At 70.3% G+C, this 55,505-nt stretch carries 57 protein-coding genes and 2 pseudogenes (1 of these 59 running past the window's edge); 42 read left to right on the top strand and 17 right to left on the bottom strand.

The window, feature by feature from the left end; all coding sequences use genetic code 11:
* The 4 genes from ACZ48Z_RS18675 to ffh form a co-directional block, all read left to right on the top strand.
* On the top strand, window positions 1-50 hold the 3' end of the coding sequence (locus ACZ48Z_RS18675; protein WP_468736936.1) for an ammonium transporter. It extends 1,276 nt beyond the left edge of the window; 50 of the gene's 1,326 nt are visible here — the last part of the coding sequence; its start codon lies off the left edge, out of view; its stop codon occupies window positions 48-50.
* Window positions 47-385 carry a P-II family nitrogen regulator gene (locus tag ACZ48Z_RS18670; RefSeq protein WP_003997576.1) on the top strand — a complete coding sequence of 113 codons (339 nt, stop codon included), beginning with the start codon at window positions 47-49 and terminating at the stop codon, window positions 383-385. Before ACZ48Z_RS18675 ends, ACZ48Z_RS18670 begins: the two co-directional genes overlap by 4 nt.
* 26 nt (window positions 386-411) lie before the next feature.
* Window positions 412-2,859: a [protein-PII] uridylyltransferase gene (locus ACZ48Z_RS18665; RefSeq protein ID WP_468736935.1), complete on the top strand. Its 2,448-nt coding sequence runs from the start codon at window positions 412-414 to the stop codon at window positions 2,857-2,859.
* 85 nt (window positions 2,860-2,944) lie between these two features.
* A complete protein-coding gene (ffh, locus tag ACZ48Z_RS18660) occupies window positions 2,945-4,495 on the top strand; it encodes a signal recognition particle protein (RefSeq protein WP_468736934.1) in 1,551 nt (516 codons plus the stop codon).
* A 79-nt stretch (window positions 4,496-4,574) separates the two neighbouring features.
* On the opposite strand, the gene ACZ48Z_RS18655 is transcribed toward ffh, so the two are convergent.
* The gene (locus ACZ48Z_RS18655; protein ID WP_468736933.1) at window positions 4,575-5,429 is read right to left on the bottom strand and encodes an SAM-dependent methyltransferase; all 855 of its coding nucleotides are present in this window, start codon (window positions 5,427-5,429) and stop codon (window positions 4,575-4,577) included.
* A gap of 196 nt (window positions 5,430-5,625) precedes the next feature.
* On the opposite strand from ACZ48Z_RS18655, the gene proS reads away from it, so the two are divergent.
* From proS to ACZ48Z_RS18565, 18 genes are all read left to right on the top strand, one after another.
* A complete protein-coding gene (gene proS, locus ACZ48Z_RS18650; RefSeq protein ID WP_468736932.1) occupies window positions 5,626-7,041 on the top strand; it encodes a proline--tRNA ligase in 1,416 nt (471 codons plus the stop codon).
* A gap of 260 nt (window positions 7,042-7,301) precedes the next feature.
* Window positions 7,302-7,904 (top strand): hypothetical protein, encoded by a 603-nt coding sequence (locus ACZ48Z_RS18645; protein WP_007384963.1) that lies wholly within the window; start codon window positions 7,302-7,304, stop codon window positions 7,902-7,904.
* 254 nt (window positions 7,905-8,158) lie between these two features.
* A complete protein-coding gene (gene rpsP, locus ACZ48Z_RS18640; RefSeq protein ID WP_328750830.1) occupies window positions 8,159-8,578 on the top strand; it encodes a 30S ribosomal protein S16 in 420 nt (139 codons plus the stop codon).
* Window positions 8,579-8,580: 2 nt separating this feature from the next.
* Window positions 8,581-8,820, top strand: coding sequence for an RNA-binding protein (locus ACZ48Z_RS18635; protein WP_005479813.1), 240 nt, complete (start codon window positions 8,581-8,583; stop codon window positions 8,818-8,820).
* 82 nt (window positions 8,821-8,902) lie between these two features.
* A complete protein-coding gene (gene rimM, locus ACZ48Z_RS18630) occupies window positions 8,903-9,448 on the top strand; it encodes a ribosome maturation factor RimM (RefSeq protein ID WP_468736931.1) in 546 nt (181 codons plus the stop codon).
* On the top strand, window positions 9,445-10,278 hold the full coding sequence (gene trmD, locus ACZ48Z_RS18625; RefSeq protein WP_468736930.1) for a tRNA (guanosine(37)-N1)-methyltransferase TrmD: 834 nt from the start codon (window positions 9,445-9,447) through the stop codon (window positions 10,276-10,278). The genes rimM and trmD overlap by 4 nt, the downstream gene beginning before the upstream one ends.
* A gap of 134 nt (window positions 10,279-10,412) precedes the next feature.
* Window positions 10,413-10,763, top strand: a complete 351-nt coding sequence (gene rplS / locus ACZ48Z_RS18620) for a 50S ribosomal protein L19 (protein WP_020128707.1) — start codon at window positions 10,413-10,415, stop codon at window positions 10,761-10,763.
* 45 nt (window positions 10,764-10,808) lie between these two features.
* A complete protein-coding gene (gene lepB, locus ACZ48Z_RS18615) occupies window positions 10,809-11,516 on the top strand; it encodes a signal peptidase I (protein ID WP_468736929.1) in 708 nt (235 codons plus the stop codon).
* Complete coding sequence (gene lepB / locus ACZ48Z_RS18610) at window positions 11,509-12,606, top strand: signal peptidase I (RefSeq protein WP_468736928.1); 1,098 nt, start codon at window positions 11,509-11,511, stop codon at window positions 12,604-12,606. The genes lepB (ACZ48Z_RS18615) and lepB (ACZ48Z_RS18610) overlap by 8 nt, the downstream gene beginning before the upstream one ends.
* Complete coding sequence (lepB, locus tag ACZ48Z_RS18605) at window positions 12,494-13,477, top strand: signal peptidase I (RefSeq protein WP_468736927.1); 984 nt, start codon at window positions 12,494-12,496, stop codon at window positions 13,475-13,477. The genes lepB (ACZ48Z_RS18610) and lepB (ACZ48Z_RS18605) overlap by 113 nt, the downstream gene beginning before the upstream one ends.
* A gap of 117 nt (window positions 13,478-13,594) precedes the next feature.
* The gene (gene lepB / locus ACZ48Z_RS18600; RefSeq protein WP_468736926.1) at window positions 13,595-14,371 is read left to right on the top strand and encodes a signal peptidase I; all 777 of its coding nucleotides are present in this window, start codon (window positions 13,595-13,597) and stop codon (window positions 14,369-14,371) included.
* Complete coding sequence (locus ACZ48Z_RS18595; protein WP_468736925.1) at window positions 14,361-14,885, top strand: NUDIX hydrolase; 525 nt, start codon at window positions 14,361-14,363, stop codon at window positions 14,883-14,885. The genes lepB (ACZ48Z_RS18600) and ACZ48Z_RS18595 overlap by 11 nt, the downstream gene beginning before the upstream one ends.
* A gap of 56 nt (window positions 14,886-14,941) precedes the next feature.
* Window positions 14,942-15,250 (top strand): DUF2469 domain-containing protein, encoded by a 309-nt coding sequence (locus ACZ48Z_RS18590; RefSeq protein ID WP_003965949.1) that lies wholly within the window; start codon window positions 14,942-14,944, stop codon window positions 15,248-15,250.
* A gap of 154 nt (window positions 15,251-15,404) precedes the next feature.
* Entirely contained in the window at window positions 15,405-15,767 is a 363-nt protein-coding gene (locus ACZ48Z_RS18585) for a YraN family protein (RefSeq protein ID WP_468736924.1), read from the top strand.
* A gap of 1 nt (window position 15,768) precedes the next feature.
* Window positions 15,769-17,394, top strand: a complete 1,626-nt coding sequence (locus ACZ48Z_RS18580) for a YifB family Mg chelatase-like AAA ATPase (RefSeq protein WP_468736923.1) — start codon at window positions 15,769-15,771, stop codon at window positions 17,392-17,394.
* On the top strand, window positions 17,391-18,548 hold the full coding sequence (dprA, locus tag ACZ48Z_RS18575; RefSeq protein ID WP_468736922.1) for a DNA-processing protein DprA: 1,158 nt from the start codon (window positions 17,391-17,393) through the stop codon (window positions 18,546-18,548). The genes ACZ48Z_RS18580 and dprA overlap by 4 nt, the downstream gene beginning before the upstream one ends.
* Before the next feature lie 244 nt (window positions 18,549-18,792).
* Complete coding sequence (gene whiG / locus ACZ48Z_RS18570) at window positions 18,793-19,635, top strand: RNA polymerase sigma factor WhiG (protein ID WP_468736921.1); 843 nt, start codon at window positions 18,793-18,795, stop codon at window positions 19,633-19,635.
* Between the two features lie 105 nt (window positions 19,636-19,740).
* Window positions 19,741-20,298, top strand: a complete 558-nt coding sequence (locus ACZ48Z_RS18565) for a TetR/AcrR family transcriptional regulator (protein WP_468737112.1) — start codon at window positions 19,741-19,743, stop codon at window positions 20,296-20,298.
* Between the two features lie 299 nt (window positions 20,299-20,597).
* Here ACZ48Z_RS18565 and ACZ48Z_RS18560 read toward each other — a convergent pair whose 3' ends face one another.
* On the bottom strand, window positions 20,598-21,170 hold the full coding sequence (locus ACZ48Z_RS18560; protein ID WP_468736920.1) for a murein hydrolase activator EnvC family protein: 573 nt from the start codon (window positions 21,168-21,170) through the stop codon (window positions 20,598-20,600).
* A 271-nt stretch (window positions 21,171-21,441) separates the two neighbouring features.
* Between ACZ48Z_RS18560 and rpsB the strand changes: the two genes are divergently transcribed.
* From rpsB to ACZ48Z_RS18495, 13 genes are all read left to right on the top strand, one after another.
* The gene (gene rpsB, locus ACZ48Z_RS18555) at window positions 21,442-22,398 is read left to right on the top strand and encodes a 30S ribosomal protein S2 (RefSeq protein WP_468736919.1); all 957 of its coding nucleotides are present in this window, start codon (window positions 21,442-21,444) and stop codon (window positions 22,396-22,398) included.
* 182 nt (window positions 22,399-22,580) lie between these two features.
* Window positions 22,581-23,417, top strand: a complete 837-nt coding sequence (gene tsf / locus ACZ48Z_RS18550; RefSeq protein ID WP_468736918.1) for a translation elongation factor Ts — start codon at window positions 22,581-22,583, stop codon at window positions 23,415-23,417.
* Between the two features lie 188 nt (window positions 23,418-23,605).
* Window positions 23,606-24,361: a UMP kinase gene (gene pyrH / locus ACZ48Z_RS18545; protein WP_468736917.1), complete on the top strand. Its 756-nt coding sequence runs from the start codon at window positions 23,606-23,608 to the stop codon at window positions 24,359-24,361.
* A 146-nt stretch (window positions 24,362-24,507) separates the two neighbouring features.
* Window positions 24,508-25,065 carry a ribosome recycling factor gene (frr, locus tag ACZ48Z_RS18540; protein WP_468736916.1) on the top strand — a complete coding sequence of 186 codons (558 nt, stop codon included), beginning with the start codon at window positions 24,508-24,510 and terminating at the stop codon, window positions 25,063-25,065.
* The gene (locus ACZ48Z_RS18535; RefSeq protein WP_468736915.1) at window positions 25,065-26,240 is read left to right on the top strand and encodes a phosphatidate cytidylyltransferase; all 1,176 of its coding nucleotides are present in this window, start codon (window positions 25,065-25,067) and stop codon (window positions 26,238-26,240) included. Before frr ends, ACZ48Z_RS18535 begins: the two co-directional genes overlap by 1 nt.
* Window positions 26,241-26,503: 263 nt before the next feature.
* Entirely contained in the window at window positions 26,504-26,839 is a 336-nt protein-coding gene (locus ACZ48Z_RS18530; RefSeq protein WP_468736914.1) for a WXG100 family type VII secretion target, read from the top strand.
* A complete protein-coding gene (locus tag ACZ48Z_RS18525; RefSeq protein ID WP_468736913.1) occupies window positions 26,836-27,972 on the top strand; it encodes a WXG100 family type VII secretion target in 1,137 nt (378 codons plus the stop codon). The genes ACZ48Z_RS18530 and ACZ48Z_RS18525 overlap by 4 nt, the downstream gene beginning before the upstream one ends.
* Window positions 27,969-28,232, top strand: a complete 264-nt coding sequence (locus ACZ48Z_RS18520) for a hypothetical protein (RefSeq protein WP_468736912.1) — start codon at window positions 27,969-27,971, stop codon at window positions 28,230-28,232. Before ACZ48Z_RS18525 ends, ACZ48Z_RS18520 begins: the two co-directional genes overlap by 4 nt.
* A 37-nt stretch (window positions 28,233-28,269) precedes the next feature.
* Window positions 28,270-29,376, top strand: coding sequence for a dual-specificity RNA methyltransferase RlmN (gene rlmN / locus ACZ48Z_RS18515; RefSeq protein ID WP_468736911.1), 1,107 nt, complete (start codon window positions 28,270-28,272; stop codon window positions 29,374-29,376).
* A 142-nt stretch (window positions 29,377-29,518) separates the two neighbouring features.
* Window positions 29,519-30,589 carry a thiamine ABC transporter substrate-binding protein gene (locus ACZ48Z_RS18510; RefSeq protein ID WP_468736910.1) on the top strand — a complete coding sequence of 357 codons (1,071 nt, stop codon included), beginning with the start codon at window positions 29,519-29,521 and terminating at the stop codon, window positions 30,587-30,589.
* Window positions 30,565-32,229: an ABC transporter permease gene (locus tag ACZ48Z_RS18505; protein WP_468736909.1), complete on the top strand. Its 1,665-nt coding sequence runs from the start codon at window positions 30,565-30,567 to the stop codon at window positions 32,227-32,229. Before ACZ48Z_RS18510 ends, ACZ48Z_RS18505 begins: the two co-directional genes overlap by 25 nt.
* Window positions 32,230-33,252: an ABC transporter ATP-binding protein gene (locus ACZ48Z_RS18500; RefSeq protein WP_468736908.1), complete on the top strand. Its 1,023-nt coding sequence runs from the start codon at window positions 32,230-32,232 to the stop codon at window positions 33,250-33,252.
* Between the two features lie 25 nt (window positions 33,253-33,277).
* Window positions 33,278-34,066, top strand: a complete 789-nt coding sequence (locus ACZ48Z_RS18495; RefSeq protein WP_468736907.1) for a maleylpyruvate isomerase family mycothiol-dependent enzyme — start codon at window positions 33,278-33,280, stop codon at window positions 34,064-34,066.
* Window positions 34,067-34,124: 58 nt separating this feature from the next.
* Here ACZ48Z_RS18495 and ACZ48Z_RS18490 read toward each other — a convergent pair whose 3' ends face one another.
* From ACZ48Z_RS18490 to ACZ48Z_RS18460, 7 genes are all read right to left on the bottom strand, one after another.
* The gene (locus ACZ48Z_RS18490; protein WP_468736906.1) at window positions 34,125-34,817 is read right to left on the bottom strand and encodes an LAETG motif-containing sortase-dependent surface protein; all 693 of its coding nucleotides are present in this window, start codon (window positions 34,815-34,817) and stop codon (window positions 34,125-34,127) included.
* A 147-nt stretch (window positions 34,818-34,964) separates the two neighbouring features.
* Window positions 34,965-36,086, bottom strand: coding sequence for an LOG family protein (locus tag ACZ48Z_RS18485; protein ID WP_468736905.1), 1,122 nt, complete (start codon window positions 36,084-36,086; stop codon window positions 34,965-34,967).
* A gap of 36 nt (window positions 36,087-36,122) precedes the next feature.
* Window positions 36,123-36,542: a VOC family protein gene (locus tag ACZ48Z_RS18480; protein WP_468736904.1), complete on the bottom strand. Its 420-nt coding sequence runs from the start codon at window positions 36,540-36,542 to the stop codon at window positions 36,123-36,125.
* 85 nt (window positions 36,543-36,627) lie between these two features.
* Complete coding sequence (locus tag ACZ48Z_RS18475) at window positions 36,628-37,977, bottom strand: hypothetical protein (RefSeq protein ID WP_468736903.1); 1,350 nt, start codon at window positions 37,975-37,977, stop codon at window positions 36,628-36,630.
* Entirely contained in the window at window positions 37,959-38,699 is a 741-nt protein-coding gene (locus tag ACZ48Z_RS18470; protein ID WP_468736902.1) for an ABC transporter ATP-binding protein, read from the bottom strand. The genes ACZ48Z_RS18475 and ACZ48Z_RS18470 overlap by 19 nt, the downstream gene beginning before the upstream one ends.
* A 190-nt stretch (window positions 38,700-38,889) precedes the next feature.
* Window positions 38,890-40,254, bottom strand: a complete 1,365-nt coding sequence (locus ACZ48Z_RS18465) for an aspartate aminotransferase family protein (protein ID WP_468736901.1) — start codon at window positions 40,252-40,254, stop codon at window positions 38,890-38,892.
* Window positions 40,255-40,273: 19 nt separating this feature from the next.
* Complete coding sequence (locus tag ACZ48Z_RS18460; protein WP_468736900.1) at window positions 40,274-40,804, bottom strand: Lrp/AsnC family transcriptional regulator; 531 nt, start codon at window positions 40,802-40,804, stop codon at window positions 40,274-40,276.
* A gap of 170 nt (window positions 40,805-40,974) precedes the next feature.
* Here ACZ48Z_RS18460 and ACZ48Z_RS18455 point away from each other — a divergent pair, with 170 nt between their 5' ends.
* Window positions 40,975-42,414, top strand: coding sequence for a gamma-aminobutyraldehyde dehydrogenase (locus ACZ48Z_RS18455; protein WP_468736899.1), 1,440 nt, complete (start codon window positions 40,975-40,977; stop codon window positions 42,412-42,414).
* 343 nt (window positions 42,415-42,757) lie between these two features.
* Window positions 42,758-43,948 (top strand): polyamine ABC transporter substrate-binding protein, encoded by a 1,191-nt coding sequence (locus tag ACZ48Z_RS18450; protein ID WP_468736898.1) that lies wholly within the window; start codon window positions 42,758-42,760, stop codon window positions 43,946-43,948.
* A gap of 80 nt (window positions 43,949-44,028) precedes the next feature.
* Here the strand turns inward: ACZ48Z_RS18450 and ACZ48Z_RS18445 are convergent, their stop codons facing one another.
* The 4 genes from ACZ48Z_RS18445 to ACZ48Z_RS18430 form a co-directional block, all read right to left on the bottom strand.
* Complete coding sequence (locus tag ACZ48Z_RS18445; RefSeq protein ID WP_266553268.1) at window positions 44,029-44,343, bottom strand: hypothetical protein; 315 nt, start codon at window positions 44,341-44,343, stop codon at window positions 44,029-44,031.
* Window positions 44,344-44,412: 69 nt separating this feature from the next.
* The gene (locus tag ACZ48Z_RS18440; RefSeq protein WP_057617470.1) at window positions 44,413-45,051 is read right to left on the bottom strand and encodes a TetR/AcrR family transcriptional regulator; all 639 of its coding nucleotides are present in this window, start codon (window positions 45,049-45,051) and stop codon (window positions 44,413-44,415) included.
* 4 nt (window positions 45,052-45,055) lie between these two features.
* The gene (locus ACZ48Z_RS18435) at window positions 45,056-46,183 is read right to left on the bottom strand and encodes a hypothetical protein (RefSeq protein ID WP_468736897.1); all 1,128 of its coding nucleotides are present in this window, start codon (window positions 46,181-46,183) and stop codon (window positions 45,056-45,058) included.
* 15 nt (window positions 46,184-46,198) lie between these two features.
* The gene (locus ACZ48Z_RS18430; RefSeq protein WP_468736896.1) at window positions 46,199-47,707 is read right to left on the bottom strand and encodes an FAD-dependent oxidoreductase; all 1,509 of its coding nucleotides are present in this window, start codon (window positions 47,705-47,707) and stop codon (window positions 46,199-46,201) included.
* A gap of 253 nt (window positions 47,708-47,960) precedes the next feature.
* Here ACZ48Z_RS18430 and ACZ48Z_RS18425 point away from each other — a divergent pair.
* The 3 genes and pseudogenes from ACZ48Z_RS18425 to ACZ48Z_RS18415 form a co-directional block, all read left to right on the top strand.
* Window positions 47,961-48,160: pseudogene (locus ACZ48Z_RS18425) on the top strand (helix-turn-helix domain-containing protein); the annotation flags it as partial.
* 172 nt (window positions 48,161-48,332) lie between these two features.
* Window positions 48,333-48,755: an SRPBCC family protein gene (locus ACZ48Z_RS18420; RefSeq protein ID WP_468736895.1), complete on the top strand. Its 423-nt coding sequence runs from the start codon at window positions 48,333-48,335 to the stop codon at window positions 48,753-48,755.
* A 54-nt stretch (window positions 48,756-48,809) separates the two neighbouring features.
* The gene (locus ACZ48Z_RS18415) at window positions 48,810-49,325 is read left to right on the top strand and encodes a hypothetical protein (protein ID WP_468736894.1); all 516 of its coding nucleotides are present in this window, start codon (window positions 48,810-48,812) and stop codon (window positions 49,323-49,325) included.
* Here the strand turns inward: ACZ48Z_RS18415 and ACZ48Z_RS18410 are convergent.
* Window positions 49,318-50,472: a serine hydrolase domain-containing protein gene (locus ACZ48Z_RS18410; protein WP_468736893.1), complete on the bottom strand. Its 1,155-nt coding sequence runs from the start codon at window positions 50,470-50,472 to the stop codon at window positions 49,318-49,320. The two genes, ACZ48Z_RS18415 and ACZ48Z_RS18410, sit on opposite strands and share 8 nt — an antisense overlap.
* Window positions 50,473-50,759: 287 nt before the next feature.
* Between ACZ48Z_RS18410 and ACZ48Z_RS18405 the strand changes: the two genes are divergently transcribed.
* Window positions 50,760-52,433 carry a sigma-70 family RNA polymerase sigma factor gene (locus tag ACZ48Z_RS18405; protein ID WP_468737111.1) on the top strand — a complete coding sequence of 558 codons (1,674 nt, stop codon included), beginning with the start codon at window positions 50,760-50,762 and terminating at the stop codon, window positions 52,431-52,433.
* Here ACZ48Z_RS18405 and ACZ48Z_RS18400 read toward each other — a convergent pair.
* The gene (locus ACZ48Z_RS18400) at window positions 52,415-52,774 is read right to left on the bottom strand and encodes a winged helix-turn-helix transcriptional regulator (RefSeq protein WP_468736892.1); all 360 of its coding nucleotides are present in this window, start codon (window positions 52,772-52,774) and stop codon (window positions 52,415-52,417) included. The two genes, ACZ48Z_RS18405 and ACZ48Z_RS18400, sit on opposite strands and share 19 nt — an antisense overlap.
* 82 nt (window positions 52,775-52,856) lie before the next feature.
* Between ACZ48Z_RS18400 and ACZ48Z_RS18395 the strand changes: the two genes are divergently transcribed.
* Entirely contained in the window at window positions 52,857-53,453 is a 597-nt protein-coding gene (locus ACZ48Z_RS18395) for an NADPH-dependent F420 reductase (RefSeq protein ID WP_468736891.1), read from the top strand.
* Here the strand turns inward: ACZ48Z_RS18395 and ACZ48Z_RS18390 are convergent.
* Window positions 53,438-54,139 carry a glycerophosphodiester phosphodiesterase gene (locus tag ACZ48Z_RS18390; RefSeq protein ID WP_468736890.1) on the bottom strand — a complete coding sequence of 234 codons (702 nt, stop codon included), beginning with the start codon at window positions 54,137-54,139 and terminating at the stop codon, window positions 53,438-53,440. The two genes, ACZ48Z_RS18395 and ACZ48Z_RS18390, sit on opposite strands and share 16 nt — an antisense overlap.
* 58 nt (window positions 54,140-54,197) lie before the next feature.
* Window positions 54,198-55,327 (bottom strand): annotated as a pseudogene (locus ACZ48Z_RS18385) (adenosine deaminase); the annotation flags it as partial.
* Window positions 55,328-55,505 lie beyond the last annotated feature (178 nt).

Raw genomic sequence — 55,505 nt, 5'->3', positions numbered from 1 at the left:
CTCGCAGTGCCACTCCGGCCGAGGCCGAGTCCAAGAAGGTGGACGCATGAAGCTCATCACCGCCGTCGTCAAGCCTCACCGGCTCGACGAGATCAAGGAAGCCCTCCAGGCCTTCGGGGTCCACGGTCTGACGGTCACCGAGGCGAGCGGCTACGGTCGTCAGCGGGGCCACACCGAGGTCTACCGCGGTGCCGAGTACACCGTCGACCTGGTCCCGAAGATCCGTATCGAGGTCCTCGCCGAGGACGACGACGCCGAGCAGCTGATCGACGTCATCGTCAAGGCGGCCCGCACCGGCAAGATCGGTGACGGCAAGGTCTGGTCCCTGCCGGTCGAGACCGCCGTACGGGTCCGGACGGGCGAGCGCGGCCCGGACGCGCTCTGACCGAAGAACAGAACAGGAGCTGCTGGGTGACGAGCACGGATGTGCGCAAGGATGCAGAGGACTCGGGACCCAGCGGCTATGCGGCGGCCCGGCTGCGCCTCCTCCAGGAGGAGGCGCGGTCCGGGCCGCCGCGCCGTTCCGCCCTCGCCGAACTGACCGACGACTGGCTCTCCGGACTGTTCACCGCGGGCGCCGAGCACCTGCGCGGTGCCTCCCTGATCGCCGTCGGCGGCTACGGCCGCGGCGAGCTGTCCCCCCGCAGCGACCTGGACCTGGTCCTGCTGCACGACGGCAGTGACTCGGGCGCGGTCGCCGCCCTGGCCGACCGCATCTGGTACCCCGTGTGGGACCTCGGTCTCGCCCTCGACCACTCCGTGCGCACGCCTGCGGAGGCCCGCAAGACGGCCGCGGAGGATCTGAAAGTCCAGCTCGGTCTCCTGGACGCCCGCCACATCGCCGGTGACCTGGGGCTGACGGCAGGCCTGCGGACATCCGTCCTCGCCGACTGGCGCAACCAGGCCCCCAAGCGCCTCCCCGAGCTCCAGGAACTGTGCGCCGAGCGCGCCGAGCGCCAAGGTGAGCTCCAGTACCTCCTGGAACCCGATCTCAAGGAAGCCCGCGGCGGACTCCGGGACGCCACCGCCCTGCGCGCCGTCGCCGCCTCCTGGCTGGCCGACGCCCCGCGCGAGGGCCTCGACGACGCCCGGCGCCGGCTGCTCGACGTCCGCGACGCCCTGCACCTGACGACCGGCCGGGCCACCGACCGGCTCGCGCTCCAGGAACAGGACCAGGTCGCCGCCGAACTCGGCCTGCTCGACGCCGACACCCTGCTGCGGCAGGTGTACGAGGCCGCGCGGGTCATCGCGTACGCCAGTGACGTCACCTGGCGCGAGGTGGGACGCGTGCTCAGGTCGCGTGCCGTGCGACCGCGGCTGCGGGCCATGCTCGGCGGCGGCAAGCCGGTCGTCGAACGCTCCCCGCTGGCGGAGGGTGTCGTCGAGCAGGACGGCGAGGTGGTGCTCGCCCGCGCCGCCCGTCCCGACCGCGACCCGGTGCTTCCGCTGCGCGCCGCGGCAGCCGCCGCGCAGGCAGGACTCCCGCTCTCCCTGCACGCTGTACGGCGCATGGCCGCGGGCGTGCGCCCCCTGCCCACGCCGTGGCCCGCGGAGGCGCGTGAACAACTGGTCACGCTGCTCGGCTCCGGCCGCCCCACGGTCGACGTCTGGGAGGCGCTGGAGGCGGAAGGCCTGATCACCCAGCTGCTGCCCGACTGGGAGCGGGTGCGGTGCCGTCCGCAGCGCAACGCCGTGCACATCTGGACCGTCGACCGGCACCTGATCGAGACGGCGGTCCGCGCCTCGGAGTTCACGCGCCGCGTCCACCGCCCCGACCTGCTGCTCGTCGCCGCGCTGCTGCACGACATCGGCAAGGGCTGGCCCGGCGACCACTCGGTGGCCGGCGAGATCATCGCGAAGGACGTCGCCGCGCGCATCGGCTTCGACCGCGACGACGTCGCCGTACTCGCCGCTCTCGTACGGCACCACCTGCTGCTCGTGGACACCGCCACCCGGCGTGACCTGGAGGACCCGGCCACCGTGCGCTCGGTCGCCGAGGCCGTCGGATCGCAGGGCACGCTGGAGCTGCTGCACGCGCTGACCGAGGCGGACGCCCTGGCCACCGGCCCCGCCGCCTGGTCGTCCTGGCGCGGCTCGCTCGTCGCCGACCTGGTGAAGCGGGTGGCCGCGGTGCTCGCCGGGGACGAACTCGACGAGCCCGAGGCCGCAGCGGCCACCGCCGAGCAGGAACGGCTCGCCATCGAGGCGATCGCGACCGGCGGCCCGGTGCTGTCCCTGCGCGCGCAGACCGAGCCGCCCGTGGACGACCAGCCCTCGGGCGACCCGGAGCCGCTCGGCGTCGAGCTCGTGATCGCCGTACCGGACCAGCCGGGCGTGCTGCCCGCGGTCGCGGGAGTGCTGGCCGTGCACCGCCTGACCGTCCGCACCGCGGAACTGAGCGCCCTGAACCTGCCCGACGGCGTCGAGGGCTCGGTGCTCCTGCTGAACTGGCGGGTCGCCGCCCAGTACGGCTCACTGCCCCAGGCCGCCCGGCTGCGCGCCGACCTCGTACGGGCCCTGGACGGGTCGCTGGACATCGCAGGGCGGCTGGCCGAGCGCGACGCCGCCTATCCCAGGCGCCGGGGTGTCGTGGCGCCCGCCGCGCGCGTGACGGTCGACCCGGTGGCGTCCCGGCACGCCACCGTGATCGAGGTCCGGGCCCAGGACGCCCCGGGACTGCTGTTCCGCATCGGCAGCGCCCTGGAGGATGCGGGCCTGCGGATGCGCAGCGCGCACGTGTCGACGCTGGGCGCCAACGCGGTGGACGCCTTCTACGTCACCGACGGCAAGGGCGTACCGCTGGCGGCAGGTGAAGCGGCCTCCGTGGCCCGGAAGCTGGAAGAGACGCTGCGGGGCTGACCCGGGGGATCCCGGCGACGTGGGTCGCCGGGATACCCTGGAGGGCGATTCCCAGCTGCCACCGACCCCGAGGACCGCGAGCGCCGTGTTCGATACTCTTTCCGATCGCCTCTCAGCGACTTTCAAGAACCTGCGCGGCAAGGGACGGCTCTCCGAGGCGGATATCGACGCCACCGCGCGCGAGATCCGTATCGCCCTGCTCGAAGCGGACGTGGCCCTTCCGGTAGTCCGCGCGTTCATCAAGAACGTCAAGGAGCGTGCCCTCGGCGCCGAGGTCACCGGTTCGCAGTACCCCGCCCAGCGGGTCCTCGACATCGTCAACGAAGAGCTGGTCACCATCCTGGGCGGCCAGACCCGCCGCCTGCGCTTCGCCAAGCAGCCCCCGACCGTGATCATGCTCGCGGGTCTGCAGGGTGCCGGTAAGACCACCCTCGCGGGCAAGCTCGCCAAGCACCTCAAGGAAGAGGGCCACTCGCCGCTCCTGGTGGCCGCCGACCTCCAGCGTCCGAACGCGGTGACCCAGCTGAGCGTCGTCGCCGAGCGCGCGGGCGTGGCCGTCTTCGCCCCGGAACCGGGCAACGGCGTGGGCGACCCGGTCAAGGTCGCCAAGGACTCCGTCCAGCACGCCAGGACCAAGGTCCACGACATCGTCATCGTGGACACCGCCGGCCGCCTCGGCATCGACCAGGACATGATGCGGCAGGCCGCGGACATCCGGGACGCGGTCTCGCCGGACGAGATCCTCTTCGTCGTCGACGCGATGATCGGTCAGGACGCCGTCAACACGGCGGAGGCCTTCCGCGACGGCGTCGGCTTCGACGGCGTGGTCCTCTCCAAGCTCGACGGTGACGCCCGCGGTGGTGCGGCCCTGTCGATCGCCTCGGTCACCGGCAAGCCGATCATGTTCGCGTCGAACGGCGAGAAGCTGGAGGACTTCGACGTCTTCCACCCGGACCGGATGGCGTCCCGCATCCTCGACCTCGGTGACCTGGCCACCCTGTTCGAGAAGGCGCAGAAGGAGTTCAGCGAGGAAGAGGCCGCCAAGATGGCCTCCAAGCTCGCCTCCAAGAAGGGCCAGGACTTCACGCTCGACGACTTCCTGGCCCAGATGGAGCAGGTCAGGAAGATGGGCAGCATCAGCAAGCTGCTCGGCATGATGCCCGGCATGGGCCAGATCAAGGAACAGATCGCCAACATCGACGAGCGGGACGTCGACCGTACGGCCGCCATCATCAAGTCGATGACCCCGGCCGAGCGCCAGGAACCGACGATCATCAACGGCTCCCGTCGCGCCCGTATCGCCAAGGGCTCCGGCGTCGAGGTCAGCGCCGTGAAGGGCCTGGTCGAGCGGTTCTTCGAGGCCCGCAAGATGATGTCCCGCATGGCCCAGGGCGGCGGTATGCCCGGCATGCCGGGGATCCCGGGCATGGGTGGCGGTCCCGGCCGCTCCAGGAAGCAGCCCAAGCAGGCCAAGGGCAAGCAGCGTTCCGGCAACCCGATGAAGCGCAAGCAGCAGGAGCAGGAGGAGGCCGCGCGCAAGGCCGCAGGTGCCCAGGGCGGCGCCTTCGGTGTGCCCGGCCAGCAGGCGCCGCAGGACTTCGAACTGCCGGACGAGTTCAAGAAGTTCATGGGCTGACAGGTGTGGCGAGCGGCTCGGGTGAGTCCGGCTCGTACGTCGCCGGCCATGCGGGTACGGCCAGAGGTGACGACAGGCCCTAGGGGACGCGCGCGACCAGGTAGCGGAACACGTTCGGCATCCACACCGTGCCGTCCCGGCGCTGATACGGATGCAGGGCCTCCGTCACCTCCTTGTCCACCTGGGCCTGGTCGGTCGCCGCGATCGCCGCGTCGAACAGCCCCGTCGACAGCAGCCCCTTGAGGGCGCTGTCGAGACCGGCGTACCCGAAGGGACAGGCCACCCGTCCCGAGCCGTCGAGCCTGAGGCCGGCCCGCTGGGCGACCTCCTCCAGGTCGTCCCGCCGGGCCGGGCGCCAATTGCGGTTGCTGCGCAGCGGATCCGCCAGCTTGGTGGCCACCCGCAGCACGGTCGACGTGGCGCACCGCTCAGGCGGGCCCCAGCCGGCGAGCACCACGGGCGCCCCTCGTTCGGCGAGCGGTGTCGCCGAGGCCAGCAGCTCCCCGAGCCCCTCCGAGTCGCCCGCGAGACAGCCGATCGGCTCGAAGGCGGTCACGAGGGTGTACGGGGGTGCCCCCAAGGCGGCGTCCTCGACGGGTCCGTCGACGAGCCGGGTGGCGGTACGCGTGCGCGTGGCCCCCGTCTCCGGCCGCAGCCGCTCCCGCGCGAGGGCCAGGCGTTGTGGACGGGAGGACTCGACTCCGGTGACCGTGGCGCCCCGGGCGGCGGCCATCAGCAGGGCGAGGCCGCTGCCGCAGCCGAGGCCCAACAGCCGGGTCGCCGGCCCCACTTCGAGTCGCTCGTAGGCGGACTCGTACAGCGGGACCAGCATCCGCTCCTGGATCTCCGACCAGTCACGCGCGCGTGCACCGAGGTCCGTACGGGACGCATCTGCCGTCCGGGACAGGTGCTGCCGCACGAGCGTGGGTGTCATGGATAAGCGCCCCAATCCGAGAGTTGTCTCTGTGCCCGATTACATGGACCCCGTGACGTGCGCTCGCACTTCCCCCGTATGTCAGGTAACTCCGCACTCGACCGCTCGTCCAGAGGCTGAAGGGCCCGGCTTGTGGGTTGGCTGTGCGAGCGAAAAGAATTCACATGGCGGCAACGTGGGCCCGTAACATCACGCCATGGCGAAAGCACCTGTTCTCACACCCCGGGCGCACGACTTCCCGCGCTGGTACCAGGACCTGGTCAGCAAGGCCGAACTGGCCGACAACGGTCCGGTGCGCGGCACCATGGTCATCCGACCGTACGGGTACGGGCTGTGGGAGCGGATGCAGGCCGAGATGGACGCCCGCATCAAGGAGACGGGTACCCAGAACGCGTACTTCCCGCTGCTGATCCCCCAGTCGTACCTCACCCGTGAGGCCGACCACGTCGAGGGCTTCGCACCCGAACTCGCGGTGGTCACCCACGGCGGCGGCAAGGAACTCGAAGAGCCCGCCGTCGTCCGCCCCACCTCCGAGATGATCATCAACGACTACTTCTCGAAGTGGGTGCAGAGCTACCGCGACCTGCCCCTGCTGATCAACCAGTGGGCGAACGTGGTGCGTTGGGAGCTCAGGCCCCGGCTCTTCCTGCGGACGTCGGAGTTCCTGTGGCAGGAGGGCCACACCGCGCACGCCACCGAGGAGGACGCGCGCCTGTTCGCCTCACGCATCCACCGGCAGGTCTACGAGGACTTCATGACGAACATCCTCGCCATGGACGTCGTCCCCGGCCGCAAGACCGTCAAGGAGCGCTTCGCCGGGGCCATCAACACCCTGACGCTCGAAGGCATGATGGGCGACGGCAAGGCCCTCCAGATGGCCACCAGTCACGAACTGGGCCAGAACTTCGCCAGGGCCTTCAACACCTCGTACCTGTCGAAGGAGGGCACCCAGGAACTCGTCTGGCAGACCTCCTGGGGTTCGACCACCCGCATGATCGGCGCCCTCGTGATGATGCACGGCGACGACAACGGCCTCCGCGTCCCGCCGCGGCTGGCGCAGACGCAGGTGGTGGTTCTGGCCATCAAGGGCGACGAACCGGTTCTGGCCAAGGTCCGCGACATCGCCGCCCGGCTGACGGCGGCGGGCCTGCGTGTCCACGTCGACGACCGCACCGACACCCCCTTCGGCCGCCGCGCGGTCGACTGGGAGCTCAAGGGCGTACCGGCCCGCGTCGAGGTCGGGCCCCGTGACCTGGAGAACGGCACCGCGATGGTGGCGCGCCGGATTCCGGGAGGCAAGGAGGCGGTCGCCGTCGACGATCTCGTACGCCTGCTCCCCGCCGCCCTCGAGGAGGACCAGGCGCTGCTGCTGGCCCAGTCCCGCGAGCGCCGCGAGTCCCGTACGGCCGACGTGTCGACCTACGAGGAGGCCGTCGAGGTCGCCGTCGCCGGCGGCTGGGCACGGATCCCGTGGGCCACCCTCGGCACGGAAGGCGAGGCCAGACTGGCCGAGCACGCGGTGACCGTACGGTGTCTGGTCGCGGAGGACGGGTCGGTGCCGGGAACCGACGACGCCCCCGGTAACGTCGCAGTGGTCGCACGCTCTTACTGACGCAGCGCCCTCCGGCGCGAGAGCGACCGAAACGCCCCTTGCGCACCCGCCGATCCCAGCAGCACCGGCGCGTGGACGCGATCTACGCGCCGGGGCGTACCTCACACTACGCACCGGCTTGGTATGAGCTGTGAGGCTTCTCCGCAGATCAGCGCACCCGCCCTCGTCTCCACGCATCAGCGGCAACTGACGGGTACGTGCAAATTATTTGGGATGGCCCGGAATAGGAACACAGCGGCACTCTGGCTCGTTGTCATTACGTGAGCACGACACAGACACCACCTGTTCTCGCCGCAGAGCTGGCAGAGGCGTGGGCCGACATTCAGCGGTACCACCCCGAACTGCCGGACCTTGCCGCGCCAGAGTCCCTGATCGGGGAGTCGTCGTCCGCGTGCGGTCACGAGCTCTCCTTCGAGCGACTGCTTCACGAGGCAGTCCACGGCATCGCCGCCGCGCGAGGCATCCGCGACACCTCCCGCGCCGGCCGCTACCACAACCGCAGATTCCTCGCGATCGCCGAGGAGATGGGCCTGGACCACCCCGAGGAGCCGCATCCGAGCAGTGGCTTCTCGCTGGTCTCGCTCACCCCCGAGGCAAAGCGCCGCTACCGCCCGACCATCGAGCGGCTCCAGCGCGCCCTCAAGGCCCACACGGCGGCGACCTCCGCCGACACCGCCCGCTCCTTCCGGGGGCCGGCGGCCCGTCACGGCTCCTCCGGAGGCGGGGTCCGGGTCAAGGCCGTCTGCGACTGCGGCCGCAACGTACGAGTCGTCCCCTCCGTCCTGGCCCAGGCGCCGATCGTCTGCGGGGGCTGCGGGAAACCGTTCCGGATCCCCGAGATCGTGGGCGCGGCGGCGAGCTGAGGCCGCGGCTGCTCGTGGCAGTCGCGGCCCCTGCCCCGGGGCACCCGGAGCGCCGGGTGCCCTTCAGGCATGCGCGTACCCGGCCTCGGTCCGGAGGGAGCCGCAGGGTGTGGCACAATGGCTAGCTGTACTCGACAGCCGCACAGGAACCCTCTCGCCTCCGGCTGACGCGTCCATCGGGCACTCGGGTACCGCAACCCCACGCGGCAGTCTCGCCGTGCCCAACCACGTCAAAACCAGGAGAACCCACTCCCGTGGCAGTCAAGATCAAGCTGAAGCGTCTGGGCAAGATCCGTTCGCCTCACTACCGCATCGTCGTCGCCGACTCCCGCACCCGTCGTGACGGTCGTGCGATCGAGGAGATCGGCCTGTACCACCCGGTGCAGAACCCCTCGCGCATCGAGGTCGACACCGAGCGTGCGCAGTACTGGTTGGGTGTCGGCGCGCAGCCGACCGAGCCGGTTCTCGCCATCCTCAAGCTGACCGGCGACTGGCAGAAGTTCAAGGGCCTGCCCGCCCCGGCTCCGCTCCTCGTGGCCGCTCCGAAGGCCGCGCGCCCCGTGTTCGACGCCCTCGGCGGCGAGGACGAGGGCAAGGGTGAGGCCATCACCCAGAAGAAGAAGGCTGAGAAGAAGGACGAGGCTGCCGCCGAGTCCGAGTCGACCGAGGCCTGAGCATGCTCGAGGAGGCTCTCGAGCACCTCGTGAAGGGCATCGTCGACAACCCTGACGATGTGCAGGTCGCCTCGCGCGACCTGCGCCGCGGGCGGGTGCTGGAGGTCCGGGTCCACCCGGACGACCTCGGCAAGGTGATCGGCCGCAACGGCCGCACCGCACGCGCCCTGCGCACCGTCGTGGGCGCCATCGGCGGCCGTGGTGTCCGCGTCGACCTCGTCGACGTCGACCACGTCCGCTGAAGCACCGCAGCACCGGCTCGGGCCGGGGAGGGCCCACGGGCCGTCCCCGGCCCGTAGTCGTACCTACAGGAGATCAAGCACAGTGCAGCTGGTAGTCGCTCGCATCGGCCGCGCCCACGGCATCAAGGGCGAGGTCACCGTTGAGGTCCGCACCGACGAGCCGGAGCTGCGGCTCGGGCCCGGTGCCGTACTGCTCACGGACCCCGCCGCCACGGGCCCCCTCACCATCGAGACGGGCCGCGTCCACAGCGGCCGCCTCATCCTGCGCTTCGAGGGCGTGAAGGACCGCACCGGCGCCGAGGCGCTGCGCAACACCCTCCTGATCGCCGAGGTGGACCCGGAGGCGCTCCCCGAGGAGGAGGACGAGTACTACGACCACCAGCTGATGGACCTGGACGTGGTCACCGCGGACGGCGTCGAGGTCGGCCGGATCACCGAGATCTCGCACCTGCCCTCCCAGGACCTCTTCATCGTCGAGCGGCCCGACGGCAGCGAAGTGCTGATCCCCTTCGTGGAGGAGATCGTCAGCGAGATCGACCTGGAGGCGCAGCGGGCGGTCATCACGCCGCCGCCCGGGTTGATCGACGACCAGGCGGAGATCGCGTCGACCAAGGAAGACGGCGCATGAGGCTCGACGTCGTCACGATCTTCCCCGAGTACCTCGACCCCCTGAACGTCTCCCTCGTCGGCAAGGCACGCGCGCGTGGACAGCTGAACGTGCGGATCCACGACCTGCGCGCCTGGACGTACGACCGCCACAACACCGTCGACGACACCCCGTACGGCGGCGGCCCCGGCATGGTCATGAAGACCGGCCCCTGGGGCGAGGCGCTGGACTCGGCCCTCGCGGACGGATACGAGTCGGGCTCCCGTACGCCCGCCCTCGTCGTCCCCACCCCGAGCGGCCGCCCCTTCACCCAGGAACTCGCCGTCGAGCTCTCCGAGCGCCCCTGGCTGGTCTTCGCGCCCGCGCGCTACGAGGGCATCGACCGCCGGGTCATCGACGAGTACGCCACCAGGATGCCCGTGTACGAGGTGTCCATCGGCGACTACGTCCTCGCCGGCGGCGAGGCGGCCGTACTGGTGATCACGGAGGCGGTGGCCCGGCTGCTGCCCGGAGTCCTCGGCAACGCCGAGTCGCACCAGGATGACTCCTTCGCGCCCGGCGCCATGGCCAACCTCCTGGAGGGGCCCGTCTACACCAAGCCGCCCGAGTGGCGCGGCCGCGGCATCCCGGACGTGCTGCTCAGCGGGCACCACGGCAAGATCGCCCGCTGGCGCCGCGACGAGGCCCTCAGGCGTACGGCGGCCCACCGGCCCGACCTGATCGAACGCTGCGATCCCAAGGCCTTCGACAAGAAGGACCGCGAGATGCTCTCCATCCTGGGCTGGGCGCCGGACCCGGCGGGGGAGCCGTACGGCCGATTTTGGCGCAGGCCGGAAGGCGTGGAACAATAGGACGCTGTCGTGCGTCGTCCGGCGTGCGCCCCTGCCACAGGGGGACACGACGCCCGCCCCGACACGGACAGCATCCTCACGAAACACCTAACTACCGCCTATGACCTGTGGCATGGGTGAAGAAAGCAGCTGAAATGTCCCACCTGCTCGACTCCGTCGACGCCGCGTCGCTGCGCAGCGACGTCCCCGCGTTCCGCCCGGGTGACACCGTCAACGTCCACGTCCGCGTCATCGAGGGCAACCGCTCCCGTGTGCAGCAGTTCAAGGGCGTAGTCATCCGTCGCCAGGGCGCCGGTGTCCGTGAGACCTTCACGGTCCGCAAGGTCTCGTTCTCCGTCGGCGTCGAGCGCACCTTCCCGGTGCACACCCCGATCGTCGAGAAGATCGAGCTGGTCACCCGCGGTGACGTGCGTCGCGCCAAGCTGTACTACCTGCGCGAGCTCCGCGGCAAGGCCGCGAAGATCAAGGAGAAGCGCGACAACTGAGCGCCTCTCGGGCGTCACAGCGGGGCCGGATAGCATCTGGCTCCGATGGACACCGAAGCACAGCCGACGGAGCGCGACCGCTCCTCCCGCCCTGATCCAGGGACCGCGGAGGAACGGTCGCGTTTCGCGTTGCTACCCAGGTGGGTGTCGCGGATCACCGGGTGGCTGCCCGGCGGCTGGATCTCCCTGACCCTGTTGCTCTGCCTGGTCTTTCTTCTGCTCCTCAGTACGTTCGTGGTCAGACCTTTCCAGATTCCCAGCGGATCCATGGAAAACGGATTGAGGATCGGGGACCGCGTTCTCGTAAATAGGTTGGCGTACCGTTTCGGTGCCGATCCGCAGCGCGGTGATGTGGTGGTGTTCGACGGAACCGGGTATTTCGGGGACGGGGACTACGTCAAACGCGTTGTGGGTGTGGGGGGAGACCACGTGGTGTGCTGCGACGAGAAGGGGAGGATCGAGGTGAACGGCCGGTCGGTCGACGAGTCGGGCTTCCTGTACCCGGACGACAGTCCGTCCTCGGTGCCCTTCGACGTGGAGGTGCCCGACGGCGCCCTGTTCGTCCTCGGTGACCACCGCAGCATCTCCAGCGACTCCCGGGACCACCTGGGCTCACCTGGCGGCGGCATGATCCCCGTCGAGGACGTCCTCGGCCGGGCCGACTGGATCATCTGGCCCGCCGGCCACGCCACCCGCCTGCACCGTTCCGCCGCCTACGCGCGTGTGCCCGAGTCGGAGGGCGCGCATGGGTAACCGCGGACGACCGCGCGGTGTGACGAGCGACGCCGCGGACAATCCGCTGCCCACCGGCGTCCGGCGCTCCTCGACCCCCGGCGGCAGCGGGCGCTCCCGCGCGGAGCGGCGCAAACTCCAGCGCAAGGTCAAGCGGCGCCGACGGCGGGGTGCCGTCAAGGAGATACCCCTCCTCGTCGGCGTCGCGGTCCTCATAGCCCTCGTCCTCAAGACGTTCCTCGTCCAGGCGTTCGTGATCCCGTCCGGCTCCATGGAGCAGACGATCCGGATCGGCGACCGGGTCCTGGTCGACAAGTTCACCCCGTGGTTCGGCTCCGAGCCGCAGCGCGGGGACGTCGTCGTGTTCAAGGACCCCGGCGGCTGGCTCCAGGACGAGCAGACCACGACGAAGAAGAACGACCCCGTCGTCGTCAAGCAGGTGAAGGAAGGGCTCACCTTCATCGGCCTGCTGCCCTCCGACAATGAGAAGGACCTGATCAAACGGGTCGTCGGAGTCGGCGGCGACCGCGTCAAGTGCTGTGACACACAGGGGCGGGTGACCGTCAACGGCGTACCCCTGAGCGAGACCGACTACCTGTATCCCGGAAACGCCCCGTCCATTCAGCAGTTCGACATCACCGTCCCCCAGGGGCGGCTGTGGGTGATGGGCGACCACCGCGCCAACTCCGCGGACTCCCGCTTCCACCAGAACACCGACTACGGCGGAACCGTCTCCCTGGACTCCGTCGTGGGGCGGGCCATGGTCATCGCCTGGCCCTTCGGGCACTGGACCACGCTGAAAGAGCCGAAAACTTACTCTTCCATTGCCGACTCGGCAGCCGCGACGACCGCAGCCTCTCAGCCGTCGCTTAGGGTTGCACCCGACGATCCGAACGAAGCGATCCAACTCCCGAGCCCTGCGGAACTCCCGCTCGTTATGGGAGTGGTGGGCCTGCGCCGTACTTGGGGCAGGCGGCGGCACAGAGTAAGGAGTTGGCGTGGGGGATGTGGCGGTTGGCGCACGATCCGGGCACGACGGCGAGGAGCACCGCGGACGCCCCGTGGAAGCAGCCGACCCGGCCGCGGACAGCGCCGTGACCTCCGGGAGTGACTCCGGGGCGACCGAGGACGGTACAACGGCGGGAGAGGCTCCCAGGACGGACGAACAGGGGCCGGGCGGCACGGCACCCCGGGCGAAGAAGCAGCGCTCCTTCTGGAAGGAACTGCCCATCCTGATCGGCATCGCGCTCGTGTTGGCGCTGCTGATCAAGACGTTCCTGGTGCAGGCCTTCTCGATCCCGTCGGACTCGATGCAGAACACCCTCCAGCAGGGCGACCGCGTGCTGGTCGACAAGCTCACCCCGTGGTTCGGGTCCGAGCCCGAGCGCGGCGAGGTCGTCGTCTTCCACGACCCCGACAACTGGCTGGCGGGCGAGCCGACGGCGGACCCGAACGCCGTACAGACGTTCCTCTCCTGGATCGGCCTGATGCCGTCCGCCGAGGAGAAGGACCTCATCAAGCGCGTCATCGGCGTCGGCGGCGACACGGTCTCCTGCGAGGGCACCGGTCCGCTGAAGGTCAACGGACATGCGCTGAGCGAGTCGTCGTACGTCTACGCGGGCAACACCCCGTGCAGCCAGGACGACCAGGGTGGCCAGTTCACCGTGAAGGTCCCCAAGGGCTACATCTGGGTGATGGGCGACCACCGGCAGAACTCCCGCGACTCCCGGTACAACCAGTCGGACGCGCACCACGGCATGGTCCCGGTCAAGGACGTCGTCGGTCGCGCCGTCGTGAAGGCCTGGCCGATCAACCGCTGGGACACCCTGCCGAAGCCGGACACCTTCGACCAGGCCGGTATCAACGACCAGGCGTCGGCGTCCGCCGCCCTGAGCGTTGCGCCGCAGGGGATCGCCCTCGTCGGTGTGCTGCCGGTGGCGCTGTGGCGCCGCAGGAAGACCGCGGCGGAGCCCACCCGCTGATCGCAGCCGGGTCCCGCGGGATGCCACGCGACCTGGTGAAAGCTTTGCGGAGCTTGTCGTCACCGCCGGGCGGGAGGGGCTGACCCGCTCCGGTACCGCCCGGTAGGGTGCGGGTCCATGGGTGGCGAGAGCACTACACGTACGGCCCCGCACCGCGGTGGCACCAGCACGGGCCCGGTGGGCAGCCGGACCGGACAGCGACTGTCCGGCCTGGCCGTCGCACTGGGCATTGTGCTGTTCCTCGGGGGATTCGCCTGGGGAGCGGTGCTGTATCTGCCGTACACCGTGCCCACCGGCTCGATGACGCCCACCATCGACGCGGGCGACCGGGTCCTCGCGCAGCGCGTCGACAGCGACGAGATACGCCGGGGTGACGTCGTCGTCTTCACCGACGAGAACTGGGTGAGCAACGCCCCCGTGGTCAAGCGCGTCGTCGCGGTCGGCGGCGACACGGTCTCCTGCTGCACGGACGGGAAGCTGACCGTCAACGGCAAGAAGATCGACGAGACGTATCTCAAGGGCGGCGCGGTCGAGGACAAGTCCATCCCGACCGTGAAGGTGCCCAAGGACCGCCTCTTCCTGCTCGGCGACGAGCGCCAGGGCTCGCTCGACTCCTCCGCCCACCTCACCGACGCCGCCCAGGGCACCGTCGCCCGCTCGGCCGTGACCGCCCGCGTGGACGCCGTCGTCTGGCCCATGAAGGGCATGCTGGAGCGGCCCACCGGCTTCGAGCCGCTCGGCGCGATCTCCGCACCGGGTCCGCTGCGGATCATCGTCGCGTTGATCGTCGTCGGCGCGGTGCTGGTGCTGGGCGGCGGCGCGTACGGACCGCTCGCCAAGCTCCGCACCGGGCGGCGTCCCGCCGCCCGGACGGAGCCCGCCGGTGCCCGCTGAGGTGCCGGCCCCCTCCGAGCGCGCGTTCGACGGCGAGCTGCGCAAGGTGTCCCGGGTGGTGCTGCTCGACCCCGAGGACCGCATCCTGCTCCTGCACGGGCACGAACCGGACGATCCGGCCGACGACTGGTGGTTCACCCCCGGCGGCGGACTGGAGGGCGACGAGACCCGTGAAGAGGCCGCGCTGAGGGAACTCCTGGAGGAGACCGGCATCGCCGAGGTGGAGCTGGGGCCGGTGCTGTGGCGCCGGACGTGCTCCTTCCCGTTCGCGGGCCGCCGCTGGGACCAGGACGAGTGGTACTACCTGGCCCGTACGACGCAGACGGCCATCGAGGCGACGGCCCTCACCGAGCTGGAGCGGCGAAGTGTCGCCGGAGCGCGCTGGTGGACGTGTCAGGAACTGACCCGGGCACATGAGACGGTGTATCCGACCAGACTCGCCGAGCTGCTGCGCAGGCTGCTCGACGATGGTCCCCCGGCCGGACCCGTGACCCTCGACACCGAAATCGTCTAGGGGCTGACGGGGCTGACGCACAATGGTGGGATCGCACGGGTGAAGGGGAACATGCCATGAGCGCCGAGGACCTCGAGAAGTACGAGACCGAGATGGAGCTCAAGCTCTACCGGGAGTACCGCGATGTCGTCGGTCTGTTCAAATACGTGATCGAGACCGAACGGCGCTTCTACCTGACCAACGACTACGAGATGCAGGTGCACTCGGTCCAGGGTGAGGTGTTCTTCGAGGTGTCCATGGCGGATGCCTGGGTGTGGGACATGTATCGGCCGGCTCGCTTCGTGAAGCAGGTCCGGGTGTTGACGTTCAAGGACGTGAACATCGAGGAGCTGAACAAGAGCGATCTGGAGCTGCCGGGCGGGTGACCGGTGACGGGTACGGGTGTCCGGGTGGCGAGTGACGGGTGCTCACGTCGGCGCTCTTGTGGGTGACGGGGTTTTCCACAACCGGTGAGTAGTCCACCAAGATCAACTCGGTGGGCGGGACTGCGTGATCGTTGGCGCCGGAGGTGGTGCCGACATGAACGCACGCAGTGCACTCGGCAAGTACGGCGAGAGTCTGGCCGCGAGGCGGCTGACCGAGGCCGGGATGACGGTCCTGGAGCGCAACTGGCGCTGTGGCAGGACCGGCGAGATCGACATCGTGGCGCAGGACGGGGAGGTCCTGGTCGTCTGCGAGGTCAAGACACGCCGGGTGGGTGCCTTCGAGCACCCCATGGCCGCGGTGACCCCCGAGAAGGCGGAACGGCTGCGTTGCCTCGCCGCATGCTGGATCCAGGCCCACGGAGGGGCACCGCCGGGAGGCGTCCGCATCGACCTCGTGGGCGTGGTCCTGCCGCAGCGCGGCGCCCCCGTGGTCGAGCACGCGCGGGGGGTGGCCTGAGATGGGTTTCGCTCGCACGTGCTCGGTGGCCCTGGTGGGCGTCGAAGGAGTCGTGGTCGAGGTCCAGGCGGACCTGGAGCCGGGAGTCGCCGCGTTCACCCTGGTGGGGCTGCCCGACAAGAGCCTGACGGAGAGCCGCGACCGGGTCCGGGCGGCCGTCGTGAACTCGGGTGGTGAGTGGCCCCAGAAGAAGCTCACGGTGGGGCTCAGCCCGGCATCGGTACCGAAAGGCGGCTCGGGGTTCGACCTCGCCGTCGCGTGCGCCGTGCTCGGCGCCTCCGAGCGGATCGACCCGCGCGTGCTCGCCGACATCGTGATGATCGGGGAACTGGGCCTGGACGGCCGGGTACGCCCTGTCCGGGGCATCCTGCCGGCGGTGCTGGCCGCCGCCGACTCCGGCTACGAACAGGTCGTCGTGCCGGAGTGCGCCGCCGCCGAGGCCTCGCTGGTACCCGGCGTCTCCGTCCTCGGCGTGCGCAGTCTCCGGCAGCTGATCGCGGTACTCACGGACGAGCCGGTGCCCGACGAGGTACCACATGAGCCGGGCCGCCCCGATCCGCTGCTGGCCGGTCTGCGCGTGCCGGGCACCGGCGCCGCCACCGGGATGCACAGCGCCTCGGCCGCTCACCAGGACCACGGGCACGACCTGGCCGACGTCGTCGGTCAGCTCTCGGCGCGGACGGCGGTGGAGGTCGCGGCGGCCGGCGGCCATCACCTGTTCCTGGAGGGGCCGCCCGGCGCGGGCAAGACGATGCTCGCCGAGCGGCTGCCCGCGGTGCTGCCCCGGCTGGCCCGGGAGGAGTCCCTCGAGGTGACGGCGGTGCACTCGGTGGCGGGCCTGCTGCCGCCGGGCAAGCCCCTGATCGACGTCGCCCCCTACTGCGCCCCGCACCACTCGGCCACCATGCAGGCCCTCGTCGGCGGCGGAGCCGGTGTCGCCCGCCCCGGGGCCGTCTCGCTCTCACATCGAGGGGTCCTCTTTCTCGACGAGACACCCGAGTTCACCACCCGGGCCCTTGACGCGCTGCGGCAGCCGCTGGAGGCGGGGCACGTGGTGATCGCGCGCAGCGCGGGCGTCGTACGGTTCCCGGCGAAGTTCCTGATGGTGCTCGCCGCCAACCCGTGCCCCTGCGGTCGCTTCTCGCAGACCGACGACTTCTGCGAATGCCCGCCCTCGGCGATCCGCCGCTATCAGGCGAGGCTTTCCGGTCCGCTGCTCGACCGAGTCGACCTGCGGGTGCAGGTGGACCGCGTCACGCGCGACCAGCTCGCCCAGCGGGGCGCCCGGGGCGAGTCCACCCAGGTGGTCGCCGACCGGGTACGGGCCGCCAGGGAACGGGCGGCGACCCGCTTGGCCGGCACCCCGTGGCGGACCAACAGCGAAGTGCCCGGTCGCGAGCTGCGAAGCCGCTGGCACGCCGTGTCCGGGGCGATGGACGACGCCGAGCGCAGTCTGGAACGAGGCGCCCTGACCGCCCGCGGACTCGACCGTGTCCTACGGGTCGCCTGGACGGTCGCGGACCTCGTCGGACATGACCGTCCGGACGCGACGGACGTCGCCCTGGCGCTGCAACTGCGCACCGGGGTGCCGCGGGGCGTGCCCATGGCCCTCGGGGCACTGACGTGACCGGCGGCGGACCCGACGACGAGACGCTCGAGCGGGTCTTCCTCGCCCGGGTCGTCGAGCCCGGGGACGAGATCGGGGGACGGTGGGTCCGGGGGTGGGGCGTGCGGGAGGTCGCCTCACGGTTGCGGGGCGCCGGGGAACCGTTGCCGGGGGTGGGGGAGAAGCGGTGGGAAGGGCTGCGGGCCCGGGCGCGGGTGGCCGAGCCCGACCGGGATCTCGCCGCTGCGCACGCGGCCGGTGCGCGGTTCGTCGTTCCCGGAACCGCCGAGTGGCCGGGGCAGCTCGACGACCTCGGCGACGCCCGCCCGCTCGGGCTGTGGGTGCGTGGGCGGCCCAACCTGCGGATGTGGGCGCTCAGGTCGGTCGCCGTCGTGGGGGCCCGGGCCTGTACCGAGTACGGGGCCCACATGGCGGCCACCCTCGGCACCGGGTTGGCCGAACGCGGATGGGTCGTCGTGTCCGGCGGCGCCTACGGGGTCGACGGCGCCGCTCATCGTGGCGCCCTCGGTGCCGGCGGTGCCACCGTCGCCGTCCTGGCCTGCGGGGTCGACCGGCCCTACCCGCGCGGACACACCCAGTTGATCACCAGGATCGCGGAACAGGGCCTGGTGATCGGGGAGTTGCCGCCCGGCGACCATCCGACGCCCAGCAGATTCGTGTTGCGGAACAGGGTGATCGCCGCCCTCACCCGGGGGACCGTGGTCGTCGAGGCGGCCCACCGCAGCGGCTCGCTGGTCACCGCGCGGGCGGCTCAGCGGCTGGGACGTCACACGATGGGGGTACCCGGGCCGGCCACCAGCAGCCTCTCCGCCGGAGTGCACGAGCTGCTGCGCGACAACGCCACGCTCGTCACGGACGCCGCGGAAGTCGTCGAACTGGTCGGCGACATGGGCGAACTGGCGCCGGACCGGCGCGGACCGGTCCTGCCGCGCGATCTGCTGGACCCGGCGGCGCGAAGGGTCCTGGCCGCGCTGCCCGGGCGCCGGGAAGCGGACGTGGGCGAGATCGCCCGCGGTGCGCAGACGACGCAGGACGACGCGATCGCGAGACTGTACGAACTCCGTGCACTTGGTTACGTCGAACGACACGGCGACGGCTGGAAGTTGACACGCCAGGCGATGATCTCGGTCCGGGACGGCCGGAGCCCGTGCTGACCGAGCGTGTTCGGCCGTCCGGGGGAACCCCCGAAGCCCTTGGGAATTCCCGCAGTTGAAGTGCTCCGGTGATCACACAGGGCGACCACGGTGCCTCCGGGGAGCGGTCGGCGGAGCGTCTTCGCGCGGGGACCCCGCCACGCCCTTTGCGCACTGCGACACTTCAGTCACGCTACGCTCACGGGGATTCCGACGCAGTTCACATACATCGCGTACTTCACGGCAGAACGGCACAAGGCGACGAATGCCCCAGCACACTTCCGGGTCCGATCGGGCGGCGATCCCGCCAGCCGCCCGTGACGGTGGCAGCGTGCGACCGCCCGCTCCCTCGACCCTCGACGAGTTGTGGCGGTCGTACAAGGCGACGGGGGACGAGCGGCTGCGCGAGCAGCTGATCCTGCACTACTCACCGCTTGTGAAGTACGTCGCCGGGCGGGTGAGCGTCGGACTGCCGCCCAACGTCGAGCAGGCGGACTTCGTGTCCTCGGGGGTCTTCGGACTCATCGACGCGATCGAGAAGTTCGACATCGACCGGGAGATCAAGTTCGAGACGTACGCGATCACCCGGATCCGGGGCGCGATGATCGACGAACTGCGGGCGCTGGACTGGATCCCGCGGTCCGTGCGACAGAAGGCCCGCAACGTCGAGCGGGCCTACGCGACCCTGGAGGCGCGGCTGCGGCGGACGCCCTCCGAGGCCGAGGTCGCCGGCGAGCTCGGCATCGCGGTGGACGATCTCCACGCGGTGTTCAGCCAGTTGTCGCTGGCCAACGTGGTGGCGCTGGAGGAGTTGCTGCATGTCGGCGGCGAGGGCGGCGACCGGCTCAGCCTCATGGACACGCTGGAGGACACCGCCGCGGACAACCCCGTGGAGGTCGCCGAGGACCGGGAGCTCAGACGGTTCCTGGCGCGGGCCATCAACACGCTGCCCGAGCGGGAGAAGACCGTCGTGACCCTGTACTACTACGAGGGGCTCACGCTCATGGAGATCGGGAACGTGCTGGGGGTGACCGAGAGCCGGGTCAGCCAGATCCACACCAAGTCCGTGCTCCAGTTGCGGGCGAAGCTGGCCAGTTTCGGCCGCTGACCCGGCCGGGCGACCCCGCGGCGCGGGCCGGCGGGGTGGAGTACCTCCCGTCGGGAGTGGCGCGTCCGTACAGTGGTTGACGTGCCAAGGATTCGAGCGGCCTCGGTGGCCGAGCACCGGACGATGCAACGAGCCGCCCTGCTGGACGCGGCCCGGTCTTTGCTGTCCGAGGGCGGGACGGAGGCGCTGACCTTCCCCGCTCTCGCCGAGCGGACGGGGCTCGCGCGCTCTTCCGTGTACGAGTACTTCCGCTCGCGCGCCGCCGTGGTCGAGGAGCTGTGCGAGGTCGACTTCCCGGTATGGGTCGCGGAGGTCTCGGTGGCGATGGCCGCGGCGCAGGACGCGGAGGCCAAGGTCGAGGCCTATGTGCGGCGGCAGCTCGCGCTCGTCGGGGACCGGCGGCACCGCGCTGTCGTCGCGATCTCCGCGAGTGAGCTGGACGCGGGGGCCCGGGAGAAGATCCGGGCGGCGCACGGCGGTCTGGTGGCGATGATCGTCGAGGCGCTCGGTGAGATGGGGCACGAGCAGCCCCGGCTGGCGGCGATGCTGGTGCAGGGGGTCGTGGACGCGGCTGTGCGCAGGATCGAGCTCGGGGCCGCGGAGGAGCCCTCGGTGATCACCGAGGCGGCGGTTTCCATGGCGCTGAGGGGCGTCCGGGGCTGAGGCCTGGGCGGGTTTCGCGGTACTGCTCCGCTGACGTAGGTCGGCAACGCATCGCACCCGGTACGGTCGCCGGCCGTCGGGGGCGGGGGCCGCTTCGGCGGACTGGAGTCGCCGGGGGTCGGTCGCCTTTCCTGTGGCGGGAGCTACCCCCGTGGGCCGGGAGCCGCCCCGTGGTGGGGGTCATCCCTGTCGGCCGGGAGTTGTCCCTACGGCCGGGAGCCACCCCCGCGGGCCCGGAGTCACCCTCGTGGCCGGCGCCTCCCATGGGCCCGGGGCCACCCCGCCGCGCCGTTCCACGGTCAAGGCAGGGGGACGTCGAGTACGGGCAGGAGTCTCGACGGGCCTCTGCGCAGCAGCCACGGCGGGAGCAGGGACAGTGGGTCCAGGTAGGTCTCGCCCCGCCGCAGGCCCCAGTGCACGCACGTGGTCGTGCAGTGGGAGCCCGAAGGTTCCACCGTTCCCACCACCTCGCCCGCCTCCACCTCGTCGCCCTTCTCGACCGACGGCCGCACCGGTTCGTACGTCGTCCGGAGATCTGTTCCCGTCAGTTCCACGGACACCACGCCCTTGCCCGCCACCCGGCCCGCGAAGGACACCCGGCCCGGTGCCACCGCGCGCACCGGGGTCCCGGACGGGGCTGCCAGGTCCACACCGCGATGGCCGCGGCCGTACACCGTCGCCGGGGGTTCCCAGCCGCGGAGGACCGCCGGGCGGGCGCCCACGGGCCAGGTCCGGGCGATCGCCGGCACCGATGTGTCCGTGGACGTCGGGGCCAGGGGGAGGGGGCGGGGCGTGGGTGTCGGCAGCGTCAGGATCAGCAGGAACAGCAGGAATCCCAGGGCCGGCCACGTACCGCGTCGCTTCGCTCGCATGCCGGTACCGTCCCGCACCCGCCCCGGTCGTGACCGGGACCTGTGGACCACCGTCCGGTTGTGGACAACGGCGTCACCCGGTACCCCGCGGGTCCCGTACACTTCTTCTGGCGATCCGGGTCACCGGTTCGACTTCGCACGCCCCGACACGCGGCCGGCAACGGTCCCTAGTCAGCGCCCCTCGGTCCTTCGTGGCACGGCGCATGCGGGCGTCAGGCGCGGGAGCCGTCCGGTTCCCGCGGCACAACCGAGAAACTCAAGGAGAACGGCCATGGCCGTCGTCACGATGCGGGAGCTGCTGGAAAGCGGCGTCCACTTCGGTCACCAGACCCGTCGCTGGAACCCGAAGATGAAGCGCTTCATCTTCACCGAGCGCAACGGCATCTACATCATCGACCTGCTCCAGTCGCTGTCGTACATCGACCGCGCCTACGAGTTCGTCAAGGAGACCGTCGCCCACGGCGGCACGGTCATGTTCGTCGGCACGAAGAAGCAGGCGCAGGAGGCCATCGCCGAGCAGGCCACCCGCGTCGGCATGCCCTTCGTCAACCAGCGCTGGCTGGGCGGCATGCTCACCAACTTCTCGACCGTCTACAAGCGTCTGCAGCGCCTCAAGGAGCTCGAGCAGATCGACTTCGAGGACGTCGCGGCGTCGGGTCTCACCAAGAAGGAGCTTCTCGTGCTCTCGCGCGAGAAGGCCAAGCTGGAGAAGACCCTCGGCGGTATCCGCGAGATGTCCAAGGTCCCCAGCGCCGTCTGGATCGTGGACACCAAGAAGGAGCACATCGCGGTCGGTGAGGCCCGGAAGCTCAACATCCCGGTCGTCGCCATCCTCGACACCAACTGCGACCCCGACGAGGTCGACTACAAGATCCCGGGCAACGACGACGCGATCCGCTCCGTCACCCTGCTCACCCGTGTGATCGCCGACGCGGTCGCCGAGGGCCTCATCTCCCGCTCCCGTGTCGCCACCGAGGGCAAGGGCGACAAGGCTGCGGGCGAGCCGCTGGCCGCGTGGGAGCGCGACCTGCTCGAGGGTGGCGAGAAGAAGGCCGAGGAGGCCCCCGCCGCGGAGGCTGCCGAAGCCCCCGCTGCTGAGGCTCCGGCCGACGAGGCCCCCGCCGCCGAGGCCACCGAGGCTCCGGCCGCCGAGGCCGAGGTCACCGAGGCACCCGCCGCCGAGGCCGAGGTCACCGAGGCTCCGGCCGCGGACGCCGAGCAGGCCTGACCCGTCAGCGTCAGGGGTGACGGCGGGAGCGATACGGCATCCGACAGCGCCATCGGCGCGGTCAAGTCCGCTCCCGCCGTTCACCCGTAGGTCAGCGGAGAGTCGGCGGCCCCTGGCTGTATGGGGGCCGCAGACCCCGCAGATCTTCGATCTTCCAGACTTCGAGAAAGATTCACAGACTCATGGCGAACTACACCGCCGGCGACGTCAAGAAGCTCCGTGAGCTCACGGGCGCCGGAATGATGGACTGCAAGAAGGCGCTGGACGAGGCCGAGGGCGACGTCGACAAGGCCGTAGAGGCGCTCCGGATCAAGGGCCAGAAGGGCGTCGCCAAGCGCGAGGGCCGCTCCGCCGAGAACGGCGCCGTGGTCTCGATCATCGCTGACGACAACTCCTCCGGCGTCCTCGTCGAGCTGAAGTGCGAGACGGACTTCGTCGCCAAGGGCGAGAAGTTCCAGGCCGTCGCGGGCGCGATCGCCGAGCACGTCGCCAAGACCTCCCCGGCCGACCTGCAGGCCCTGCTCGCCTCCGAGATCGAGGCCGGCAAGACCGTTCAGGCGTACGTCGACGAGGCCAACGCCAACCTCGGCGAGAAGATCGTCCTGGACCGCTTCGTGCAGTTCGGTGACGGCTTCGTGACCGCGTACATGCACCGCACGATGCCCGACCTGCCCCCGCAGATCGGTGTCCTCGTCGAGCTGGACAAGCCGAACGCCGAGGTCGCCCGCGGTGTCGCCCAGCACATCGCCGCCTTCGCGCCGAAGTACCTCTCCAAGGAGGACGTGCCGGCCGAGGTCGTCGAGACCGAGCGCCGCGTCGCCGAGGAGACCACCCGCGCCGAGGGCAAGCCCGAGGCCGCCCTGCCGAAGATCGTCGAGGGTCGCCTCAACGGATTCTTCAAGGACGCCACGCTGCTGGGCCAGCCGTACGCGCTCGACAACAAGAAGTCGGTCCAGAAGGTTCTGGACGAGGCCGGTGTCACCCTGAAGCGCTTCACGCGTATCAAGGTCGGCATCTGAGTCCGTACCGCGAGCGACGCGCGGGCCCGATAGGGTCGTCAGCAGTCGTCCGGTACGCCGGCACGCACGCGCGTGGCGGACGACAGCAGATCTGACGAGGAGGCCATTGCCGCGCATGGGATGCGAACCAGTTCCCACCGGCAATGGCCTTCTTCGTATGTGCAACAGGTGAAAGAGGCGGGATCTCCATGACCACCAAGGCCAAGAGCGACGACGGCAAGGTACGCGGCCGGTTTTTGCTGAAGCTGTCCGGAGAGGCGTTCGCCGGCGGCGGGGGCCTGGGTGTGGACCCCAACGTGGTGCACAAGATCGCCCGTGAGATCGCCGCCGTGGTCCGGGACGGCGCCGAGATCGCCGTCGTCATCGGCGGCGGCAACTTCTTCCGCGGTGCCGAACTCCAGCAGCGCGGCATGGACCGCGCCCGCTCGGACTACATGGGCATGCTCGGCACCGTGATGAACTGCCTCGCCCTCCAGGACTTCCTGGAGAAGGAGGGCATCGACAGCCGGGTGCAGACCGCCATCACCATGGGCCAGGTCGCCGAGCCGTACATCCCGCTGCGTGCCGTGCGCCACCTGGAGAAGGGCCGCGTGGTCATCTTCGGCGCCGGCATGGGCATGCCCTACTTCTCCACCGACACCACCGCCGCGCAGCGCGCCCTGGAGATCGACGCCGAGGCGCTGCTGATGGGCAAGAACGGCGTGGACGGGGTCTACGACTCCGACCCGAAGACCAACCCCGACGCGGTCAAGTTCGACGCCCTCGGATACGGCGAGGTCATCACCCGCGACCTCAAGGTCGCCGACGCCACGGCCGTCACACTGTGCCGCGACAACAAGCTCCCGATCCTCGTGTTCGAGCTCCTGGCGGAGGGCAATATCGCGCGCGCCGTCAAGGGTGAGAAGATCGGCACGCTTGTGGGCGACCAGGGCAGCCGGGACTGACCCGGGACACACCCGGTCCCTGACCGGGGGATGGACAATGTCCTGCCGGTCGGGAACCGTGCAGGAAGAAGACGCGACGCAGCCGGCCGCCGCCCCACGCACACGGAACAGCAGCCGGGCCTACTCAAGACATGCAGGAGCAAGTGGTGATCGAAGAGACCCTCCTCGAGGCCGAGGAGAAGATGGAGAAGGCCGTCGTGGTCGCCAAGGAGGACTTCGCCGCGATCCGAACCGGTCGTGCGCACCCGGCGATGTTCAACAAGATCGTGGCCGACTACTACGGCGCGCCGACGCCGATCAACCAGCTGGCTTCGTTCTCCGTGCCGGAGCCGCGCATGGCGGTGGTGACCCCGTTCGACAAGACGGCCCTGCGCAACATCGAGCAGGCCATCCGTGACTCCGACCTGGGCGTCAACCCGAGCAACGACGGCAACATCATCCGCGTGGTGTTCCCCGAGCTCACCGAGGAGCGCCGCCGCGACTACATCAAGGTCGCCAAGAGCAAGGCCGAGGACTCGCGCGTGTCCATTCGCGCGGTCCGCCGCAAGGCCAAGGACTCGATCGACAAGCTCGTCAAGGACGGCGAGGTCGGCGAGGACGACGGCCGTCGTGCGGAGAAGGAACTCGACGACGCGACACACAAATACGTCGCCCAGGTGGACGAGCTCCTGAAGCACAAGGAAGCGGAGCTTCTCGAGGTCTGATGAACGACTCTTCCTGGGCGACTCCGCCACACGCCGGGTACTGGGGGCCGTCCGACCAGGGGCCTGTCCAGGGGGCTGCCCCGGCGGGTCCCGCGTACGATGCGCATGACGCGCAGCACACTCGCCCCATGCCCATCGTGCCCGACGGACCCGCCGTACCCCGGTACGGCAACGACCAGGATGACAACCGGGGGGCCGCTCGGCTGAGCGGTTCCCCGTTCCAGGACGAGACGTTCCGCGACGGGACGACGTCCTACCGCGACCCGACCAGGTCGGCGCAGCCCTACCCGGCGGCGCCGCAGACGCAGAATCCGGAGCCCATGCCCGACGCCTCGCAGCCGGCGCCCGCGCCGCAGAAGAAGAGTGCGGGGCGGGACCTGGGTGCGGCCATAGGGGTCGGGGTCGGGCTCGGCGCGGTGATCATCGCGTCGCTGTTCTTCGTCAAGGCCGCGTTCGTCGGCGTGATAGTGGTCGCCGTCGTCGTGGGTCTGTGGGAACTGACCAGCAGGCTTCAGGAGCGCAAGGGCATCAGGGCGCCCCTGGTGCCGCTGGCGCTCGGTGGGGCCGCGATGGTCGTCGCCGGGTACGTCCGGGGCGCCGAGGGTGCCTGGGTCGCCATGGCGCTCACGGCGCTCGCCGTTCTCGTCTGGCGGATGACGGAGCCGCCGGAGGGTTACCTCAAGGACGTCACGGCGGCTGTCTTCGCGGCGTTCTACGTTCCCTTCCTGGCCACGTTCGTCGCCATGATGCTGACGGCCGAGGACGGGGCAGCCCGGGTCCTGATGTTCCTGCTCCTGACCGTCGTCAGTGACACCGGCGCGTACGCCGTCGGCTGGCGCTTCGGCACCCACAAGCTCGCGCCGCGCATCAGCCCCGGCAAGACGCGCGAGGGTCTGGTCGGCGCGGTGGCGTTCGCGATGGTGGCGGGCGCGCTGTGCATGGAGTTCCTGATCGACGACGGTGCGTGGTGGCAGGGCCTGCTGCTGGGCCTCGCCGTCGCCGCGAGCGCGACGCTGGGTGACCTCGGCGAGTCGATGATCAAGCGGGACCTCGGCATCAAGGACATGGGCACGCTGCTGCCGGGGCACGGCGGCATCATGGACCGCCTGGACTCGCTGCTGCCGACGGCGCCTGTGGTGTGGCTGCTGCTGGTGCTGTTCGTGGGATCCGGCTGACAGCGTTTGCAGGGTTGTTTTCGTACGGTTGTTTCGGCCCCCGTCCTGTCCAGGGCGGGGGCCGAAACGTTGGGCCAGGCGACCTGCCGAGCAGGCTCAGCGCTCACCCCGATGGCGCCCTGGGCCGCCGCAGGCATTGGCTTGGTCGGCGTGGCGCAAAGTGTCTGTCAGGCACTGCTTCGCATCCGTAAAAGATCCTTTCTGCGGAATCCCTGTCCGGGACATGCTTGGCCGTTGAGCGAGCGGTCGAACGGGGAGTCGGGATGAGCGGGCAGTTCGGGGTGGACCCGGAGACGCTGACGGAGCTGGCGGGCAGGTTCGACCAGGAGGCGAAGGGGCTGGCCGGACCGATCGCGGGGTTCGCGGGAAGCGCGGCCGAGATCGGGGAGGCGTTCGGGCTGCTCGGTGTCTGCGACGGTGCGGTGGACAAGTACCGGCAGTTGCTGGACAGCACGGTGAAGGCGCTCGGGCACCTTCCGGACGTGCTGAACAGCGACGGTGACCGGCTGCGTCTGAACGTGACCCACTACGCGGAGTCGGACCGGACCGCGCTCGGCTATCTGGACGCCGCGGCCCGGACCCCAGGTGGCCGTTCGTGAGCGTCAACGACTGGATCGACGGCAAGGTCCTGGAGATCCTCCAGGCGTCCGGTGTGGAACTCCCGGGCGGCGACGGCGACACGCTCCGTTCCGTCGCCCGGCAGTGGGACGCCATGGGCACCGAGCTGACGGATGTCGTACGGGCCATGGACTCCGCGATCGCGGGGGTCGACCGGCAGGGCTGGCACGGTTCCGCGCGGGACGCCTTCGAGAAGCACTGGGGCGAGCAGAAGAAGGTCGTCCAGGAGGTCGCGGACAACTTCCATCACGTGGCCGACGGTCTGCGGTCCTACGCCGACGAGATCGACGGGATCAACAAGGAGATCATCGACATCTGTGTCGAGATCGCCGAGATGGAGATCGCCGGGGTCGCGCTGTCGTTCTTCACCGGGTTCCTCTCCGACCTCGTCGCGAACACGGCGGTGGCCGAGCGGGTGGCCAAGATCGTGGACCTGGTCGGGATGTTCACGTCGGCGGCGGAACGGGTGGCGGGCCTCCTGGAGCGGTTCTCGGGGCTCAGTGCGGAGACGGTCGTCGGGCTGAAGAAGATGCTCACCGCAGTGGCCCGGGTCACCGCGACCTTCGCCAAGACAGGGCTGGAGAGCTTTGCGACGAACTTCGTGGCGGACTCGGGAAGCCTGATGGTGACCCAGGCCGTCAACGGGCAGCCGGTGACCGTGGGCGCCGACCTCAGGAACGGCGCGCTGCTCGCGGGCGGCACGGCCGGGTTCACCGCGGGCGCCGGTGCGATCGGGACCCGGGTCACGGGGGTGGCCGGAGACCTCCTGAGGGGGGAAAGCCTGCTCGGCACCGCGGTCAACGGAGCGCTCGGCAACATGACGGGTGGTCTGACGGCCGACTACGCGAACGGCCAGGACGCCTCGACCATGGGTCAGGACGCTCTGACCAACGCCGTCGCCGGTGCCGCAGGAAACGCCCAGAACCACGGCGTCAACCATGCCTTGGAGGAGCACGGCAGCCTTGGCGGGGAACACCTCAGCGACCGGGGGAAGCTCGCGGACGCGGCGTTCAAGAACACCGTGGGGACCACTCTCAACACCGGCGTCTACGCCGCCGCGTCCGGTATCGAGTCCGACATCCAGAACCTGACGAAGGACGAGAACGACAAGTGAGCCCCCTCGGCGGAGCGGCCCTCGCGGCCGTGGTCACCCCCAACCCGGACCACCCCTCGACCTGGTCCGGCTTCTTCGGACTCGCCGCCTTCGTCATCGGATGCGTGATCGCCCTCGTCGGCATCTACGCGGCGGTCAGCACCTACCGTGGCCTGGAGCCGTCCCGCCGCCGCGGCCAGGCGCTCCCGATGACCCTCGCCGGCGGCTTCTTCGCCCTCGTCGGCCTGGCGGTCATGGCCTTCGGCGTGTGGATCTACTGACCGCGGTCCCGGAATGATCTGCGACACTGGTTGAGCTATGCCTAAGCCCGGAGAACTCACTTTCGTCGCCCCCCGCGGAGCCAAGAAGCCGCCGCGGCACCTTGCCGATCTCACGCCCGCCGAACGTAAAGAGGTCGTGGCCGGGATCGGGGAGAAGCCGTTTCGTGCCAAGCAGCTCTCGCAGCACTACTTCGCGCGGTACGCGCACGACCCGGCGGAGTGGACCGACATCCCGGCCGGCTCGCGTGGCAAGCTGCAGGAGGCGCTGCTTCCCGAGCTCATGACCGTCGTACGGCATCTGTCGACCGACCAGGGGACCACGCGCAAGACGCTGTGGCGGCTGTTCGACGGGACGCTCGTGGAGTCGGTGCTGATGCGGTACCCGGACCGGGTGACCATGTGCATCAGCTCGCAGGCGGGTTGTGGCATGAACTGTCCCTTCTGCGCGACCGGGCAGGCGGGGCTGGACAGGAATCTGTCCACCGCCGAGATCGTCCACCAGATCGTGGACGGGATGCGGGCGCTGCGGGACGGGGAGGTGCCGGGCGGGCCCGCGCGGCTCTCCAACATCGTCTTCATGGGGATGGGCGAGCCGCTCGCCAACTACAAGCGGGTCGTCGGTTCCATCCGCGCGCTCACCGATCCCGCTCCCGACGGGCTCGGGCTGTCGCAGCGGGGCATCACCGTGTCGACCGTGGGGCTCGTGCCCGCCATCCACCGGTTCGCCGACGAAGGCTTCAAGTGCCGGCTCGCGATCTCCCTGCACGCCCCCGACGACGAGCTGCGCGACACCCTCGTCCCCGTGAACACGCGGTGGAAGGTGCGCGAGGTGCTGGACGCCGGGTTCGAGTACGTCGAGCGGAGCGGGCGCCGGCTGTCGATCGAGTACGCCCTCATCCGGGACATCAATGACCAGGCCTGGCGCGGGGACCGGCTCGGGCGGCTGCTCAAGGGCAAGCCCGTGCACGTCAACCTCATCCCGCTGAACCCGACTCCCGGGTCCAAGTGGACCGCCTCCCGGCCCGAGGACGAGAAGGCGTTCGTCGAGGCCATCGCCGCCCATGGGGTGCCGGTGACGGTCCGGGACACCCGCGGGCAGGAGATCGACGGGGCCTGTGGTCAGCTGGCCGCCACCGAGCGGTAATCTTTAACCCACACGTACATCTCCCATAGGTACATCTTCATATCCGACAGGGGAGCGCGACAGCGCTGAGAGTGCGGCGATCGGGCCGCAGACCCTCTGAACCTCGCCCAGGTCATTCTGGGTAGGAAGTTCGGTCATCACCGTGAACACCAAGAAGTACTGGGCTGTCCTCGTCGGTCTCGGCCTGGTCACGCTGTCCGCGTGCGGGTCGTCGGACTCCGGCAAGGGGGCCGAAGGCTCCAGGACCGTCACCCTCGTCAGCCACGACTCGTGGGCCGTCTCCAAGGGCGTCCTCGCCGACTTCGAGAAGAAGTCCGGCTACAAGGTCAAGGTCCTGGAGGACGGCGATGCCGGGCAGGCCGTCAACAAGGCCATCCTCACCAAGGACAACCCGCAGGGCGACGTCTTCTTCGGCGTCGACAACACCCTGCTGTCCCGCGCGCTCGACAACGGGCTCTTCCAGCCGTACGCCGCCAAGGGCGCCGACGGGATCGAGGCCGGGTACCGGGTCGACGGGGACAAGGTCACGCCCATCGACACCGGCGACATCTGCGTCAACTACGACAAGGCCTACTTCACCGAGCACAAGCTCAGGCCGCCGACGTCGTACGACGATCTGATCAAGCCCGCCTACAAGAACCTCCTCGTCACCGAGAACGCCTCCACCTCCTCGCCGGGCCTCGGGTTCCTGCTCGGGAGCGCCGCGAAGTACGGGGACGACGGGTGGCAGGCGTACTGGAAGAAGCTCAAGGCCAACGGCGTCAAGGTCGTCGACGGCTGGGAGCAGGCCTACAACGACGAGTTCTCCGGTTCCGCGGGGGGCAAGAAGGCGAAGGCCGACCGGCCGCTCGTCGTGTCGTACGCCTCCTCGCCGCCCGCCGAGGTGATCTACGCCGACCCGAAGCCCAGCACCGCGCCCACCGGGGTCGCCGACGGGACCTGCTTCCGGCAGATCGAGTACGCGGGGCTGCTGAGCAACGCCAAGAACACCAAGGGCGGCAAGGCGTTCCTGGACTTCCTGCTCACCAAGGAGTTCCAGCAGGACATGCCGCTCAACATGTTCGTCTACCCGGTGGTCCAGGGGGCCTCGGTGCCCGCCGAGTTCACCCGGTACGGCCCGCAGGCCAAGGACCCCGAGACGATGGACCCCGCGAAGATCGCCGACAACCGTGACGACTGGGTCAAGTCGTGGACCTCGCTCGTACTGAAGTAGGGTCCCGCCGCGGCGGCACCGCGGCGCGGCTCGGCCTCATGGCCGTGCCTGTCGCGTTCTTCGCCGTCTTCTTCGCCTGGCCCGTCGCCGCGATCGTCGCGCGCGGGCTGGAAGTCGGCGGTGCCTGGCAGTTCGGCCGGATCGGCGACGTCCTCGCCCAGCCGGACATCCGCCACGTCCTGTGGTTCACCACCTGGCAGGCCCTCGCCTCCACAGCGCTCACGCTGCTGGTCGCTCTCCCCGGCGCGTACGTCTTCGCCCGCTTCGACTTCCACGGCAAGCAGATCCTGCGGGCCGTGGTCACCGTCCCCTTCGTGCTGCCGACGGTCGTGGTCGGTACGGCCTTCCTCGCGCTCGTCGGGCGCGGTGGGTTGCTGGACGAGTGGTGGGGCGTACGGCTGGACACCACCGTGTGGGCGATCCTCCTCGCGCACGTCTTCTTCAACTACGCGGTCGTCGTACGGACCGTCGGCGGGCTGTGGGCGCAACTGGACCCGCGGCAGGAGGAGGCGGCGCGGATGCTCGGCGCGTCCCGGCCCAGGGCCTGGCGCACGGTCACGCTCCCCGCGCTCGGGCCCGCCGTGGCCGCCGCCGCCCTCATGGTCTTCCTCTTCACCTTCACCTCCTTCGGCGTGGTCCAGATCCTCGGCGGGCCCGCCTTCTCGACCCTCGAAGTGGAGATCTACCGGCAGACCACCGACATCTTCGACCTCGCCACGGCCGCCGTGCTCACGCTGATCCAGTTCGTCGCGGTGGGCGCGGTGCTCGCCCTGCACGCCTGGACCGTACGGCGCAGGGAGAGCGCGCTCCGGCTGGTCGACGCGTCCGGCACGACCCGGCGGCCACGCGGGGCGGGGGAGTGGGGGCTGCTGGCCGGGGTCCTCGCGACCGTCGCCGTACTCCTTGTCCTGCCGCTCGCCGTGCTGGTGCAACGGTCGCTCGACGCCCCCGACTTCGCCTACTACCGGGCGCTGACCCACAGCGACGGCGGGGTCTTCCTCGTCGCGCCGATCGAGGCGATCGGGAACTCGCTGGAGTACGCCCTCGCCGCCACCGCCATCGCCGTGGCGGTCGGCGGCCTCGCGGCGGCCGCGCTGACCCGACGCGACGCGGGGCGCTGGGTGCGGGGCTTCGACGCGCTGCTGATGCTGCCGCTCGGGGTGTCCGCGGTGACCGTCGGCTTCGGGTTCCTGATCTCCCTCGACGAACCACCGCTGGACCTCAGGCAGTCCTGGATCCTGGTGCCGCTCGCGCAGGCGCTGGTCGGGGTGCCCTTCGTCGTCCGGACCATGCTGCCCGTGCTGCGGGCCGTGGACCACCGGCTGCGGGAGGCCGCGGCCGTGCTCGGGGCGTCGCCGTGGCGGGTGTGGCGGGAGGTCGACCTGCCGATGGTGCGACGGGCGCTGCTGATCGCGGCGGGCTTCGCCTTCGCCGTGTCGCTCGGCGAGTTCGGGGCGACCGTGTTCATCGCACGGCCCGACAACCCGACGCTGCCGGTCGCCGTGGCCCGGCTGCTCGGCCGTGCCGGTGACCTCAACTACGGCCAGGCGATGGCCCTTTCGACCGTCCTGATGGTGGTGTGCGCGGTGGCGCTGCTGGCGTTGGAACGGCTGCGCACCGACCGGACCGGGGAGTTCTAGATGCTGCTGAGCCTTCAGGACGCGACCGTACGGTTCGGCGGGCGGGCCGTGCTGGACGCGGTCGGCCTCGATGTCGCCGAGCACGAGATCGTGTGCGTGCTCGGGCCCAGCGGGAGCGGCAAATCGACGCTGCTGCGGGCGGTGGCCGGGCTCCAGCCGCTCGACGAGGGGCGGGTGTCGCTCGATGGGCGCGACCAGGGCGGGGTGCCCGCGCACAAGCGTGGGGTCGGGCTGATGTTCCAGGACCATCAGCTGTTCCCGCAGCGGGACGTGGGCGCCAACGTGGCCTTCGGGCTGCGGATGCACGGGGCCGCGAAGGCACAACAGGACGAGCGGGTAAAGGAGTTGCTCGACCTCGTCGGGCTTCCGGGCGCCGCCCGCCGAGCCGTGGGCGCACTCTCCGGTGGTGAGCAGCAGCGGGTCGCTCTGGCCCGCGCGCTCGCGCCCCGGCCCCGGCTGCTGATGCTGGACGAGCCGCTCGGGCAGCTGGACCGGTCGCTGCGGGAGCGGCTCGTCGTCGAACTGCGGGAGCTGTTCGGGCGGTTGGGCACCACCGTGCTCGCGGTCACCCATGACCAGGGCGAGGCCTTCGCGCTCGCCGACCGGGTCGTGGTGATGCGGGACGGGCGGATCGCCCAGTCCGGTACGCCCCTGGAGGTCTGGCAGCGGCCGGCGGACGAGTTCGTGGCCCGCTTCCTCGGCTTCGAGAACGTGGTGGAGGGGACGGTCTCGGGCGAGGCCGCCGACACGGCGTGGGGCAAGATCCCGGTCCCCGAGGGCGCCCCGCAGGGCCTCCACACCCTCCTCGTGCGCCCCGCGGGCGTCCGGCTCCTCCCCGCCGACCAGGGCCTGCGCTGCACGGTCGCCGCGCGCACCTTCAGGGGCACCCATGTCGCCGTACAGCTGCAGCCCGCCGACGACGGGCCGCGGTTGGAGGCCGCGTGCGCGCTGCGGGCGGCGCCGGAGGTCCGGGACGTGGTCGGGGTGGAGTTCGACCCGGAGGAAATCGTGGTGCTGGGCTGACGGAGGCGGACCTACAGTGCGGGGCATGACACTGCTCGCACATGACCGCTACTGCGATGAAATCGCTGACCAGGTCGGCCTGTTGAGGGCCGTGGTGACCTCCGGGGCCGACCTGTCCGCGACCGTGCCGACCTGCCCGGACTGGTCGCTGGAGCGGTTGGTGCGGCACACCGGGGGTGCCCTGCGGTGGGTGGAGCTGTTGGTGCGCACCCGGGCCGAACAGGAACTTCCCGATGATCAGGTGCCGTTGGCGGAGGGCCCCGAAGACGCCGGTGAGCTCGACGCGTGGCTCGCCGAGACCGGTGACCTGCTCGTCGCCGCGCTCAGGGAGGCCGGACCGGACACCGCGGTGTGGTCCTGGGCCGGGATTCCCACCTCGGGCTTCTGGGCCCGTCGCATGGCCCACGAGCTGACGATCCACCGCGCCGACGCCACGCTCGCCGCGGGGCAGCTCTACGAGGTCGCCCCGGACATCGCCGCCGACGCGATCGACGAGTGGCTCCAGATCATCCAACTCGCCCAGCGGACCGTGCCGGACGGCAAGATGCGGGAACTGCGCGGCACGGGGCGCAGCATCCATCTGCACGCCACCGACGGCAGCCCCGGCCTCCACGCGGAGTGGCTGATCGAGTTCACCGAGGACGTCATCACCTGGCGGCGCGGGCACGAGAAGGCGACCGTCGCGCTGCGGGGGCCGCTGACCGCCGTACTGCTCGCCTTCTACCGCCGGCTGCCCTTGGACAGCCCCGAGTTGGAGGTGCTGGGGGAGCGGGAGCTGCTGGAGTTCTGGCTGGAGCGGACGAGCTTCGGCTGACACAGCGACGGCCCGCCCCACAACGGGGGCGGGCCGTGACCGGCGTACGGGTACAGCGTCAGCGGGTGCTCGCCCCACGACGGCGCAGGCCGAAGAAGACGGCGCCGCCACCGATGGCGACCAGGGCGATCGCGATCCCGGCGATCATGCCGGTGTTGGAGTTCGCACCGGTCTCGGCGAGGTTGGAGTCGCCGGCCGCGGGCGACGGGGCGTTGCTCTCGACGGAGGCCGGAGCGGTGGTGCCCTCCGAAGCCGACGGGGTCGGGGTCGGGGACTCCTCGGCCGGGGTGCTGGCGGAGTCCGAGGGAGTCGGGGTGGGCGTCGGGGTCGGCGTGTCCTCGGTCTTGCAGGCGGTCGCCGGGGTGGTCAGGTTGGGCTTGATGTCCTCGCCCTTGATGTACGGCAGGGCTTCGACGTGGATGCGGTACTCGGCGTTGGGCGCCCAGTCCTCCTCGAAGGTGATGGTGGTGCCCTTCTTGGAGCCCTTCACCGTCTGCTCGCCGACCTTCTTCGCGTCGGCACCGTTGCTCTGCAGGTAGACGGAGACGGTCGCCTCGACGCCGGACTTGTCGACGTCGGTGACGGTGATGACGCCCTGGGTGCCGTCGCACGCGGCTTCGGCGGAGAACTCACTGATGTTGCAGGCAAGCGCGTTGCCGGAGGCACCGAGCACGATCGCGGTCGATGCGGCGGCGACGCCGAGGAAGCGCGAGACGCGGGCGGTGCGACGGGATATGGGCGTGAATGCCACGTTCGTCCTTCACGGGTTGCGCAAATGCGGGGGGCTGAGGGGGTGGTGATGCGACATCACCGTCCCCACTAGTCACACAGGTCTATAAGCGCTGCATAAGAAGTGTCAACGTGTAGGCGCCCTACAAGTGTTGACTTTGCCTGCTTATTAAGGTGTGAGACGTTTCAGGGCGGCCGGAGCCTCCTCGATCCGGTCAACCAGGGCGATTCGGTCCTCCATCGAACGCTCCCGCGCGAGCGCCTGGAGCAGCGGCCAGGTGGGCAGCCGCTCCGTCCAGTGCGCGCGGTTCACGAGGACCATCGGCGTGGGCTCGCCGCGCGACTCGTAGTAGTTGGGCGTCGCGTTGTCGAAGATCTCCTGCACGGTTCCGGCGGCGCCCGGCAGGAAGACCACGCCCGCGTCGGAGCGGGCCAGCAGGCCGTCCTCGCGGGTGGCGTTGGCGAAGTACTTGGCGATGTGCGAGGCGAAGGCGTTCGGCGGCTCGTGGCCGTAGAACCAGGTGGGGATGCCGACGGACCGGCCTCCCCGCGGCCAGCGGGTGCGGACCTCGAAGGCGGCGCGCGCCCACTCGGTGATGGACGGCGTGAACGAGGGGGCCCCGGCGAGGATTTCGCACGCCTCGTCGAGCATGGAGTCCTCGAAGGGGGCCGCGTGGGCGCCGAGGTTGGCCGCCTCCATCGCGCCCGGGCCGCCGCCGGTGGCCACCGTGAGCCCGGCGCGCGTCAGTTCGCGGCCGAGGCGGGCGGCGCCGGCGTACTCCTCGGTGCCGCGGGCCATCGCGTGGCCGCCCATGACCCCCACGACCCGTGTGCCGCGCAGGAGTTCGTCGAGGGCGTCCGAGACGGCGTCGTCGTGGACGGAGCGCAGCATCGACGCGTATATGTCGCCGTCGGCCTTGGTGCGCTGGAACCAGGCGTACGCGAGGGCGTCGGGGGTCTGCTCGTATCCCTTCTCCAGCCCGTCGAACAGCTCGTCGGGGGAGTAGAGAAGACCGCGGTACGGATCGAAGGGCAGGTCCGGGACGGGCGGGAAGACCAGGGCGCCGTCCGCGCGGATCTTTCCGGCCGCGTTCTCCCGCATCGGGCAGCCGAGGAAGACCGCGCCCCTGGTGTCGGTGGCCAGCAACTCCCTTGTCCGGTCCGTCAGATCGACGGACTGGACGCGGAATCCGCAGAGGGTGCCGCGGGCCTGGACCACCGCGTCGAACTCCTGCAGCGTCTCGATCTCACGGTCGTCGTGGTGTGCCGCATGGGCGGGGCTCGTCTGCACCCGCCCATGCTCGCACGCTGTGTTCCGGCCCGTGGGTCAGCCCTGGATCGCGGCCGGGTCCATCCACACGACCTCCCAGGTGTGACCGTCGGGGTCGTCGAAGGAGCGGCCGTACATGAAGCCGTGGTCCTGCGTCGCGCCGGACGGAGTACCGCCTGCCGCGAGCGCCTTGTCCACCAACTCGTCGACCTTCGCGCGGCTTTCCGCGCTCAGCGCGACCATGACCTCGCTGCTCTTGGTGGCGTCCGCGATCTCCTTCTTGGTGAAGGTCGCGTAGAACGGCTTGGTGAGGAGCATCGCGACGATGGTGTCGCTGATCACGATTGAGGCCGCGTCGTCGTTGCTGAACTGCGGGTTGATCGAGTAGCCGAGCTCCGTGAAGAACTTCTTGGAGGCGTCGAGATCGTTCACGGGCAGGTTCACGAAGATCATCTGCTGGTACGTCGGCGAGGTCATCGGAGTCTCTCCCATCGGGGTGCGTGCTGTTCGGTGGGTAGACCGGGGGGCCCGGCGGAAGTCATCGGCGTGGGGGAATCTTTTTTCAGCCCGTCAGCGGAAGGGCCGCGAGTTCGGCGACGACCAGGGTCAGCGGGCCGAAGAGGACCAGCAGGGCACCGGCGCGGAGAGCCGCCGCGCTGCGCAGCATCGTCGCCGGGGCGCCCAGGCGCAGCAGCGCGGCCGTGGTGTCCGACCTCGCCTGCCTGGCCTCCACTGCGGCAGTGAGGAGCGTGGCGACGCTGCAGCACGTGACCAGGAGCAGGCCGAGGGTGGTCAGCGGGCCGACCTCGGGGCCTGTCGGGTCGTACAGCGTGACCATGGCGTAGGTGCCGGACGCCACGGCGCAGACGACGCCGAGCGGGCGCCCGATGCGGGTGGCCTCCGTCATGAGGACGCGGCCCGCGAGCAGCCGCAGGGCGCCGGGGCGGGTGGACTGCAGGAGACGGCCGCACAGGTGGGTGAGGCCGGGGCCGGCCACCGCGAGGCCCACGGCGGTGAGCACCCAGCCCACGAGGACCGACGGGGTGCCCGCCAGGCCGCCGGGCAGGGGGGTGGCGGGGCCGGTTCCGGGGCGGTTGGCGTAGGCCTCGACGGCCAGGCCCGCGGCGAGCACGGCGATGCCCCAGGGCAGGCCCCTCGGGGCTTCCCCGGGAACCGGGGGGACGTTGTCCGCGGTGACGTCCGGGGCCGGGCCCTCCTCGGTCAAGGTCGTCGTCGGGGCCACTTCGCCCGGGTCGGGAGCCGCCCCGGTGGCACGGTCGCCCGAGGCCGGGCGACCGCGGAAACGGCCGTAGGCCCCGAAGGTCTCCCTCGCCGCCGTCCTGCCGTACGCGCCGAAACGGCCGTACGCCCTCGCCGCCCTCCTCGCCGACTCCGGTCTGTCGTCGCGCGGGCGCAGTACCAGCGCCACCGTCACCGACGCGACCGCCGGTACCAGGCCCAGCAGGGTGAGCGCCGCCGGGAGGGGGAGGGGGGTGCCCGCGGCCAGGAACTCCGCCGCCGCTCCGTCGAAGGGCATGCCCGTCAGGTCGCCGCGCAGATGGAGGAAGAAGAGCAGGGCCAGCATCGAGCCGAGGAGGCAGGACAGGGCCGTCGTCGTGGCGGAGACGGCCATCAGACGGGCCGGCCCCAGGCCGATCGCCGACAGACCGGGGCGGGGCCGGGTGCCCGGATCGGTGCGGGCCACCGCCAGGGCGAAGTAGACCGTCGCCGCCAGCGGGGTGAGGCACCAGGCCAGCCGGAGGGCGGCGGCCCGGGGCTCGTCGGGATGGCTGATGGCGTAGCCGAGGGCACACAGGAGGAGGAAGCCCGTGCCCGCCGAGGCCATGGCCACCAGGAGGCGGCGCAGTTGTACGGCGGGACGGGCGCCCCGGGTCAGACGGAGAGCGAGCACGCGGTACGGCCTTCCGAGTCGGCCATCGGGGGCAGGTGCACGGTGTTCACCCGGCGTCCGTCCAGGAGGGTGACCGTGCGGTCCGCCAGGGCTGCGGTGTCGGCGTCGTGCGTCGCCAGGACCACCGTGATGCCGTGGGAGCGGGCGGCCGTGGTGAGCGTGCGCAGGACGTGCGCCCGGTCCGCGCGGTGCAGGGGAGCCGTCGGTTCGTCCGCGAACAGGACCGAGGGGGCCGGGGCCAGGGCACGGGCGATGCAGACGCGCTGGCGTTCGGACTGGGTCAGCTCGTGCGGGCGGCTGCGGGTTTTGTCACCGATGTCGAGGCGCTCCAGCCACTCCAGGGCGGCGACCTTGGCCCGGCGGCGGCTGGTGCCGCGCAGCATGAGGGGGAGGGCGGCGTTCTCCCAGGCGTTGAGCTCCGGGACGAGCACCGGGGCGGGGTCGATCCAGCCGAAGCGGTCACGGCGCAGCCGTTCCCGGGTCATCGGGCCCATCGTGTGCACGGGCACGCTGTTGAACCAGACCTCGCCGCGCTGGGCCGGCGCCAGGCCGGAAAGACAGCGCAGCAGGCTCGTCTTGCCGCTGCCGCGAGGGCCGCTCACGGCGAGGATCTCGCCCTCGCGGATGCCGAGCGAGACACCGGCGATCCCGGGTGAGCCGTCGCGGTGGGTGAAGTGCAGGGACCGTGCCCAGAGCACATCGTTGTCCGGCGGGGCCTCCATGGGCGTACACCTCGTTCTGGTCCGTTGTGCCTTGCAATCCCCCGTGCGGGGGAACGAAAGCAGGGCCGATCGGTTACCAGGCACGCTAAGGAGACGGGGTCGTGACCCCGGACAGCACGCGGCCCGGGGTGCACCCTTCTCACCCGTACGGGTGCACCCCGGGCCCTACTATCGGCTGAACCGCCTGAGGCTAGAGCTTCGTCCAGGCCTCGGTCAGGGTCGCGCGCAGGATCTGCTCGATCTCGTCGAAGGTCCCCTGGTCGGAGATCAGCGGCGGGGCGAGCTGGACGACCGGGTCGCCGCGGTCGTCGGCGCGGCAGTACAGGCCGTTGTCGTAGAGCGCCTTGGAGAGGAAGCCGTACAGGACGCGCTCGGTCTCCTCCTCGTCGAAGGACTCCTTGGTGTGCTTGTCCTTCACGAGTTCGATGCCGTAGAAGAAGCCGTTGCCGCGGACGTCGCCGACGATCGGCAGGTCGTGCAGCTTCTCCAGGGTGGCGCGGAAGGCGCCCTCGTTGTCGAGGACGTGCTGGTTGAGGTTCTCGCGCTCGAACAGGTCGAGGTTGGCGAGGCCCACGGCCGCGGAGACCGGGTGGCCACCGAAGGTGTAGCCGTGCAGGAAGACGTTGTCCTCCTTGTAGAACGGCTCGGCCAGGCGGTCCGAGATGATGCAGGCGCCGATCGGGGAGTAGCCCGAGGTCATGCCCTTGGCGCAGGTGATCATGTCCGGGACGTAGTCGAACTTGTCGCAGGCGAACATGGTGCCGAGGCGGCCGAAGGCGCAGATGACCTCGTCCGAGACCAGCAGCACGTCGTACTTGTCGCAGATCTCGCGGACCCGCTGGAAGTAGCCGGGCGGGGGCGGGAAGCAGCCGCCCGCGTTCTGCACGGGCTCCAGGAAGACCGCGGCGACCGTGTCGGCGCCCTCGAAGAGGATCTCCTGCTCGATCTGGTCGGCGGCCCAGCGGCCGAAGGCCTCCGGGTCGTCACCGAAGAGCGCGGCACGGTAGATGTTGGTGTTCGGGACCTTGTGCGCGCCGGGGACCAGCGGCTCGAAGGGTGCCTTCAGGCCCGGCAGGCCGGTGATCGACAGGGCGCCCTGCGGGGTGCCGTGATAGGCGACCGCGCGGGAGATCACCTTGTACTTGGTGGGCTTGCCGACCAGCTTGAAGTACTGCTTGGCGAGCTTCCAGGCGGTCTCGACCGCCTCGCCGCCGCCGGTGGTGAAGAAGACCTTGTTGAGGTCGCCCGGCGCGTGGTGCGCGAGCCGCTCGGCCAACTCCACGGCCTTCGGGTGCGCGTAGGACCACACCGGGAAGAACGCCAGCTCCTGCGCCTGCTTGAACGCGGCCTCGGCGAGCTCCACCCGGCCGTGACCGGCCTGGACCACGAACAGGCCCGCGAGACCGTCCAGGTAGCGCTTGCCCTTGTCGTCGTAGATGTACGTGCCCTCGCCCCGGACGATGGTGGGGACCGGGGAGTTCTCGTACGAGGACATGCGGGTGAAGTGCATCCACAGGTGGTCGTACGCGGTCTGGCTGAGGTCCTTGGTGCTCACGGTTATCGGGTCCTCACGGTCATCGGGTTCCCCACATGTAGGTCTGCTTCTTGAGCTTCAGATAAACGAAGCTCTCGGTGGAGCGCACTCCGGGAATGGCCCGCATGCGCCGGTTGATGACCTCGAGAAGGTGGTCGTCGTCCTCGCAGACGATCTCCACCATCAGGTCGAAGGACCCGGCGGTCATCACCACGTACTCGCATTCGGACATACCGCTCAGCGCTTCGGCCACGGACTCCACGTCGCCCTCGACGTGCACGCCGACCATCGCCTGGCGCCGGAAGCCCACGGTGAGCGGGTCCGTGACGGCGACGATCTGCATCACGCCCTGGTCGAGCAGCTTCTGGACGCGCTGGCGCACGGCGGCCTCGGAGAGGCCCACGGCCTTGCCGATCGCGGCGTACGGACGGCGGCCGTCCTCCTGGAGCTGCTCGATGATGGCGAGGGAGACGGCGTCCAGGTTCGGGCTGCTGCCGTTCCTGGAGTCGCTCCTGGACTCACGGGAGTCCCTGGGGTCTGCGCTTCGACTGGCCACGACGTCACTGTGCACGACGTCTCGACACTTCCGCAAGGTCGAGGCGATGAAATCCGTCGTTTACGTGACCGAGACCTGCGGATTTCGCAGCGATGACGCGATCGGGGGTGTTGAAAACGTGGGCCTGCCGATTAGGGTGGGTGTCTCAGTCAGTGGACAGTTCCAACCCCTTCAGGAGGCCGGCAGTGAGCACCGAACTGCGTCGTCTGCGTAACCACATCGACGGTGAGTTCCGGGACGCCGCCGACGGACGGACCACCGAGGTGGTCAACCCCGCGACCGGTGAGGCGTACGCGACCGCGCCGCTGTCGGGCCAGGCGGACGTGGACGCCGCGATGGCCGCCGCTGCCGCCGCCTTCCCGGGCTGGCGCGACGTCACCCCCGCCGAGCGGCAGAAAGCCCTCCTGAAGATCGCCGACGCGTTCGAGGAGCGGGCCGAGGAGCTCATCGCGGCCGAGGTGGAGAACACCGGCAAGCCGATCGGGCTCACGCGGTCCGAGGAGATCCCGCCGATGGTCGACCAGATCCGCTTCTTCGCCGGTGCGGCGCGGATGCTGGAGGGGCGCTCCGCCGGTGAGTACATGGAGGGCATGACCTCCATCGTGCGGCGCGAGCCGGTCGGGGTCTGCGCGCAGGTCGCCCCCTGGAACTACCCGATGATGATGGCCGTGTGGAAGTTCGCGCCGGCGATCGCGGCGGGCAACACGGTGGTGCTGAAGCCGTCGGACACGACACCCGCGTCGACCGTCCTGATCGCCGACATCATCGGCTCGATCCTGCCCAAGGGCGTCTTCAACGTCATCACCGGCGACCGGGACACCGGGCGGCTCATGGTCGAGCACCCGACACCGGCGATGGCGTCCATCACGGGCTCGGTGCGGGCCGGGATGTCCGTCGCCGAGTCCGCGTCCAGGGACCTCAAGCGGGTGCACCTGGAGCTGGGCGGCAAGGCCCCGGTCGTCGTCTTCGAGGACACCGACATCGCGAAGGCCGTCGAGGACATCTCGGTGGCGGGCTTCTTCAACGCCGGGCAGGACTGTACGGCGGCCACGCGGGTGCTGGTGCAGTCGTCCATCCACGACGAGTTCGTGGCGGCGCTGGCGAAGGCCGCCGCCGAGACGAAGACCGGGCAGCCCGACGACGAGGACGTGCTGTTCGGTCCCCTCAACAACCCGAACCAGCTGAAGCAGGTCTCCGGGTTCATCGAGCGGCTGCCCGCGCACGCGAAGGTCGAGACCGGGGGCCACCGGGTCGGTGAGCAGGGGTACTTCTACGCGCCGACCGTGGTGTCGGGGCTGAAGCAGGACGACGAGATCATCCAGAACGAGGTGTTCGGGCCCGTCATCACCGTGCAGTCCTTCTCCGACGAGGAGCAGGCCGTGGAGTGGGCCAACGGGGTCGACTACGCGCTCGCCTCCTCCGTGTGGACCAAGGACCACGGCCGTGCCATGCGGATGTCGAAGCGACTGGACTTCGGGTGCGTGTGGATCAACACGCACATTCCGCTGGTCGCGGAGATGCCGCACGGCGGGTTCAAGAAGTCGGGCTACGGCAAGGACCTGTCCGGGTACGGCTTCGACGACTACACGCGGATCAAGCACGTGATGACTTCGTTGGACGGGTAGTTCTTGGGGGTGGGGGTGGGGGTGCGGGTGGTTCTTCGGCTGCGGGTTCGTCGGGGCTGGTCGCGCCCACGCGGCGGAGCCGCAGATGGACACAGCCCCGCGCCCCTTGGGTGGGCTGGGGCTTGCGGCTTTGTGATGGGCCGGTGAGGGGCTTCGGGTGCGTGGGGGCTGGTCGCGCCCACGCGGCGGAGCCGCAGATGGACACAGCCCCGCGCCCCCTTCGGGGAGTTGGGGCTACCGGCGTCGGGAGGGGCTGGATGCTCGACAGGGTGTCCGTCGTGTCCCGGGGCGCTCGACGCTGCGTCGATTGTCGGCGCGCTGTCCCGGGCGGCATGCTGCGGCCATGCCACTCGTACCGAGGACGTCCCCGCTCTCCCGTAGGACCTTGCTGCGCGCGCTCGGCGGTGGGGCGGTGCTGGGCGGTCTCGGCGGCTGTGGCGTGCCCGCCGCGTACGTGGGCGCGAGCGACCGGGCCGTCTCCGATCGCTCCGCCACCGACAAGCGGTTGACCTGGGCGAACTGGCCGCTCTACATCGACACGGACGACGACGACTCGACGAAGCGGCCGACGCTGGACGCGTTCGAGGAGCGGACCGGGATCTCCGTCGACTACGTCGAGGAGATCAACGACAACGACGAGTTCTTCGGCAAGATCAGCCCGGCGCTGATGAACCACCAGCAGACCGGCCGCGATCTGATCGTCATGAGCGACTGGATGTGCGCACGGTTCGTGCGGCTCGGCTGGGTCCAGGAGATGGACCGGGCGAACCAGCCGAACGTCACGAAGTACCTTGACCCGCTGCTGCGTTCACCCGTCTTCGACCCCGGCCGCAAGCACACCGTGCCGTGGCAGTCGGGCATCACCGGAATCGCGTACGACCACAAGAAACTGGGCCGCGAGATCCGGCACGTGAAGGACCTCTGGGCGAGTGACCTCAAGGGCCGGGTCACCCTGCTGTCCGGCCTCGACGAGGCCTTCGCGCTGCTCATGCAGGGCAATGGCGTCGACATCACCACGTGGACGGCGGACGACTTCCACGAGGTCTGCGACCAGGTCGAGAAATACGTCAGGAACGGCCAGATCCGCCGCTTCACCGGCAACGACTACACCAAGGACCTCGTCACCGGCGACGTCCTGGCCTGCCAGGCCTACTCGGGCGACGTGATCCAGCTCCAGGCCGACAACCCCGACATCCGCTTCGTCGTCCCCGAGGAGGGCGCGGAGCTCTGGTCGGACTCCCTGATGATCCCCGACCGGGCCCTCCACAAGGCCAACGCCGAACGCCTCGTCGACTACTACTACGACCCCGAGGTCGCCGCCGAACTCGCCGCCTGGGTCAACTACGTCTGCCCCGTCCCCGCCGCACAGGACGTCCTGGCCTCCTCGAAGGACTGGGACACCGCCGCCCTCGCCGAGAACCCGTTGATCTTCCCGGACGCGGAGATGCGCAGGCGGCTGGTGATCGCGCGGGACATCACGTCGAAGGAGCGGGTGGAGTACGCGAAGCGGTGGAACGCGATCGTGGGGTTGTGACGGCAGGGCGGGGTTTTTGTGACGAGGATTTTTAGTTGGCACAAAAGAGGGATGGTTGGTATCAAGATCACCGCCATTTCTCAGAGGTGACGGCGCATCACCTCGATGCACGTGGCTCGGGCCGTATTCGATCGGTCCCGGGGGTACGGGATTCCGAGATTCATGCCGCTGTCGGTGGTGATCGGTGGCTGCTGCCAGGCGAGGCTCATCTGCGCGCCGGACTCGGCTCGCGCCGTTGCCACGAGGGCCGCATAGGGGCCTGCCACGGTTGTGGCCTCGATCTGGAGCCATGCCTGGTGGAAGGCCATGCGAGCGAGCAGGCCGCTGACCTCGTCGGTCAGTTGTTGTCGTACGGCGGAGGAGGACTCGGGTCGGCGCCGTATGCGGTACGGCATTTCCAGGTACTCCTCAACCGCCGTCAGGGCCTCTGCGCAGGTCTTGGCCCGGCGTTCCTGCCTCTTACGTCACCGGGTGAGTGTTGAAGAACGTGGGTGCGCGGATGCCGATGTCCGGGACAGCGCCGGGGCCAGCCAGCGGTTGAGGAAGGTGCGGAGCCGGGTTTCGTCCTGCAGTGGCTCGCTGGGGTGCTGCAGCAGCGACGTGAGGAGTCGCATGATGATCTCGGCGAGGCCGTTGAGGTCGTCCTCGTCGATGTCGGCGGCGGCCCAGTCGACGGGGAAGCGCTGCAGCATCTTGGCGCCGTAGGCGATGGTTTCCCTGGTGGTGGTGCCGCGGCCGAAGGCGGTGGTGTCTCCGAGTTGCAGCAGAAGGCTCAGGCGTGGCTCGGTGGGGATGGTCCGTACGCAGAAGACCATGCCTTCGACCACGGCTTCGGCCGGGTCGGTGGTCCCTTGCAGGTGCGCGATCATCAGGTCGACGAACGACTCGGCGCCCTGGGCCGCCACCTCGCCGATGATGTCGCTGATGCGGCCGAAGTGGCGGTAGACGGTCTGGCGGGTGACGCCGAGCTCGCCGGCGACGTCGGACAGGGTCGTCTTCGTGACGCCGTGCCTGTCGATGCAGCGAGCGGTCGCGTCGATGATGCGCTGCCGGGCCTCCGCGTCCGATGCGGGAGGCCGGCCTCCCCAGCCGTGATGCCCCATGGGCTCAGGATTGCACAGGCTCTGTGGTCTGCCGGGACATGGTCGCGCGGAGTACGGCCACGATGAGTCCGGTTGCGGCTACGGTGCACAGCACGGTGTACCACAGGCTGCCGATCGGTGTGCCCTGCTCGGTGATGCCATTGGCCGCCGCGAAGTAGGCCGGCAACGCGGCCAGCCAGAGGACGATGTGGACGCCGAGGTACAGCGCCGGATAGATCCGCGCGAACAGCGGCGATGCCACCGGAGCCGGATCTGTTCGCCGCGCGCGCCAGGCGTCCGCGAGAAGGTGGAGGCCGACGATCCAGACCAGGGCGAGCTCGGCACCGAGGATGGCCTGCTGGATCCCCAGGTGGTCCCCACCGCGGAAGATGTTGCTGGGGACGCCGGCGACCGCCATCGCCAACGGTGTCAGGGCGCCGGCGGCCACGGTGCGCAGGCTGATCTGCCGGCCGGTGAGCGTGCCGCGGCCGTCCTTCGCGCCGACCAGCCGGACGACCAGGTAGGTCATCGCACCGAAGGACACGGAGGCGAACAGGAACATGCTGTTCATCGGGACCGAGGCGAGTGCCGGCTTGTTGATCATTTCGTTGCCGGGGTTCCAGGCCCACCACTTCAGCTGAGGTCCGAGCTGATCGAAGATCTCGTAGAACGCCTGGCAGGCGAACGCGACCGCCAGCGAACCGAGAAGGAGCCCCCGTCGCGCGAAGACGCCGAGAACACGGACCACCTCGTAGGCGAGCTGCGACAGCGCCGGGTAGAAGGCCACTATGTAGAGCGGCAGCCGGTCGTACATGAACTGCACGGTGAACACGTTGTGGGAGAAAATGAACCCGACGTGCTCCTCCAGGCCGAACCAGCCCGGGAAATAGAGCGGCGGCTCGATCACCGCCAGGTAGACGAGCGAGGCGAACCACAGGGAGATGTTGACCGGGTCGCCGTCGCGCCGCCACCGCCGCCACGCATGGACGAGGGCGAAGACCGCACCGCCGATGATGAGCAGTTCGAGGAACGGCATGGTGCCGTTCTCGAGACCGAACGGGTTGCGGAAGTCCACGACGGGATCGGCGTCATGGCAGGAGAAGCCGAGCCTTCCAGCGAGGCGCTCGGCCGCCGAGTCGCATGAATAGCTCATTCCTCGCTCCTCGGGTCAGTCATTGACGAGGTCGGTCTCGGCGTACGGCGAGCTGCCGGCGCGGGTCAGGCCGGTGAAGTCGGTGCCGGGCGGATCCTGCTGATCATCGAATCCGCCGGGCACGACCGTGCGTCCGAGCCGCTGACGCACCTTGTAGCGCGCGATGCCGAACCAGAACCGCACATCGGTGGTCATCTCCCTGAGTGACATGTCGAGGTTGAAGACCTGGGCGAACGTCCGCTCGACGTAGGCGTCCTCGCGGCTCGTGGCGTTGATGGCGTTGAAGACCGGCCAGCTGAGGCGTGCGGCCAGCTTGCGGCGCCAGGGAGCGACGACCTCACTCCCGGTCGCGAAGTCATATGCCTGGTCACGGGCCATCGCGAGCATCCAGGGAACGTCGAGTGACTTCTTCTGTCGGGTGAGGAACTCGCGGAAGAAGGCGAGGTCGAGGACGTCGTGGCCGTGCAGCATCTCGGCGAGGATGAGAGCGGAGCGGGCCGCCGAGCTCATCCCCTGGGCGTAGAACGGGTTGAACGCGCAGATCGAGTCACCGACGCAGACCAGCCCGAGCGGGGGCTGGTCGAGCAGGTCGAAACGGCGCCATTTGTTGCCGGTCGAACGAGTGAGGTGCACCCCGGAGGTCGGAGTGCAGGCACGCGTCGCCTGCCCGAAGGAGCTGGCCCGCACGCGGTCCACCGCGGCCTCGAAGTTGTCGACCTCGCGGGGCATCCGGATGCCCCACGCCCCCATGCACACGATGGCGCGGTCCCCCTCGATCGGGAAGAAGTTGCTGAGGAACTCGTGTTCTTCGGGATGGTCGCCGGTGTCCTGGGTCGGAGTGACGACCAGGTGCTTCCACCACCACGCCGGTGGACGCCGGTCGGCGGGCGGCAGGTCGTACCACCTCGACGTGTAGGTGACCTTGGCGTCGAGAGTCTTCTCCGGCGGCGCCGGCCATCCCGCCGTGCTCAGCCAGTCGGCGACGGAGGAGCCGCGCCCCAGCGCGTCGACGACCAGGTCGGCGGAGAGGTGGCCCGAGTCGTCGCCCGCGCGGTACTCGACTCCCTCGACGTGCCCGCGCGCGGTGCCGCCCCTGGTGGTACGAAGTCCGGTGACGGTCACGCCCTCGCGGATCTCGATGGCCGAGAGCTCACGGACCTTGTCGCGCAGGACCCGTTCGATGAGCACACGCGAGCTGTAGATCATCGTCATCGAACCGGCCTTGCGCGGGGCCCAGCCGGCGTGCTCGCAGTACGCCGCGTCCATCGCCGGCATCAGGCGCATCCCGCCCGCGGCGATCAGTGCCTCCTCGAACCCAGGAAAGATCTCGCCGATCGCGCGACGCCCGGAGTTGAGGAGGAAGTGCGGGTGCTTGCTCTGTGGCACGCCCCGCCGATGCTGCGCGTCCGGCGGGAGCCGGTCCCGCTCCAGGACGATCACCTCGTCGAAATGCCTCGCGAGCACTCCTGCGGCGCACAGCCCCGCCACGCTACCGCCGAGCACCACAGCCGTCTTTCCCCGCATAGTGACTCCATTCATACATGTCATGACTGAATGTATGAGCGGGGGGAAGCTAACAGGTGCGGCCTGAACATGCCACCCTTCCCGCGAGACGTCGGGTCCGGCGGAGTGACCTCCCACGGTCCAGCCGGGGCGACGGCCGGCTGGGACGCCCACGTGGCCTTTGGTGTAGGGAGGACCGCCGCTCCGCTTCCGGTCGATGCCCATGACCGGTGTCAGTTCTCATCGAGCGTGTTTCAACCTGAAGTTGCGCTTACTGATCTCTTCGGGGTGTTGTCGGGTGACGCGTGGTGATCCCTGCGAGCGGATCCGGTATGAGGCGGGTGAGCGGTTCGCTCGTGGCGAGAAGAACCCGGTGATCGCGAAGGATCTGCGGGTCAGGGAGCGTCGGCGGAGCGCTGGCGGCGGGCCTGGCGGCAGGGCGAGATGGATGCCCTGGCCTCCGCGGGGCCGCCGAACAGGGACGCGGGCGTCGGCACCAGCAGTCGTACCGCCGGGTTTCCGTCGCGGCGCACCCGGTGCAGCGGCCAGATGCGTACCAGCGTGGCGACGGCGTGCGCCGACCCGCCGGGGGTATCCGCACCGCACCCGCCGGACCGGCCCGGCCCGTCAGAAGGAGAGGTACCGCATGTCCGCGTCGCTCGTGGAAACGGTCGATATCGAGGCTCCCGTCAGTGTCGCGTGGGCGCTGTGGAGCGATGTGAACCGGTGGCCGTCCTTTCTGAGCCATGTACGTCTGGTGGAACGGCTGGACGAGCGCCGCTTCGCCTGGCAGCTGCAACTGCCCGGCGCCGACAAGAACTTCGTCGCCGAGGTCACCGAGGTCATCCCGGAGGAACGCATCGCCTGGCACACCGTGGAGGGGGTCCATCACGCGGGCGTCGTCACCTTCCACCGGCTCGGTGACACGTCCAGCCGCGTGACGCTGCAGATCGAGTACGACCCGAAGGGCTTCGTCGAGCACCTGGGCGCGCTCACCAACCTGGACTCGGCCCTCGCCAACTACGACCTCGGCGAGTTCCAGAAACTGGCGGAGACGGCGGCTTCCTGACGCCGTACGGCAATTGTTTTTGAACGTGTTCAACAACAGGCGTACGCTGCTGCCATGAGCGACAGAGCCGCCCAACTCAGGGGCATCCGCGCATGGCTGGCCTTCTTCGTCGTCTGCCTGGTGCTCAGCGGTGCCACGGCCTTCCCCCTGGTCCACGAACTGCGCTGGACCGAGGACCTGCTGCGCCACCTGCCCACGCCGGACGCCCTCATGGACTGGATCACGCGCGTCCGGCGCGGGCTCGACACCGCCGACTCCGACTACCCGTTCCTGCTCTACGGGACGGACTGGCTGGCCTTCGCGCACCTGGTCATCGCGGTCGCCTTCTACGGCCCCTACCGCGACCCGGTCCGCAACATCTGGGTCGTCGAGTTCGCGATGATCGCCTGCGCCGGGATCATCCCGCTCGCGCTGATCTGCGGTCCGATCCGGGGCATCCCCTTCTGGTGGAGCGTGATCGACATGGCGTTCGGGGTGCTCGGAGTCGTCCCGCTGTACGTCGTACGGAAGAGGATCAAGCGGCTGGAGGCGTTCACCGCACCGAACTCGTCGGCGGTGCCCGCTACTTGATCGCGGCCGTGATGATCCGGCCGATGACCGGGTTCGCGTTCTCGCTCTTCGCGTCGGTGGAGTTGACCGAGTGGACGACCGTGCGGCTCAGGTCGCGGGTGGCGGCGATCACCGAGTTGTAGCCGTACCGGCCACCGGTCTTGACCCAGTAGACCTTCCCGTCCGACTCGTAGCGCTGGAGCCCGGCGCTGTAGCTCGCGCCGGGGATGTCGGCCGGGACGGTGAACATCTCCTCCAGTTGCGGCTCCGGGACGATCCGGCCCCGGAAGAGGGCGGTGAGCAGGCGCTCCAGGTCCGCGGTCGTGGAGATCATGTCCCCGGCGGCGAACCGGTCCGCCTGGTTCCAGTCGGTGACGTCCACGAACTCCGTCGTCCCGTCGGCCCTCTTCACCGCCTGGTAGCCCCGGTTGTGCGGACCGAGGATGCGCGGGTCGGTGCCCGGGAAGTACGTGTCCCGCATCCCGGCCGGCGCCAGCACCAGCCGCGTGACCCCGGAGGCGTACGACCGCCCGGTCACCCGCTCGATCAGCAGGCCGAGGAACGTGTAGTTGATGTTGAGGTAGTGCTGCTCCTTCCCCGGCCCGAACTCCGGCTTCTTCGCACCCGCGGACGCGGCGACCCGCTGCGGGGGCAGTGTGTCGAAGCGGTGGGCGTACACCTCCTCGAAGGTGGTGCCGAGGCCGTCGCCCGCCGGGATGCCGCTGGTGTGGTTGAGCAGCTGCCGGACGGTGACCGGCCGGAACCGCCTGCCGAGGAGGCCGGGAAGGTAGTGCTGGACCGGGGTGTCCAGGTCGATCCGGCCCATGGCCGCCAGCCGCAGTACGGCAGCCGCCGTCACCACCTTCGTCGTGGACCCGGCCCGGAACCGTCCGTTCGGGTCGGCGGCCCGTCCGCTCGCCAGGTCGTGCACGCCCGAAGCGCCGTGCCAGGTGCCGCCGCACCCCCCGATCCGCACCAGGGCCGCGGTGGCATTCGCGTCGGGAAGCCCCGCGATCGCCGCGTGCAGCGCCTCGGCATCCGGTGCGGAGGTGCTGCACGCGGAGGCGGGGGCAGAGGTGGCGGCGGACGCGGACGCCGCCAGTGGGGCGGCGCCCAGGGCGAGGGTGACGGAGGCGGCGAGGACCGTCCTGCGGCGGAGGGCGGACATGCGGCGGCTCCAGGAGTGTCGGGGTGTCGTGGTGTCCGTGTTCATCCTGAGGCGCCGCGACGGACCCGGGATCGTCGAGGAGGAGGTGCCGGACCCTGGTCCCTACCCCGAGCAACTGCCGGTGAAATAGGGGGAGTTGCAGGGGGGAACCCCTAGGGGTGCAGAAAAGTGTTATCGCGGAGTCCTTCACTCCGTCTCCACGCTGTGATCCCCGACATAGCCAACATCACCGGCTCGCCCGAGAGTGTGCCTGCGGAAACGACGTGACAACGGCCCGGAAGGACGACGTGGACACGCGGCAGTGGCGCGACACCATCGCGGCGGCACAGGACGGCGACCGGCGTGCGCTGGACGAGCTCGTCGAGGGCTGGCTGCCGCTGGTGTACAACATCGTCGGCCGGGCCCTGAACGGCCACGCCGACGTCGACGACGTCGTCCAGGAGACCATGCTGCGGGCCGTCGACCACCTCGGCAGCCTGCGCGACCCGGACAGCTTCCGGTCCTGGCTGGTCGCCATCGCCATGCGCCAGATACGGGACCGGGCTCGCCGCCGAACCTCCGCCCCGCTGGACGAGTCGGCCGCGCGCGATGCCGCCGACTTCGCCGAACTCACCGTACTGAGACTCCAGTTGGAGGGGCAGCGGCGCGAGGTCGCGGAGGCGGCGCGCTGGCTCGACGACGAGGACCGGCAACTGCTCTCCCTGTGGTGGCTGGAGGTCGCCGGCGAGCTCACCCGGCGTGAGCTGGCCGCCGCCGTCGGCATCAGCCGGCAGCACGCCGCCGTGCGCGTCCAGCGGATGAAGGAGCGCCTGGAGACCTCCCGCGGCATCGTCCGCGCCCTCGACGGCGCCTGCCCGGACCTGCGCGAACTGACCGCTCGCTGGAACGGCCGCCCCGACTCCGTCTGGCGCAAGCGGCTCGCCCGGCACCTCCGCGGCTGCGGCTACTGCGGCGACACCCGCGACCCCGTCGTACCGGCCGAGCGGCTCCTCGTCGGAATCGCGCTGGTGCCGGTCCCCGTCGGGTTCACGCTCTCGCTGGCCCTCGGCGGCAAGACGGCCGCGGCGGCCACGGTCGCGTCCGTGAGCTGGTCCGCGAAGGTGATGAGCGCGCTCACCCAGCCCGTCCTCGCGGCCACCGCGGGGGCGACGATCGTCGCGGGCGGCGCGTACGTCGTCACCCAGACGCCGGACACCCCGCCGCCGCGTGCGGTGCTCGCCCCCACGGCGGCGAGCACGTACCGGGCACCGGCCGCGGCTCCCACGCCGTCGGCGTCCCCCTCACCGTCCTCGTCCCCCTCGCCCTCGCCCTCGGCGACACCGACCAGGGCGGTCCGCTACGGCAGCGTCGTCGACGCCGTCGACCGGGCACCGGACCCCCGCACCCCGCCCGCCGCCCTGCCGCACCGGCCCGAGACCGGCATCACCAGCACCGGCGGGGCGCACGCCGTCATGAACCACCGCGGGGACGCCGTCACGCTCACGGGCAAGGGCTATGTCCTGGTCCGCTGGCAGATCTCACCGCAGTACCGGTCCGGCAGCCTGGTCATGCCGTCCTGGACCGGCCTCAAGGGCGAGCTCTTCCACGTGGCCTCGGGCGGCGGACGCCGCATGGACGACCCCGTCAGCGCCACCGACCCCACCGCGACCGGCATGGGCGACTCGGCCACCGGCTACGCCGTCCCGCCCTCCGGCACCCAGCAGATGTGGCAGAACGAGTACTTCTACCTCGACGGCGGCGTCACCCTCACCGTGAACGAACGCGGCGCCGACTACGGCCTCAGCGTCTTCCCCTCCACCTGGGACGCGGCAGAGAAGGACATCACCACCGGCCCCGACCAGGGCGCGAAGCGCTACGGCCTGGTCCGCGACACCGGCAAGGACGACACCCCCGTGCCGCAGTACCTGACACGGTCGACCCCGGCCGACCCGGCGACCGTCGCTCAGGAGTCCCGCGTGTAGCGCTCCTGCGCCTCCACCACCTCGTCCCCGTGATCGTGCGCCCAGACACCGAAGGCCTCGATCGGCGGGAGCAACGTCCGCCCCAGCTCCGTCAGTTCGTACTCCACGCGGGGCGGTGAGCCGCCGTACGCCCGCCGTGCGACGAGTCCGTTGGACTCCAGCCTGCGCAGGGTCTCCGTCAGCACCTTCTGGCTGATCCCGCCGACGCGCGCCCGCAGCTCACCGGGACGTCCCGGTCCGTCCTTGAGAGCCCAGATCAGCACGGGATTCCAGGTGTTGGAGACCAGGTCGAAGGCGAGCCGGGTGCGGCAGTCGGCCAGGAAGGCCGGGTCGATGGTCACGTACCGAATGGTGCCCGAGCGGCTCCCTACTGTCGTGGGAGATCCGGAGAAACGGCAGATCCGGGCAACAGGAGGAGGCGTCATGCGGGTGGGAATCATCGGCCGGGGCGGCATGGCGGACGCGCTGGGCACACAGTGGCGGCGGGCCGGGCACGAGGTGGTCGCCGGGAGCCGCTCGGACGGCGGGCTGCGGAAGGCGGCCGAGGCGGGGACGGACGCGGTGCTGCTCGCGGTGCCGTACGAGGCGGTGGTCGAGGTCGTCGAAGGGCTGGGGGAGGCGCTGCGGGGGAAGGTGCTGATCGACTGCACCAACCCGGTCGGCCGCGACTTCGGCCTGCTCACGGCGGGCGGCCCCTCGGCCGCCGAACGCATCGCCTCCGCCGCGCCCTCGGCCCACGTGGTGAAGGCCTTCAACCTGTGCCATGAGAACGTCTGGCGGCTGACCCCGCCCGTCTTCGACGGCCGCCCGCTCGCGGTGCCGCTGTGCGGGGACGACGAGGGGGCCCTGACCGTCGTACGACGACTCGTCCGCGACCTGGGTTGCGAACCGCTCGACGCCGGGGGACTGGACCGGGCGGGCCTCGTGGAGGCGACCGCCGCGCTGCTGATCCGGCTGTGGGTCGGGGAGGGGGCGGACGCGCAGGCGATCGCGCCCCCGCTGGCTCACTCCGGCAGCTGACGTGCCTGCGCCCGCAGCGCGCACAGCACGTCCACGCGGTTCGTCGTGATCGAGTCGACGCCGGCGGCGGCAAGGCGGCGCATCGAACGGCGGGTGTCGGGGGTCCAGACGGAGATCAGGTAACCGTCGGCGTGGGTGCGGTCGGCCAGGGTCCTGTCGACCAGGCCGAAACGGTAGTTGAGCCAGCGGGGCTTCACCGCGTCCAGGAGAGTGGGGCGCGGGGGTGCGAGGGTCGTCCAGGTGAGCGCGATCTCGGCGGACGGGTCGGCTCCGCGTACGGCGAGCATCGCGGTGGCGTCGGCGCAGTAGTAGACGCGGTCCTGCGCGCCGCACTCACGGACGACGTCGACGATGCGGCGGGCCACACGGACCTCCGAGGTGCCGGGCAGGTCGAGCATCAGACGGTGCCCGTCGGTGGCCCGCAGTGCCTCCGCGAGGGTCGGCACCCGGCCCTCCGTCAGCCCTCGCACCTCGTCCGCCGACAGGGACCGCAGAGGCCGGTCGTGCTCCCACAGCCGCTTCAGCGTCCGGTCGTGCAGCAGGACCGGCACGCCGTCCCTGGTGAGCCGTACGTCGATCTCCACCGCGTCCGCGCCCAGGTCGAGCGCGGCACGCAGGGAGCCGATCGTGTTCTCACGGACGCGGTAGGGGTCGCCGCGGTGTGCCACGGCTGTCAGCTTGTGCATGCGTCCATTGTGGTGGGCCGAGGGGGTGGGCCCGTGGGGGTGGGCTCAGGGAGTGGGCTCAGAGGGCGGGCCAGGCAGTGGTGTAGGTGTCGATCTCGTCCCTGATCCTGGCCTTGCCCTGTTCGTCCAGGAAGGACGCGTCGACCGCGTTCTTCGCGAGGTCGGCCAGGCCCCGTTCGTCGAGGTCCAGGAGCCTCGCCGCCACCGCGTACTCGCCGTTCAGGTCCGTGCCGAACATCGGGGGGTCGTCGGAGTTGATCGTGACGACGATCCCGGCCTTCACGAACTCCTTGACCGGGTGCTCGTCGAGGGTGCGGACGGCCCGGGTGGCGATGTTGGACGTCGGGCACACCTCCAGCGGGATGCGGTGCTCGGCGAGGTGGGCGAGGAGCTTCGGGTCCTGGAAGGAGTGCGTGCCGTGGCCGATGCGTTCGGCGCGGAGGTGGGTGAGGGCGTCCCACACCGTCTCCGGGCCCGTCGTCTCGCCGGCGTGCGGGACCGAGTGCAGGCCCGCTGCGATCGCCCGGTCGAAGTACGGCTTGAACTGGGGCCGGGGGACGCCGACTTCGGGGCCGCCGAGGCCGAACGAGACGAGGCCCTCCGGGCGGACGCGGTCGTCGGTGGCGAGCCGTGCCGTCTCCTCGGCAGCCTCCAGGCCCGCCTCGCCGGGGATGTCGAAACACCAGCGCAGTACGGTGCCGAACTCCTTCTCCGCCGCCTTGCGGGCGTCCTCGATCGCGTCCATGAACGCGCGCTCCTCGATGCCGCGGCGGGTCGAGGAGAACGGTGTGATCGTGAGCTCGGCGTAGCGGACCTGCTGGCGGGCGAGGTCCCTTGCGACCTCGTAGGTCAGGAGCCGTACGTCCTCGGGGGTGCGGATCAGGTCCACGACGCTGAGGTACACGTCGATGAAGTGGGCGAAGTCCGTGAAGGTGAAGTAGTCGACGAGGGCTTCGGGGTCGGTGGGGACCTTGGAGTCGGGGTGGCGGGCGGCCAGTTCGGAGACGATGCGGGGGGAGGCGGAGCCGACGTGGTGGACGTGGAGTTCGGCCTTGGGCAGGCCGGCGATGAAGGCGTGCAGGTGGTCGGTCGTCGTCATGGGGGCCTCCCCTTGCTGGGCGCCGGGCACGGTGGTGGGTGTGGTGCGGCGCGGTGATCGGCTGATCGATGCGGTTCATCGTAGGCGGGGGTGCCTGCGGCGGCCTGTGCGGGTTCGGTGGGGGCGGGCGTTGTGTGCGCAGTTCCCCGCGCCCCTGAGTGCGTGCGGTTCGGTGGGTGGGTCGGGGGCGGGGTGGGGGGTGTCCGTCCTCGGTCCGGCGGCTCGGTTGCTTGAGCAGTGCTCGGTTCCGGACGCCGGCCGCTGCGG

The sequence above is a fragment of the Streptomyces sp. NPDC031225 genome (assembly GCF_055570355.1).
The sequence above is the reverse complement of the archived record's forward strand: the minus strand, read 5'-3'. Positions and strand labels throughout refer to the sequence as shown.

Excerpts from the sequence above, each read along its gene's own strand:
- rplS (WP_020128707.1), top strand. The coding sequence starts at position 10,413 with ATGTCCCACCTGCTCGACTCCGTCGACGCCGCGTCGCTGCGCAGCGAC.
- ACZ48Z_RS18580 (WP_468736923.1), top strand. The coding sequence starts at position 15,769 with ATGGGTTTCGCTCGCACGTGCTCGGTGGCCCTGGTGGGCGTCGAAGGA.
- ACZ48Z_RS18390 (WP_468736890.1), bottom strand. The coding sequence starts at position 54,139 with ATGCACAAGCTGACAGCCGTGGCACACCGCGGCGACCCCTACCGCGTC.
- lepB (WP_468736929.1), top strand. The coding sequence starts at position 10,809 with ATGGACACCGAAGCACAGCCGACGGAGCGCGACCGCTCCTCCCGCCCT.
- proS (WP_468736932.1), top strand. The coding sequence starts at position 5,626 with ATGGCGAAAGCACCTGTTCTCACACCCCGGGCGCACGACTTCCCGCGC.
- ACZ48Z_RS18420 (WP_468736895.1), top strand. The coding sequence starts at position 48,333 with ATGTCCGCGTCGCTCGTGGAAACGGTCGATATCGAGGCTCCCGTCAGT.
- lepB (WP_468736926.1), top strand. The coding sequence starts at position 13,595 with ATGGGTGGCGAGAGCACTACACGTACGGCCCCGCACCGCGGTGGCACC.
- tsf (WP_468736918.1), top strand. The coding sequence starts at position 22,581 with ATGGCGAACTACACCGCCGGCGACGTCAAGAAGCTCCGTGAGCTCACG.
- ACZ48Z_RS18585 (WP_468736924.1), top strand. The coding sequence starts at position 15,405 with ATGAACGCACGCAGTGCACTCGGCAAGTACGGCGAGAGTCTGGCCGCG.
- ACZ48Z_RS18435 (WP_468736897.1), bottom strand. The coding sequence starts at position 46,183 with ATGAGCTATTCATGCGACTCGGCGGCCGAGCGCCTCGCTGGAAGGCTC.
- ACZ48Z_RS18415 (WP_468736894.1), top strand. The coding sequence starts at position 48,810 with ATGAGCGACAGAGCCGCCCAACTCAGGGGCATCCGCGCATGGCTGGCC.
- ACZ48Z_RS18495 (WP_468736907.1), top strand. The coding sequence starts at position 33,278 with ATGACACTGCTCGCACATGACCGCTACTGCGATGAAATCGCTGACCAG.
- ACZ48Z_RS18395 (WP_468736891.1), top strand. The coding sequence starts at position 52,857 with ATGCGGGTGGGAATCATCGGCCGGGGCGGCATGGCGGACGCGCTGGGC.
- rlmN (WP_468736911.1), top strand. The coding sequence starts at position 28,270 with ATGCCTAAGCCCGGAGAACTCACTTTCGTCGCCCCCCGCGGAGCCAAG.
- ACZ48Z_RS18445 (WP_266553268.1), bottom strand. The coding sequence starts at position 44,343 with ATGCCGTACCGCATACGGCGCCGACCCGAGTCCTCCTCCGCCGTACGA.
- ACZ48Z_RS18535 (WP_468736915.1), top strand. The coding sequence starts at position 25,065 with ATGAACGACTCTTCCTGGGCGACTCCGCCACACGCCGGGTACTGGGGG.
- trmD (WP_468736930.1), top strand. The coding sequence starts at position 9,445 with ATGAGGCTCGACGTCGTCACGATCTTCCCCGAGTACCTCGACCCCCTG.
- ACZ48Z_RS18560 (WP_468736920.1), bottom strand. The coding sequence starts at position 21,170 with ATGCGAGCGAAGCGACGCGGTACGTGGCCGGCCCTGGGATTCCTGCTG.
- whiG (WP_468736921.1), top strand. The coding sequence starts at position 18,793 with ATGCCCCAGCACACTTCCGGGTCCGATCGGGCGGCGATCCCGCCAGCC.
- ACZ48Z_RS18470 (WP_468736902.1), bottom strand. The coding sequence starts at position 38,699 with ATGGAGGCCCCGCCGGACAACGATGTGCTCTGGGCACGGTCCCTGCAC.
- ACZ48Z_RS18500 (WP_468736908.1), top strand. The coding sequence starts at position 32,230 with ATGCTGCTGAGCCTTCAGGACGCGACCGTACGGTTCGGCGGGCGGGCC.
- ACZ48Z_RS18410 (WP_468736893.1), bottom strand. The coding sequence starts at position 50,472 with ATGTCCGCCCTCCGCCGCAGGACGGTCCTCGCCGCCTCCGTCACCCTC.
- ACZ48Z_RS18450 (WP_468736898.1), top strand. The coding sequence starts at position 42,758 with ATGCCACTCGTACCGAGGACGTCCCCGCTCTCCCGTAGGACCTTGCTG.
- rpsB (WP_468736919.1), top strand. The coding sequence starts at position 21,442 with ATGGCCGTCGTCACGATGCGGGAGCTGCTGGAAAGCGGCGTCCACTTC.
- ACZ48Z_RS18635 (WP_005479813.1), top strand. The coding sequence starts at position 8,581 with ATGCTCGAGGAGGCTCTCGAGCACCTCGTGAAGGGCATCGTCGACAAC.
- lepB (WP_468736928.1), top strand. The coding sequence starts at position 11,509 with ATGGGTAACCGCGGACGACCGCGCGGTGTGACGAGCGACGCCGCGGAC.
- ACZ48Z_RS18480 (WP_468736904.1), bottom strand. The coding sequence starts at position 36,542 with ATGACCTCGCCGACGTACCAGCAGATGATCTTCGTGAACCTGCCCGTG.
- ACZ48Z_RS18430 (WP_468736896.1), bottom strand. The coding sequence starts at position 47,707 with ATGCGGGGAAAGACGGCTGTGGTGCTCGGCGGTAGCGTGGCGGGGCTG.
- ACZ48Z_RS18670 (WP_003997576.1), top strand. The coding sequence starts at position 47 with ATGAAGCTCATCACCGCCGTCGTCAAGCCTCACCGGCTCGACGAGATC.
- ACZ48Z_RS18530 (WP_468736914.1), top strand. The coding sequence starts at position 26,504 with ATGAGCGGGCAGTTCGGGGTGGACCCGGAGACGCTGACGGAGCTGGCG.
- ACZ48Z_RS18590 (WP_003965949.1), top strand. The coding sequence starts at position 14,942 with ATGAGCGCCGAGGACCTCGAGAAGTACGAGACCGAGATGGAGCTCAAG.
- pyrH (WP_468736917.1), top strand. The coding sequence starts at position 23,606 with ATGACCACCAAGGCCAAGAGCGACGACGGCAAGGTACGCGGCCGGTTT.
- ACZ48Z_RS18655 (WP_468736933.1), bottom strand. The coding sequence starts at position 5,429 with ATGACACCCACGCTCGTGCGGCAGCACCTGTCCCGGACGGCAGATGCG.
- ACZ48Z_RS18440 (WP_057617470.1), bottom strand. The coding sequence starts at position 45,051 with ATGGGGCATCACGGCTGGGGAGGCCGGCCTCCCGCATCGGACGCGGAG.